This window comes from Sinorhizobium chiapasense, from assembly GCF_045277575.1.
GTDB classification, from domain to species: Bacteria; Pseudomonadota; Alphaproteobacteria; order Rhizobiales; family Rhizobiaceae; genus Ensifer; species Ensifer chiapasense_A.
The window spans coordinates 739358-795720 of record NZ_CP144205.1 but is presented as its reverse complement, the minus strand read 5'-3'; the positions used below and the strand labels follow the sequence as shown (position 1 = coordinate 795720).

56 protein-coding genes and 1 pseudogene (1 of these 57 cut by a window edge) are annotated in these 56363 nt (G+C 62.5%); 23 read left to right on the top strand and 34 right to left on the bottom strand.

The window, feature by feature from the left end; translation table 11 throughout:
* Positions 1–351, top strand: the final stretch of a protein-coding gene (locus QM996_RS03850; RefSeq protein ID WP_500269372.1) for an MFS transporter. It extends 942 nt beyond the left edge of the window; only the last 351 of its 1293 coding nucleotides appear in the window; its start codon lies off the left edge, out of view; the stop codon is at positions 349–351.
* A 35-nt stretch (positions 352–386) separates the two neighbouring features.
* Here QM996_RS03850 and QM996_RS03845 read toward each other — a convergent pair whose 3' ends face one another.
* A complete protein-coding gene (locus QM996_RS03845) occupies positions 387–1325 on the bottom strand; it encodes a DMT family transporter (protein WP_500269371.1) in 939 nt (312 codons plus the stop codon).
* Positions 1326–1753: 428 nt separating this feature from the next.
* On the opposite strand from QM996_RS03845, the gene pepN reads away from it, so the two are divergent.
* Positions 1754–4402 carry a M1 family metallopeptidase gene (pepN, locus tag QM996_RS03840; protein WP_500269370.1) on the top strand — a complete coding sequence of 883 codons (2649 nt, stop codon included), beginning with the start codon at positions 1754–1756 and terminating at the stop codon, positions 4400–4402.
* Positions 4403–4585: 183 nt separating this feature from the next.
* Complete coding sequence (locus QM996_RS03835; protein ID WP_500269369.1) at positions 4586–6916, top strand: PAS domain-containing sensor histidine kinase; 2331 nt, start codon at positions 4586–4588, stop codon at positions 6914–6916.
* Between the two features lie 9 nt (positions 6917–6925).
* Here QM996_RS03835 and QM996_RS03830 read toward each other — a convergent pair whose 3' ends face one another.
* The 12 genes from QM996_RS03830 to QM996_RS03775 form a co-directional block, all read right to left on the bottom strand.
* Positions 6926–9880 carry a glutamine-synthetase adenylyltransferase gene (locus QM996_RS03830; RefSeq protein WP_500269368.1) on the bottom strand — a complete coding sequence of 985 codons (2955 nt, stop codon included), beginning with the start codon at positions 9878–9880 and terminating at the stop codon, positions 6926–6928.
* Positions 9881–9961: 81 nt separating this feature from the next.
* On the bottom strand, positions 9962–11368 hold the full coding sequence (locus QM996_RS03825) for a sensor histidine kinase (protein WP_500269367.1): 1407 nt from the start codon (positions 11366–11368) through the stop codon (positions 9962–9964).
* Positions 11365–12063, bottom strand: a complete 699-nt coding sequence (locus tag QM996_RS03820; RefSeq protein ID WP_500269366.1) for a response regulator transcription factor — start codon at positions 12061–12063, stop codon at positions 11365–11367. Before QM996_RS03820 ends, QM996_RS03825 begins: the two co-directional genes overlap by 4 nt.
* A 240-nt stretch (positions 12064–12303) precedes the next feature.
* Positions 12304–13863 (bottom strand): Do family serine endopeptidase, encoded by a 1560-nt coding sequence (locus QM996_RS03815; RefSeq protein ID WP_500269365.1) that lies wholly within the window; start codon positions 13861–13863, stop codon positions 12304–12306.
* A 428-nt stretch (positions 13864–14291) separates the two neighbouring features.
* Positions 14292–14747 (bottom strand): cytochrome c-type biogenesis protein, encoded by a 456-nt coding sequence (locus QM996_RS03810; RefSeq protein ID WP_500269364.1) that lies wholly within the window; start codon positions 14745–14747, stop codon positions 14292–14294.
* Positions 14744–16732, bottom strand: a complete 1989-nt coding sequence (locus QM996_RS03805; protein ID WP_500269363.1) for a heme lyase CcmF/NrfE family subunit — start codon at positions 16730–16732, stop codon at positions 14744–14746. Before QM996_RS03805 ends, QM996_RS03810 begins: the two co-directional genes overlap by 4 nt.
* Positions 16729–17181 carry a cytochrome c maturation protein CcmE gene (gene ccmE / locus QM996_RS03800; RefSeq protein WP_173515960.1) on the bottom strand — a complete coding sequence of 151 codons (453 nt, stop codon included), beginning with the start codon at positions 17179–17181 and terminating at the stop codon, positions 16729–16731. Before ccmE ends, QM996_RS03805 begins: the two co-directional genes overlap by 4 nt.
* Positions 17178–18317: a c-type cytochrome biogenesis protein CcmI gene (ccmI, locus tag QM996_RS03795; RefSeq protein WP_500269362.1), complete on the bottom strand. Its 1140-nt coding sequence runs from the start codon at positions 18315–18317 to the stop codon at positions 17178–17180. Before ccmI ends, ccmE begins: the two co-directional genes overlap by 4 nt.
* Before the next feature lie 120 nt (positions 18318–18437).
* Entirely contained in the window at positions 18438–18878 is a 441-nt protein-coding gene (locus QM996_RS03790) for an RT0821/Lpp0805 family surface protein (RefSeq protein WP_500269361.1), read from the bottom strand.
* A gap of 216 nt (positions 18879–19094) precedes the next feature.
* Positions 19095–20480: a sensor histidine kinase gene (locus QM996_RS03785; protein ID WP_500269360.1), complete on the bottom strand. Its 1386-nt coding sequence runs from the start codon at positions 20478–20480 to the stop codon at positions 19095–19097.
* The gene (gene feuP, locus QM996_RS03780; RefSeq protein WP_034789361.1) at positions 20470–21141 is read right to left on the bottom strand and encodes a two-component system response regulator FeuP; all 672 of its coding nucleotides are present in this window, start codon (positions 21139–21141) and stop codon (positions 20470–20472) included. The genes QM996_RS03785 and feuP overlap by 11 nt, the downstream gene beginning before the upstream one ends.
* Positions 21142–21282: 141 nt before the next feature.
* Positions 21283–21537, bottom strand: coding sequence for a hypothetical protein (locus QM996_RS03775; protein ID WP_500269359.1), 255 nt, complete (start codon positions 21535–21537; stop codon positions 21283–21285).
* 834 nt (positions 21538–22371) lie between these two features.
* On the opposite strand from QM996_RS03775, the gene QM996_RS03770 reads away from it, so the two are divergent.
* Positions 22372–22512 carry a hypothetical protein gene (locus QM996_RS03770; protein ID WP_500269358.1) on the top strand — a complete coding sequence of 47 codons (141 nt, stop codon included), beginning with the start codon at positions 22372–22374 and terminating at the stop codon, positions 22510–22512.
* A 220-nt stretch (positions 22513–22732) separates the two neighbouring features.
* On the top strand, positions 22733–23071 hold the full coding sequence (locus QM996_RS03765) for an MmcQ/YjbR family DNA-binding protein (protein WP_500269357.1): 339 nt from the start codon (positions 22733–22735) through the stop codon (positions 23069–23071).
* Between the two features lie 77 nt (positions 23072–23148).
* On the opposite strand, the gene QM996_RS03760 is transcribed toward QM996_RS03765, so the two are convergent.
* Positions 23149–23616 (bottom strand): YcgN family cysteine cluster protein, encoded by a 468-nt coding sequence (locus QM996_RS03760; protein WP_500270248.1) that lies wholly within the window; start codon positions 23614–23616, stop codon positions 23149–23151.
* Between the two features lie 163 nt (positions 23617–23779).
* Here QM996_RS03760 and QM996_RS03755 point away from each other — a divergent pair, with 163 nt between their 5' ends.
* From QM996_RS03755 to QM996_RS03745, 3 genes are all read left to right on the top strand, one after another.
* Complete coding sequence (locus tag QM996_RS03755) at positions 23780–25978, top strand: transglycosylase domain-containing protein (RefSeq protein WP_500269356.1); 2199 nt, start codon at positions 23780–23782, stop codon at positions 25976–25978.
* Between the two features lie 147 nt (positions 25979–26125).
* A complete protein-coding gene (locus QM996_RS03750; RefSeq protein ID WP_500269355.1) occupies positions 26126–26713 on the top strand; it encodes a DUF1214 domain-containing protein in 588 nt (195 codons plus the stop codon).
* On the top strand, positions 26706–27251 hold the full coding sequence (locus QM996_RS03745) for a DUF1254 domain-containing protein (RefSeq protein WP_500269354.1): 546 nt from the start codon (positions 26706–26708) through the stop codon (positions 27249–27251). Before QM996_RS03750 ends, QM996_RS03745 begins: the two co-directional genes overlap by 8 nt.
* 151 nt (positions 27252–27402) lie before the next feature.
* Here QM996_RS03745 and QM996_RS03740 read toward each other — a convergent pair whose 3' ends face one another.
* The 3 genes from QM996_RS03740 to QM996_RS03730 form a co-directional block, all read right to left on the bottom strand.
* Positions 27403–27573, bottom strand: a complete 171-nt coding sequence (locus QM996_RS03740; protein ID WP_173515953.1) for a hypothetical protein — start codon at positions 27571–27573, stop codon at positions 27403–27405.
* Positions 27574–27887: 314 nt separating this feature from the next.
* Positions 27888–28169 (bottom strand): hypothetical protein, encoded by a 282-nt coding sequence (locus QM996_RS03735; protein WP_500269353.1) that lies wholly within the window; start codon positions 28167–28169, stop codon positions 27888–27890.
* A gap of 151 nt (positions 28170–28320) precedes the next feature.
* Positions 28321–28992, bottom strand: a complete 672-nt coding sequence (locus tag QM996_RS03730) for an SH3 domain-containing protein (RefSeq protein WP_500269352.1) — start codon at positions 28990–28992, stop codon at positions 28321–28323.
* Positions 28993–29288: 296 nt separating this feature from the next.
* Between QM996_RS03730 and QM996_RS03725 the strand changes: the two genes are divergently transcribed.
* Positions 29289–30362 (top strand): DUF2336 domain-containing protein, encoded by a 1074-nt coding sequence (locus QM996_RS03725; protein ID WP_500269351.1) that lies wholly within the window; start codon positions 29289–29291, stop codon positions 30360–30362.
* 78 nt (positions 30363–30440) lie between these two features.
* On the opposite strand, the gene QM996_RS03720 is transcribed toward QM996_RS03725, so the two are convergent.
* The 3 genes from QM996_RS03720 to QM996_RS03710 form a co-directional block, all read right to left on the bottom strand.
* Positions 30441–30800: a DUF1491 family protein gene (locus QM996_RS03720; protein WP_500269350.1), complete on the bottom strand. Its 360-nt coding sequence runs from the start codon at positions 30798–30800 to the stop codon at positions 30441–30443.
* Between the two features lie 65 nt (positions 30801–30865).
* Positions 30866–31831: a peptidoglycan-binding domain-containing protein gene (locus tag QM996_RS03715; RefSeq protein ID WP_500269349.1), complete on the bottom strand. Its 966-nt coding sequence runs from the start codon at positions 31829–31831 to the stop codon at positions 30866–30868.
* On the bottom strand, positions 31803–33371 hold the full coding sequence (locus tag QM996_RS03710) for a sensor histidine kinase (protein WP_500270247.1): 1569 nt from the start codon (positions 33369–33371) through the stop codon (positions 31803–31805). The genes QM996_RS03715 and QM996_RS03710 overlap by 29 nt, the downstream gene beginning before the upstream one ends.
* A gap of 641 nt (positions 33372–34012) precedes the next feature.
* On the opposite strand from QM996_RS03710, the gene QM996_RS03705 reads away from it, so the two are divergent.
* From QM996_RS03705 to QM996_RS03695, 3 genes are all read left to right on the top strand, one after another.
* On the top strand, positions 34013–34480 hold the full coding sequence (locus tag QM996_RS03705) for a DUF5330 domain-containing protein (RefSeq protein ID WP_500269348.1): 468 nt from the start codon (positions 34013–34015) through the stop codon (positions 34478–34480).
* Positions 34481–34689: 209 nt separating this feature from the next.
* Complete coding sequence (locus QM996_RS03700; RefSeq protein WP_500269347.1) at positions 34690–35370, top strand: hypothetical protein; 681 nt, start codon at positions 34690–34692, stop codon at positions 35368–35370.
* A 181-nt stretch (positions 35371–35551) separates the two neighbouring features.
* Positions 35552–35974 (top strand): SufE family protein, encoded by a 423-nt coding sequence (locus QM996_RS03695; protein WP_173515945.1) that lies wholly within the window; start codon positions 35552–35554, stop codon positions 35972–35974.
* Between the two features lie 136 nt (positions 35975–36110).
* On the opposite strand, the gene mucR is transcribed toward QM996_RS03695, so the two are convergent.
* The 8 genes from mucR to QM996_RS03655 all read right to left on the bottom strand — a co-directional run bounded on the left by mucR (position 36111) and on the right by QM996_RS03655 (position 42859).
* On the bottom strand, positions 36111–36542 hold the full coding sequence (gene mucR / locus QM996_RS03690) for an exopolysaccharide biosynthesis transcriptional regulator MucR (protein WP_043620098.1): 432 nt from the start codon (positions 36540–36542) through the stop codon (positions 36111–36113).
* 402 nt (positions 36543–36944) lie between these two features.
* Entirely contained in the window at positions 36945–37304 is a 360-nt protein-coding gene (mnhG, locus tag QM996_RS03685; protein ID WP_500269346.1) for a monovalent cation/H(+) antiporter subunit G, read from the bottom strand.
* Positions 37301–37666, bottom strand: coding sequence for a cation:proton antiporter (locus QM996_RS03680; protein WP_500269345.1), 366 nt, complete (start codon positions 37664–37666; stop codon positions 37301–37303). Before QM996_RS03680 ends, mnhG begins: the two co-directional genes overlap by 4 nt.
* A complete protein-coding gene (locus QM996_RS03675) occupies positions 37663–38139 on the bottom strand; it encodes a Na+/H+ antiporter subunit E (protein ID WP_500269344.1) in 477 nt (158 codons plus the stop codon). Before QM996_RS03675 ends, QM996_RS03680 begins: the two co-directional genes overlap by 4 nt.
* Positions 38136–39698, bottom strand: coding sequence for a monovalent cation/H+ antiporter subunit D (locus QM996_RS03670; RefSeq protein ID WP_500269343.1), 1563 nt, complete (start codon positions 39696–39698; stop codon positions 38136–38138). Before QM996_RS03670 ends, QM996_RS03675 begins: the two co-directional genes overlap by 4 nt.
* 7 nt (positions 39699–39705) lie before the next feature.
* The gene (locus QM996_RS03665) at positions 39706–40083 is read right to left on the bottom strand and encodes a Na+/H+ antiporter subunit C (RefSeq protein ID WP_500269342.1); all 378 of its coding nucleotides are present in this window, start codon (positions 40081–40083) and stop codon (positions 39706–39708) included.
* A complete protein-coding gene (locus QM996_RS03660; protein WP_500269341.1) occupies positions 40083–40502 on the bottom strand; it encodes a Na(+)/H(+) antiporter subunit B in 420 nt (139 codons plus the stop codon). The genes QM996_RS03665 and QM996_RS03660 overlap by 1 nt, the downstream gene beginning before the upstream one ends.
* Positions 40499–42859: a monovalent cation/H+ antiporter subunit A gene (locus tag QM996_RS03655; RefSeq protein WP_500269340.1), complete on the bottom strand. Its 2361-nt coding sequence runs from the start codon at positions 42857–42859 to the stop codon at positions 40499–40501. Before QM996_RS03655 ends, QM996_RS03660 begins: the two co-directional genes overlap by 4 nt.
* A 459-nt stretch (positions 42860–43318) precedes the next feature.
* Here QM996_RS03655 and QM996_RS03650 point away from each other — a divergent pair.
* From QM996_RS03650 to QM996_RS03640, 3 genes and pseudogenes are all read left to right on the top strand, one after another.
* Positions 43319–44910: pseudogene (locus QM996_RS03650) on the top strand (EAL domain-containing protein).
* 87 nt (positions 44911–44997) lie between these two features.
* The gene (msrB, locus tag QM996_RS03645) at positions 44998–45405 is read left to right on the top strand and encodes a peptide-methionine (R)-S-oxide reductase MsrB (RefSeq protein WP_247957925.1); all 408 of its coding nucleotides are present in this window, start codon (positions 44998–45000) and stop codon (positions 45403–45405) included.
* A 110-nt stretch (positions 45406–45515) separates the two neighbouring features.
* Positions 45516–46040, top strand: coding sequence for a hypothetical protein (locus QM996_RS03640; protein ID WP_500269339.1), 525 nt, complete (start codon positions 45516–45518; stop codon positions 46038–46040).
* 7 nt (positions 46041–46047) lie between these two features.
* On the opposite strand, the gene trhA is transcribed toward QM996_RS03640, so the two are convergent.
* Positions 46048–46704 (bottom strand): PAQR family membrane homeostasis protein, encoded by a 657-nt coding sequence (gene trhA / locus QM996_RS03635; RefSeq protein WP_500269338.1) that lies wholly within the window; start codon positions 46702–46704, stop codon positions 46048–46050.
* Between the two features lie 246 nt (positions 46705–46950).
* On the opposite strand from trhA, the gene QM996_RS03630 reads away from it, so the two are divergent.
* The gene (locus tag QM996_RS03630; RefSeq protein WP_500269337.1) at positions 46951–47406 is read left to right on the top strand and encodes a GNAT family N-acetyltransferase; all 456 of its coding nucleotides are present in this window, start codon (positions 46951–46953) and stop codon (positions 47404–47406) included.
* A 44-nt stretch (positions 47407–47450) separates the two neighbouring features.
* Here QM996_RS03630 and QM996_RS03625 read toward each other — a convergent pair whose 3' ends face one another.
* On the bottom strand, positions 47451–47795 hold the full coding sequence (locus tag QM996_RS03625; protein WP_429808060.1) for a TraR/DksA family transcriptional regulator: 345 nt from the start codon (positions 47793–47795) through the stop codon (positions 47451–47453).
* A gap of 62 nt (positions 47796–47857) precedes the next feature.
* Complete coding sequence (locus tag QM996_RS03620) at positions 47858–48280, bottom strand: universal stress protein (RefSeq protein WP_500269336.1); 423 nt, start codon at positions 48278–48280, stop codon at positions 47858–47860.
* A gap of 339 nt (positions 48281–48619) precedes the next feature.
* Between QM996_RS03620 and QM996_RS03615 the strand changes: the two genes are divergently transcribed.
* The gene (locus QM996_RS03615; protein ID WP_500270246.1) at positions 48620–49450 is read left to right on the top strand and encodes a VOC family protein; all 831 of its coding nucleotides are present in this window, start codon (positions 48620–48622) and stop codon (positions 49448–49450) included.
* Positions 49451–49510: 60 nt separating this feature from the next.
* Here the strand turns inward: QM996_RS03615 and QM996_RS03610 are convergent, their stop codons facing one another.
* Entirely contained in the window at positions 49511–49783 is a 273-nt protein-coding gene (locus QM996_RS03610) for a DUF2798 domain-containing protein (protein WP_500269335.1), read from the bottom strand.
* A gap of 148 nt (positions 49784–49931) precedes the next feature.
* Between QM996_RS03610 and QM996_RS03605 the strand changes: the two genes are divergently transcribed.
* Entirely contained in the window at positions 49932–50852 is a 921-nt protein-coding gene (locus tag QM996_RS03605; RefSeq protein ID WP_500269334.1) for a LysR family transcriptional regulator, read from the top strand.
* A 3-nt stretch (positions 50853–50855) separates the two neighbouring features.
* Here the strand turns inward: QM996_RS03605 and QM996_RS03600 are convergent, their stop codons facing one another.
* Positions 50856–51263 (bottom strand): winged helix-turn-helix transcriptional regulator, encoded by a 408-nt coding sequence (locus tag QM996_RS03600; protein ID WP_500269333.1) that lies wholly within the window; start codon positions 51261–51263, stop codon positions 50856–50858.
* 137 nt (positions 51264–51400) lie between these two features.
* Here QM996_RS03600 and gstA point away from each other — a divergent pair, with 137 nt between their 5' ends.
* The 5 genes from gstA (at position 51401) to QM996_RS03575 (ending at position 55537) form a co-directional block, all read left to right on the top strand.
* The gene (gene gstA / locus QM996_RS03595) at positions 51401–52015 is read left to right on the top strand and encodes a glutathione S-transferase family protein (protein WP_500269332.1); all 615 of its coding nucleotides are present in this window, start codon (positions 51401–51403) and stop codon (positions 52013–52015) included.
* Positions 52012–52407 carry a nuclear transport factor 2 family protein gene (locus tag QM996_RS03590; protein WP_500269331.1) on the top strand — a complete coding sequence of 132 codons (396 nt, stop codon included), beginning with the start codon at positions 52012–52014 and terminating at the stop codon, positions 52405–52407. Before gstA ends, QM996_RS03590 begins: the two co-directional genes overlap by 4 nt.
* Positions 52408–52417: 10 nt before the next feature.
* Complete coding sequence (locus QM996_RS03585) at positions 52418–52630, top strand: tautomerase family protein (protein WP_500269330.1); 213 nt, start codon at positions 52418–52420, stop codon at positions 52628–52630.
* A gap of 152 nt (positions 52631–52782) precedes the next feature.
* Positions 52783–54891, top strand: coding sequence for a S9 family peptidase (locus tag QM996_RS03580; RefSeq protein ID WP_500269329.1), 2109 nt, complete (start codon positions 52783–52785; stop codon positions 54889–54891).
* Between the two features lie 127 nt (positions 54892–55018).
* Positions 55019–55537 carry a DUF1697 domain-containing protein gene (locus QM996_RS03575; RefSeq protein ID WP_500269328.1) on the top strand — a complete coding sequence of 173 codons (519 nt, stop codon included), beginning with the start codon at positions 55019–55021 and terminating at the stop codon, positions 55535–55537.
* Positions 55538–55591: 54 nt separating this feature from the next.
* On the opposite strand, the gene QM996_RS03570 is transcribed toward QM996_RS03575, so the two are convergent.
* Entirely contained in the window at positions 55592–56209 is a 618-nt protein-coding gene (locus QM996_RS03570; protein ID WP_500269327.1) for a TetR/AcrR family transcriptional regulator, read from the bottom strand.
* Between the last annotated feature and the right edge of the window lie 154 nt (positions 56210–56363).

The window sequence follows — 56363 nt, the reverse complement described above, 5'->3', positions numbered from 1 at the left end:
GACCTCGCCAAACCGAACGAATATGTCGAGACGTCTTCCGGCCTGATGATTACCTATGGGCTCGGCACGATCTCCGGCCCGCTGATGGTCGGCCCGGTCATGGACCGCTTTGGCCCGGCGGCGCTGTTCCTCGTTCTCGCCGTCTATTTTGCCCTTTATGGCGGCTATGCCGCCTGGCGTATCCTCCAGCGTGAACAGCACAAGGGCCTGGTTGCCAAGACCGATTTCCAGGCAACTAGCGTGATGCCGACACCCGGCCCCGACGTGACGAGCCCTGTCGCCCAGCAGATGGCGCAGGAACCGCTGATCGACGACGACACGGTTCCGGCCTGGGAGAACCCGCGCTCGTAAGGGCCACCGACGGAAGATGAATCCGCGCTTCGTCCTCAGCCCTGCGGCGTCATGTGCTTGCGGGCGCCTCGGCGCTCGAGGCCAAGTCGATGTTCGCGGAAGATGATGAAGATGCCGGCCCCGACGACGATGGCGGTGCCGATCAGCATGGTTGCCGTCGGAATATCGTCGAACAGAAAATAGCCGATGATCAGGCCGAGCACGATCGACGTATATTCGAACGGTGCGATCGTCGACATGTCGGCATGGCGATAGCTCTCGGTCAGAAGGATCTGCGCCACACCGCCACAGAAGCCGGCGACCATCAGGAGCAGAAAGGCTTCGCGCGAGATCGAGGGCCAGCCGAAGGGCAGCGTCGCCAGCGAGAAGACCGAGGCCGACAGCGAGAAATAGAGCACGATCGTATGGGTTCGCTCGTTCTTGACGAGTTTGCGCACCAGCACCATCGCCACCGCGCCGAGGGCCGCCGAAATCAGCACCGATGCGGCACCCAGCGCCTCCAGCGAACCGAAGCCGCCTTCGCGGAAAAGGGTCAGCCGCGGCCAGGTGATGATCATCACGCCGACCAGCCCGATGACCACCGCCGACCAGCGATAAAGCCGCACGGTCTCACCGAGAAAAAGCGCAGCGAAGGCAACGGCGATCAGCGGCATGGCGTAGCCGATGGCGATGGCTTCAGGCAGCGGCAGGTGCAAGAGTCCATAGAAGCCGAAGCTCATCGCGAGAATGCCGACGAAGCCGCGCGCGATATGGCCGGTGAAATCCGCGGTCTTGAAGGCATCGCGCAACTGTCCGCGGAAGGCGAGATAACCGAGGATCGGCACCATGGCGAAGGCCGAGCGGTAGAAGGTGATCTGGCCGGTGGCGATCTCGTTTCCGGCCGCCTTGATCAGCGTCGACATGCAAACGAAAATGACGACGGAAAGGACCTTGAATAGGATCCCCTTCATCGGGCTTTCGACTTCCGCATCCATTGAGGGCACTTTTCGAACAGCCTCCGCCGGCCAGAGCAGACACGAGGGCTGGTTTGGAGATTTTTCAGCGGAGAACCCCGCCGCAGGACTTCGTCACCTTAGCGATGCTCGACAACAAAGTCGGATCAAACTTCGTGATGAATGGCGTTTTTTCTTGATCGATCGACGTTTGGCAAAACGGCGTCAGGCCTTTCTTTAGCCGCGGTGAAAAAAACCTTTCCAATTCATGTCTTGTTAGTCCCACTTCGATACACGTCAATCCGATAAGGGAGCGGGAAGACCATCGGAAACCATGCCTTTTCTGTCGAAAGTGCGGTCGCCGGCATCACAATCGTGTGGCATTATCCGACTTTTCGCCCCTTGGCCTTTTCACCATCACAGGCGCCCACTACAAATTCTCCAGTAGAACGGCGCAAGCGGGACTGACCATGCGGACAAATACTGGCCAGATCATTCATCTGGAAGACTATCGGCCGACCGACTTCGTTCTGGAGAGAGTGGATCTGACCTTCGAGCTCGATCCGAAGGACACCAAGGTCGAAGCCCGATTGATCTTCCATCGTCGCGAAGGCGTCGACGCGTCGGCGCCGCTGCTGCTCGATGGCGACGAACTGAAGATGACCGGCCTGCTGCTGGATCAGGAAGAGCTCGCGACCTCCCTCTACGACGTTACCGACGATACGCTGACCATCCGCGGCCTGCCGGAAACCGCCCCCTTCGAAATCACCATCACCACGCTGCTTTCGCCTGAGACGAACACGCAACTGATGGGGCTTTACCGCACCAACGGCATCTACAGCACCCAGTGCGAGGCCGAAGGCTTCCGCCGCATCACCTATTTTCCCGATCGCCCGGACGTTCTTGCCGTCTATACGGTCAACATCATCGCCGACAAGGCGTCCGCTCCCCTCCTGCTGTCGAATGGCAATTATCTCGGCGGCGCCGACATGGGCGACGGCCGTCATTTCGCCGCCTGGTTCGATCCGCATCCGAAGCCGAGCTATCTCTTCGCCCTCGTCGCTGGCGATCTCGGCGTCGTCGAAGACACGTTCACGACGATGTCCGGCCGCGAGGTCGCGCTGAAGATCTATGTCGAGCACGGCAAGGAGCCACGCGCCTCCTACGCCATGGACGCGCTCAAGCGCTCGATGAAGTGGGACGAAGACGCCTTCGGCCGTGAATACGACCTCGACATCTTCATGATCGTCGCCGTCTCCGACTTCAACATGGGGGCGATGGAGAACAAGGGTCTCAACATCTTCAACGACAAATACGTGCTCGCCGACCCGGAAACGGCGACCGATGCGGACTATGCCAATATCGAGGCGATCATCGCGCACGAATACTTCCACAACTGGACCGGTAATCGCATCACCTGCCGGGATTGGTTCCAGCTCTGCCTCAAAGAAGGCCTGACGGTCTACCGCGACCACGAATTCTCCGCCGACATGCGCTCGCGCGCGGTCAAGAGAATTGCGGAAGTGCGGCACCTGAAGTCGGAGCAGTTCCCGGAGGATGCCGGCCCCCTCGCCCATCCGGTGCGGCCGACGAAATACCGCGAAATCAACAACTTCTATACGACGACCGTCTACGAAAAGGGATCGGAAGTCACCCGCATGATCGCCACCATCCTCGGCCGCGATCTGTTCAAGAAGGGCATGGACCTCTATTTCGACCGGCACGACGGCCAGGCGGTGACGATCGAGGATTTCGTCGCCTGCTTCGAAGCGGCAAGCGGTCGCGACCTCCGCCAGTTCGCGCTCTGGTACCATCAGGCGGGAACGCCGCTGGTCACCGCTTCGGGCGCCTATGACGCCGCCAAGCAGACCTTCACCCTGTCGCTCGAGCAGACCGTTCCGGCAACACCCGGACAGGGCGCCAAGGAGGCGATGCACATTCCGCTCAAGATGGGTCTGCTGCTCGAAGGCGGCAGCGAAGCCGACCTTTCCGCGGTCTCCGGCGCCGACATGACCGGCGACGTCCTGCATCTCACGGAGCGCAAGCAGACGGTCATCTTCTCCGGCATTCCGTCGCGCCCGGTGCCGTCGTTCAACCGCGGCTTTTCCGCGCCGGTCAACCTGCACATCGAGCAGAGCCCCGAGGATCTTGCGCTGATCGCGCATCACGAGAGCGACCTTTTCGCCCGCTGGCAGGCGCTCAACGCCATCGCACTCAGCAATCTGGTCGAGGCGACGGCGAATGTTCGCGCCGGAAAGCCGGTCACCTGCGACAAGGCGCTCATCGACGGCCTGATCCGCGCTGCCGCGGATGAAACGCTGGAGCCCGCTTTCCGCTCCCAGGCCCTGGCACTGCCGAGCGAATCCGACATCGCCCGCGAGATCGGCACCAACAACGATCCGGATGCGATCCACGCCGCACGTCAGCAAATCCTGACGGCGGTTGCCGCCGCTGGGCGCGACACCTTCCTCAAGCTGGCCGACGACCTCGTCTCCACGGCCGCCTTCAGCCCGGACGCCGCAAGCGCCGGTCGCCGGGCGCTGCGCAACAGCGCGCTCACCTACCTCGTCCAGGGCGACGAAGGGCCGGAGCGCGCCGCCAAGACCTTTGCCGCCGCCAACAACATGACCGATCTCAGCCATGCGCTGGCGCTGCTTGCGCACCGCTTCCCGGATGCTTCCGAAACCGCGGAAGCGCTTGCGACCTTCCGCGAGCGTTTCGCCGACAACGCGCTGGTCATCGACAAGTGGTTCGCCGTTCAGGCGACGATTCCGGGAGCCGGAACGCTCGACCGCGTCAAGGCGCTGATGGCCGAACCGCTGTTCAATGGCAACAACCCGAACCGCGTGCGCTCGCTGGTGGGCACCTATGCCTTCGCCAACCCGACCGGCTTCAATCGCGCCGATGGCGAGGGCTACCGCTTTCTCGCGCACCAGATCCTCGACATCGACCCGCGCAACCCGCAGCTTGCGGCGCGTATCCTGACCTCGATGCGCTCCTGGCGCTCGCTCGAGGACAAGCGTGCCGGTCATGCCCGCAAGGCGCTGAAGGAGATTGCCGGAGCGCCGAAACTTTCGGCCGACGTCGGCGATATCGTGGAGCGCATGCTCAAGGCCTGAAGCCAGGAACCCATTGATTTTCCTCAGGGCCGGGCCGCGCAAGCGGCCCGGCCTATTATTTCCCAACGATAAGAAATGGTTAAGAAATCTTTACCAGCGCCTCTGGACAAGGCGAATCGCCCTGTGATTCATTGAGTCAGATTCGGGCGAGCGGCGCGCCGAATCATCAGAGGGTTTTGAGAATTGGGAAAGATGGCGGACGCGCGACAGGCGAGCGCAGCCGACGGGCGGTTGCGACTCAAGTTTCCGGGGCTTGCCGGCCGCCTGGAGCAGGAGTTCATCTCGCATGCGAAGATCTTTGCTGGACCGACCTCGCGGCGACTGGCAAGCGCAGAGCCGATTCTCAAGCGCTCTATCCCGATCCTCATCATCGCATTCCTGATCATCGTGGCGGTCTCGCGCATGTCCAGCATCATGGACGAGCATGCCCGCATGGAAGAAAGTTCGCGCCAGACGGTCGGGCTTGCGGCGGCAACCGCCGTTGCGGCCTTCCAGACGGACGGCGCGGTCCTTTTTGACGAGAGCCGCCGCTCGGACGCGGAGGAACGCTTCAGCCATTATCTGCCCACCGGCCTGCTCGATCCCGGCACGTTCATCCTTGCGGTCCGCAGGGACGGCCGGATCTTCGCCAGCACCCAGGAGGGCGGGCCGCTCATCGGTCGGACGCTCGCGGCGGTCGCGCCCGACATCGCGACGCTGCAGTATTTCGGCGAGCACTCCAGCGTCATGAAGACGCCGATCGTCGGCGTCGATCATATCGTGGCGCTGGCGCAATTGCCTGACGCGGTCGGAGTGGTGCTGGCCGCAACGCCGGTGACGCAGCTCGAAACCACCTGGCGCGATGAAGTCTCGCTCAACGTGACGCTCTTTGCCGGCATCTCCGCCATCCTGCTGATGGTGCTCTATGCCTATTACATCCAGGCCAAGCGGGCTCGCGACGCGGATTCGGTCTTCGCCGAATCCAACCTGCGCGTCGAGACGGCGCTGTCGCGCGGCCGCTGCGGCCTCTGGGATTTCGACCTCGCCAACCGTCGGCTGTTCTGGTCGCGCTCGATGTACGAAATGCTCGGCATGCCCGGAGAAAACAGCGTGCTCTCCTTCGGTGATGCCGCGCGGCTGATGCATCCGGATGATCGCGGCATCTATGGTGTTGCGCGGACCATAGCGCGTGGCGACGTACGCCAGATCGACCAGGTTTTCCGCATGCGACATGCGGACGGCCACTATGTGTGGCTGCGTGCCCGCGCGGAAATCATCCGTACCGTTTCCGGGCGGGCGCATCTGATCGGCATCGCCATGGACGTGACCGAGCAGCACCGGCTTGCCCAACGTTACGCCGAGGCAGACCAACGGCTCGCCGACGCGATCGAATGTACGTCGGAGGCCTTCGTCCTCTGGGACAAACATGACCGCCTCGTCATGTGCAATACCCACTTCCAGGAGGCCTACAAGCTTCCCGACCACGTGCTCGTTCCGGGCACCGAGCGCATCGCCGTCCAGATGGCCGCGGCGCGGCCGGTGGTCGAACGACGCATCGCCGATCCCGATCGCAGCAACCAGTCGCAAACGAGCGAGGTCCAGCTTGCCGACGAACGCTGGCTGCAGATCAACGAGCGACGCACGCGCGACGGAGGCCTCGTCTCGGTCGGCACCGACATCACCCTCCTGAAGCGGCATCAGGTGCGCCTGCGCGAATCCGAGCGGCGGCTGATGGCGACGATCGGCGACCTTTCGGCGTCGCGTATGACGCTGGAGCGCCAGAAGACCGAACTGTCGATCGCCAATGCCAACTACCAGGCGGAAAAGGAACGCGCCGAGGCGGCCAACCGAGCCAAGTCGGAATTCCTGGCGAACATGTCGCACGAACTTCGCACGCCCCTCAACGCCATCCTCGGCTTCTCGGAAATCCTGCAGAACCAGATGTTCGGGCCGCTCGGCTCGGAGAAATACAACGAATACTCGCGCGACATCCACGAGAGCGGCAAGCATCTCCTCAACGTCATCAACGACATCCTCGACATGTCGAAGATCGAGGCCGGTCACATGCGCATCAGCCGCGAGACGATCGATCTCGCGCCGCTGATCGAAGAGACGCTGCGCTTCACCACTATACCGGCCGAACAGAAGAACATCCATGTGGTGCAGCAGATCTCGTCAGGCCTCACAATGGTTGCCGACCGCCGCGCCATGAAGCAGGTATTGCTCAACCTGCTTTCGAACGCGGTCAAGTTCACCAATGAAGGCGGGCGCATTTCGCTTCGTGCCCGCAAGGTGACCGGTGCCGTGACGCTGACGATCGCCGATTCCGGCATCGGCATACCGCGCGACGCGCTTCAGAAAATCGGCCAGCCCTTCGAGCAGGTGCAGAGCCAGTATGCCAAGAGCAAGGGAGGCTCGGGCCTCGGGCTGGCGATCTCGCGCTCGCTCACCCGCCTGCATGGCGGCAGCATGAAGATTCACTCGACGGAAAACGTCGGCACCATCATCTCAGTCCGAATCCCCGATCGGGCCTGAGGGACCCCATTACGCCGAAACAACGGACTGGAAGACACGCCGCGCGGCCTTAGACAGCCGGCGGATGTCACCTTCCAGTGTCTTAAGGTCCGGATAGTCCCCTGCCCGGCAGACGAGATCAATCAGCCCTGCCGGGGCTTCCTTCGGCTCGAACTCTCCCTCGATGCACAGCCGCACGATCTGCGACAACTCGGTAAAGAGATGCAGCGCCTCCAGGGCAACATCGAGATCGTTGGGGTTCATCAGGGCGTCGCCGAGCAGTTTCAGCGCGTCGGCGGTGTTCGTGCCTGCTGTCAGCGGCTGAATGCCCTTCGCGGGCGCGACGAGCGCCAGGTACTGGCTGATGAACTCGATATCGACGAGACCGCCCGGAATCAATTTGAAATCCCAGATGTCGCTGGGCGGCTTCTCGCTGTCGATCATCTCGCGCATGGAGATCACGTCGGCACTGACCTTGGCAACATCTCGCTTGCGGCTGAGGATTTCGGCGAAGATCGCATCGGCCTCGGCGATCAGCTTTTCGTCGCCGCAAATGCAGCGCGCCCGGGTCAGGGCCAGATGCTCCCAGGTCCAGGCTTCTTCGCGCTGATACTTGGCGAAGGCGTTGATCCTGGTTGCGACCGGTCCCTTGTTGCCGGACGGACGAAGCCGCATGTCGACCTCGTAGAGAATGCCCTCTGCCGTCGGCGCAGAAAGCGCGGCGATCAGGCGCTGCGTCACCCGCGTGAAATAGCGGGTGGGATCAAGCGGCTTGGCGCCGTCGGACTCGGTCGCCGCCTCATCGTAATCATAAAGCAGGATCAGATCGACGTCAGAGCCCGCGGTCAGCTCGTGACTGCCGAGCTTGCCCATGCCGACGACGGCGATGCGGCCGCCGGGGAAAACGCCATGCACCGAGCGGATCTCGTCTTGCACCGCCTTCACCGCCGCGGCGATGATCAGGTCGGCGAGATCGGTAAAGGCGCGGCCGGCCTGTGCGCCCGAAATGGCGCCGGTCAAAAGCCGGATGCCGATCAGGAAGCGCTGCTCGGCGGCGATGATGCGCAGGCGGTCGAGCACTTCCTCATAGTGTCGCGCGCCGCCGACGAAATTGGCAATGCGCGGCGCGAGATAGTCCTTCGTCGGCAATTCGGCAAGGAGGCCGGGATCGAGCATGCCGTCAAAGACATGCGGGCGCGCGGCGATGATTTCGGCAAGCCGCGGCGCCGACGACATGACGTTGACAATCAGCGAGAGCAGGCCCGGATTGTTGCCGAGCAGCGAAAAGAGCTGGATGCCGGCCGGCAGGCCGGAAATGAAATTGTCGAAGCGCAGCAGCGCCTCGTCGGCCCGGCGGCTTTCGCCGAAGACACGCAGAAGCTCCGGCGTCAGCTCTGTCAGGCGCTCGCGCGCTTCCACCGATTGCGTCGCGCGGTAGCGGCCGTAGTGCCAGGTGCGGATCGTATGGGAAATGTCCGACGGCCGCTGGAAGCCGAGCTTCTTCAGCGTCTCCAGCGTATCCGGGTCGTCGCGCTGGCCGGTGAAGACGAGATTGCCGGTCTCGGTCGAGAGCTTCGCCTCCTGCTCGAAGAGCTGGGCATAGCGGCGCTCGACCGTCTTCAGCACGCGTGACAGGGCCTTCGAGAAGGCGGCCGTATCTTCGAAGCCAAGCATATAGGCGATGCGCTTCAGCTCCGCTTCGGTCTCGGGCAGGACATGGGTCTGCTCGTCGCGTACCATCTGGATCCGGTGCTCGACGTCGCGCAGGAACCAATAGGCCTCGACAAGTTCATCGGCGGTCTCCTCGTCGATCCAGCCGGCCTTGACCAGCGCGCGCAGCATCGGCTCGGTTGCGCGCTGGCGCAGCTCCGGCATGCGGCCGCCGGCGATCAATTGCTGCGTCTGCACGAAGAATTCGATCTCGCGGATGCCGCCGCGGCCGAGCTTGATGTTGTGTCCCTTGACCGCGATTTCGCCATGTCCCTTGTGGGCATGGATCTGACGCTTGATCGAATGAATGTCGGCGATCGCCGCATAGTCGAGATATTTGCGGAAGACGAAGGGGACCAATTCCCGGAGGAACCGCTCGCCGGCCTCGATATCGCCTGCGACCGGCCGCGCCTTGATGAAGGCGGCCCGTTCCCAGTTCTGCCCCCTGCTCTCGTAATAGAGCATCGCCGCCTCGACCGGAATCGCGAGCGGCGTCGAGCCCGGGTCGGGGCGCAGCCGCAGGTCGGTACGGAAGACATAGCCGTCGCCGCTGCGCTCCTGCAGGATGCGGATCAGGCGGCGCAGCAGCCGGCCGAAGGTCTCCGAGGCATCGTCGCGGTCGACGATGATGCCGGATTGCGGATCGTAAAAGACGACGAGATCGATATCGGAGGAATAGTTGAGCTCGAAGGCGCCGAGCTTGCCCATGCCGAGCACGACGACGCCGGAACCGATGCTCGGGCAAGCGACATCCTTGACGATCAGCTTGCCGCTCTCGTGCGCGCTCAGCAGCAGGTGATCGATCGTTGCGGAGACGGCAGCACCAGCAAAATCGCTGAGCCAGCGCGTGGTTTCGCGGCCGTCGAAATGCCGGGAGAGATCGGCGAGCGCCGCGGCGAAGGCGAGCTCCCGTTTGGCTCGCCTCAGCCGCGCCATGATCTCCGTGTCCGGCAGGGCCGCGCCGCCTTCGTTGGGCTTCCAGGCATCGCGGGCGCGGCGCACCCGTTCGGTCAGGAAGGCTGTCAGATCGGTGGACAGGAGTTCTTCGAGAATGGCCGGGCGGCTGTCGCCCGTATCGCGCAGGAAGGGCGACAGCGCAAAGGCCGAGACAATAAAGGTCTTGAACGGACTTTCGGAGGCGAGCAGTTTCGCGATCTGGTCATGACCCTTGGCCATGTCCTTCAGCACCGAGAGCGCCGTTTTGGCGTCGGCCTGGCTGGCCGCCCGGATCGGCGCTGTCTCGATCTCCCAGCACTGCTGCACTTGGTCCTGCATGCCCTCTCCCCTTGCCTACAGCCTGCACATCCAAAGCAGCGGCAAGCCGCTCTCGTCTCCTGTTCTCAAGGAACCGGTCTATCAGTTTGCAGCCGCGGGGAAAACCATCTGCACCGTCAAGCCTCTGCCACCATCCCCCGCCGCCGGATCGGTATCAGCGAGACGCAGCGAACCGTGATGCATCTCCATGACCGCCTCGACCAAAGACAATCCGAGACCCGTGCCCGGCTTGGACCGGCTCTCGTCCAGGCGAACGAAGCGTTTCACTACCTCGTCATGCATTGCTGCCGGTATGCCGGGCCCGTGATCGGCGACGGACAACAGCACGTGCCCATCGCGCTTTTCCAGGGAGACCTTGATCAGCGGATTGTCCGCACCGTCGGCATATTTGATGGCGTTGTCGATGAGGTTGCCGAGCGCCTGGCCAACCAGTTCTCGGTTGCCGGAGATTGTGATGTTTTGCGCGATAGCGGCTTCCAGCGTCAGACCGACATCCTCCGCAACAGGCTCATAGAGCTCGACGCAATCGGCAACGATCTGCGAGAGATTGATCTCGCTCATCTCGGCGGCCGAAGAGCCGGCCTCGACGCGTGAAATCATCAGGAGCGCATTGAAGGTCCGGATCAACTGGTCGGATTCGCCGATGATCTCCTCGAGCGCGCCACGCTGGCTCGTGCCCTTGCGGGCGAGTGCTGCTTCGGCCTTGTTGCGCAGACGCGTCAGCGGCGTTTTCAGGTCGTGGGCGATGTTGTCGGAGACCTGGCGCAGACCTTCGTTCAGCTTCTCGATGCGGCCGAGCATCGCGTTCAGGCTTTCCGACAGCCGGTCGAACTCGTCGCCGGAGCCGCTCATCGGCAGGCGCTGCGAAAGATCGCCCGCCATGATCTTGGTGCTCGCCTCCGACATGCGGTCGATGCGCTTCAGGGCGTTGCGGCCGATGCCGAACCAGATGACAAGCGCGCCAAGCCCCATGACACCGAGCGCCACCATCAGCGCCTGACGCACCAAGGCACGAAACTTCTGCGGCTCCTGAAGGTCACGGCCGACGAGAATGCGCAGGCCATTGTCGAGCACCAGCACATGGGCGAGCGCCACATGGCTGTCCTTCTTCGTTTCGTCCGTATAACGCTGATAGGCAAAGGGGCGTTCGGTCCAGCCCTCGCTGTCGAGCAGTCCGGGCTCGAGGCTCGCGACGTTGCCTGCAAGGATCTCGCCGCTCGGCCCGGCGATAACATAGAGATTGGCGCCCGGCTGGCGCGCGCGCCGCTCGAGCGAGCGCAACAGGCCGTTCATGCCGGCCCGCGTGTAGACCTGCTCGATCTGCGTCACCTCCGCGGTGATGGCGTCACGGGTCTGCTGCTGCAGCAAGCGCTCCGACATGCCGGTGACATAGAAGACCAGAAAGGCCGCACAGAGTGAAAAGAGAATGAGATAAAGGGCGGAAAGCCGAACCGCGGTCGTTCTGAAGAGAACGCGAAGCTTGCTCATGCGGAGGCCCGGTCATCCTTGATCATGTAGCCGGCACCGCGCACGGTGCGCAGCAGCGGCACGTCAAAGTCCTTCTCGATCTTCGAACGCAGCCGCGACACATGCACGTCGATGACGTTGGTTTGCGGGTCGAAGTGATAGTCCCAGACATTTTCGAGCAGCATGGTACGGGTGACGACCTGGCCGGCATTCTTCATGAGATATTCGAGCAGGCGGAACTCGCGCGGCTGCAGCGGGATCTCCTTGCCCTGCCGGCGCACCGAATGCGATAGCCGGTCGAGTTCGAGATCGCCGACGCGGTAGACCATATCCTGCTCGGGCGTGCCCTTGCGGCGGCCCAGCACCTCGACACGCGCCAGCAGTTCGTTGAAGGCATAGGGTTTCGGCAGGTAGTCGTCGCCGCCGGCACGAAGGCCCGTGACACGGTCGTCGACCTGCCCGAGCGCGGAGAGGATCAGCACCGGTGTGTGGATGTCCTTGCGCCTGAGCTCGGCGATGACGGACAGGCCGTCGCGGCGCGGCAGCATGCGATCGACCACCAGAACGTCGTAGCTGTTCTCGCTGGCCATGAAGAGACCGCTCTCGCCGTCGCTGGCGTGGTCGGAAACGATACCCGCCTCACGGAAGGCCTTCGCCAGATAGGCTGCCGCCTCGAGATCGTCTTCAATGATAAGAATCTTCATACGCGCGACCATAGTCCCGGACCCCTGTCTGTCTCAACCGGTTTCGGCTTTCCGACAACCGGATTGGCGAGTGCCCTCGATCACGATGAAATTGGCCTGATCGACCCAAACTCATGGTGATCGTTACTCGTCGGTGAAAGCGGGATGCGGGCGGAACACCGCACACACATTTCTACTTCCCGCTCGAAACGGCGAGCGCCGCGAAATCACTTGGAAATCGCGGCGCTCCGGTCATTCATTTGACTGCCGCGATCAGCCCTGATCGATCGGGAGGGCCACGAAGCGGCTGCCGTTTTCGGCCTCGATCTGGAAGAGCGCCTTGCTACGGCCGTCCTTCTTGGCGGCGTTGATGACCTTCAGGATATCGTCGGCAGACTTCACTTCCTGATTGTTGACGGAGACGATCTTCTCGCCCGTCTTCAGGCCACGGTCGCTGGCATCGGAGTCCTCATCGACCGAAGCGATGGTGACGCCCTTGCCGTCATCGGACGGGACGACGGTGACGCCAAGGTCAGCCAGGGCCTGCTCGCTCGAAGGCTGCGTTTCTTCGGACTGGCTGTCCTGGCTCTTGGCGGCCTCCTTGTCATCCTTCGGCAGCGTGCCGATCTCCAGCTTGACACTTTCGGACTTGCCGTTGCGCCAGAGGCTCAGGTCAACGGTCGTGCCCGGGCGGATGGCAGCAACCTTGCGGGCAAGATCGCGCGGATCCTTGATCGTGTCGCCGTTCAGCGCGGTCACCACGTCGCCCTTCTTGATGCCGGCCTTTTCACCCGGCGAACCCGCCTGGGGTTCGACGACCAGCGCGCCGCTTGCTTCTGCAAGGCCGAGCGATTCAGCGATGTCCTTGGTGACGGGCTGGATCTGTACGCCCAGCCAGCCGCGGGAAACCGAACCGTCCTTGATCAGGTCGGTAACCACATCCTTGGCAACAGCCGCGGGGATCGCAAAGGCGATGCCGACATTGCCGCCCGACGGCGAGAAGATCGCGGTGTTGATGCCGACCACTTCGCCGGAGAGGTTGAAGGTCGGACCACCCGAGTTGCCGCGGTTCACGGCAGCGTCGACCTGCAGGTAATCGTCATAGGGGCCGGAGCCGATGTCGCGGCCACGGGCGGAGATGATGCCCGAGGTCACGGTTCCGCCGAGACCGAACGGGTTGCCGACCGCAACCACCCAGTCGCCGACGCGGACCTTGCTGTCGTCGGCCCAGCCGACATAGGTGAACTTGCGCTTGTCATCGACCTTGAGCACAGCGAGATCGGTGCGGCTGTCCTTGCCGATCAGCTTGGCATCGAGTTCGGTGCCGTCATTGAGGATGACGGTGAAGGCTGCGCCGTCGGAAACGACGTGGTTGTTGGTGACGAGGTAGCCGTCTTCGGAAATGAAGAAGCCCGAGCCCTGGGACGTCGGACGCAGGCGACCTTCGCCATGCGGGCCACGGCGACCCGGGCCGCCGCGCTCGCTATGGTCATCGCCGCGCGGGCCGAATTCCTTGAAGAAGCGCTTCAGCGGGTGATCGTCCGGCAGTTCGTCGAAGCCACGACCGCCGAAGCCAAAGGTGAAGTCGCTGCCATCTTCGGTAACCGGATTGACGCGCGACTGGACGCGAACCGAAACGACGGCGGGCGAGACCGCGTCGACGACATTGGCAAAGCTCGGCACCGAGGGCGCTTCCACCTTGACCGCTTCCGCAAAGGACTGGGAAACGCGCGCCGGCAGACCGGAGGTCAGCATGACGGCAGCAAGGCCGGCAACCGTCGAGGCCTTCAGAACGGTCGTGAGGGAGGGACGCAGGGATTTGGTCGTAATCATCCGTTTTGCCTTTTCTCTTCCTTGATGCCGTCAAAGACGGCACCGAAACCTGGTTGCGATGCCCGCCCCGAGGAGGGGCAGATCCCGTTTGGCTGACTGCAGCGCCACGCGTCGTCTTTGACGCGTAAAGGTCGCTGCAGCGTCCTGATGCCAGAGCATCTTGTCCGCTTTCCGTGAACCACCCGAAAGCAGGATGCCTGGAGGAACAGCCGATGACGAAAGATGTAACGGATGGGACCTTACTGAGTTCTGTCCGGAAGATGAATTTTTGGTAATGTTGCGGGAAGCGATGATAAAGGCATGGATCGCCGACCGACAGGCGACAACACGCGCCCTCACCTTTGGTCCCCGTCGCGGACAATCTTCAGCGATTTCAAAATATTATTAGGCCTGGGCGGCAACTGTCGTCGACCCGGCCGGACCGAGCATCAGGGCCGAAGCAGCTTCTTCAGCTTTTCCTTTTCATCCTCGGAGAGCGGCGTTCCCTTTGCTTGGGCGCCGCGACGGCGGGCCGCGACGACGAGGGTAATCGCCCCGACGAGAAGCAGGGCTGCGGGCATGCCCCACAGGATCAGCGTCTTCGTTTCGAAGCGCGGCTTCAGCAGCACGAATTCGCCGTAACGGGACACGACATAATCGATCACCGCCTCGTCACTGTCGCCGTTGGCCAGACGCTCGCGCACCAGAACCCTGAGGTCTTTGGCGAGTTCGGCATTGGAATCGTCGATCGACTGGTTCTGACAGACCATGCAGCGGAGCTCAGCCGAGATCGCCCGTGCCCGCGCTTCCAGTGCGGGGTCTGCCAACACCTCATCCGGGTTGACCGCGAAGGCCGAGCCAATCGGCAGGACGAACAGCAGGAGTGCCAGCAGCAGACGCATCATTCGGCAGCTCCCACAGGCACCGCCTTCGGCCGCTTGGCCCGCGCCGGCGCGCCCACCCGCAGGCGGCGGTCGCTCAAGGACACGAACCCGCCCGCCATCATGAACAGCGTTCCGCCCCAGATGCAGAGGATCATCGGCTTCCACCAGATGCGCACGACGATGCCGCCTTCGCCGATCTGGTCGCCGAGTGAAACGTAGAGCTGGCTGAGGCCGAAGGTGCGAATGCCGGCTTCCGTCGTCGGCATGCGGCGCGCCTGGTAGAGTCGCTTCGACGACCAGACCTCGGAGACGGCAACGCCGCGGCGACTGATGGTGAAGTGGCCGGATTCTTCCGTGTAGTTCGGGCCGCTGCCGTTGCGCATGCCGTCGAAGCGCAGGGTGTAACCACCGGCTTCGACCGTCATGCCTGGCTTCATCTCGACGACGGTCTCGGTTTCGAAGGCCGTAACGGCGACGATGCCGATCAGGGTGACGCCGAGGCCGATATGGGCGAGCGCCGTACCGAAGGCCGAGCGCGGCAGGCCGGTGAAGCGCCGCCAGGCGACATTACCTGCAACCTTGCCGAGGCCGGAGCGCAACGCGATATCCGTCACGGAACCCACAATCAGGTAGACCCCGAGAGCAATGCCGAAGAGCGCCAGCACCGGGCCGCCATTCATCGCGTAATAGTAGCCTGTGCCGAAGACGAGACCGATCGCGACCGCAGCGAAGAGCCGCTGGGAGACGCCGACGATGTCACCGCGCTTCCAGGCAAGCAAGGGACCGAACGGCACGGCGAAGAGCAGCGGCAGCATCAGGAGACCGAAGGTCATGTTGAAGAACGGCGGACCGACGGAGATCTTGTCGCCGGTGAGCGCCTCCAGCACCAGCGGATAGAGCGTACCGGTCAGGACTGTCGCCGCTGCCGTCGTCAGGATGAGGTTGTTGAAGACCAGCGAACCCTCGCGCGAAATCGGCGCGAATATGCCGCCGGCTTTCAGGTGCGAGGCACGCAAGGCGAAGAGTGCGAAGGCGCCACCGATGAAGAAGACGAGGATGGCGAGAATGAAAATGCCGCGGGTCGGATCCGTGGCGAAGGCATGAACCGAGGTCAGCACGCCCGAACGGACGAGGAAGGTGCCAAGCAGCGACAGCGAGAAGGTCATGATCGCGAGCAGCACGGTCCAGATCTTCAGCGCCTCGCGCTTCTCCATGACCAGAGCCGAATGCAGAAGGGCGGTGCCCGCGAGCCAGGGCATGAAGGAGGCATTTTCCACCGGGTCCCAGAACCACCAGCCGCCCCAGCCGAGTTCGTAATAGGCCCAGTAGGATCCCATGGAAATGCCGGCAGTAAGGAAGGTCCAGGCGGCAAGCGTCCACGGGCGGACCCAACGCGCCCAGGCAGCATCGATCCGGCCCTCGATCAGCGCGGCGATCGCAAAGGAGAAACAGACGGAGAAGCCGACATAACCGAGATAGAGCAGCGGCGGATGAATGGCGAGACCGACGTCCTGCAGGATCGGATTCAGGTCCTTGCCCTCACCCGGCGCCGGGACCAGCCGCGCGAACGGGTTGGACGTCAAGAGAATGAAGAGGGCAAAGGCCATGGCGATCCAGGCCTGCACGGCGAGCACGTTCGCCTTCAGCGTCTCCGGCAGGTTGCGCCCGAAGGCTGCCACCAGCGCCGAGAAGAATGTCAGGATCAACAGCCACAGCAGCATCGAGCCTTCGTGGTTCCCCCAGACGCCCGAGATCTTGTAGATCAGCGGCTTCAGCGAATGGGAGTTCTCCCAGACGTTGCGGACCGAGAAGTCCGAAGTCACATAGGCGAAGGTGAGCACCGTGAACGCGAAGGCGACCAGCAGAAAACAGGCGACCGCCGCGCTCGACGCCAGCTCCATCAAGCCGCGATCATTCAGCCGCGCACCGAGGATCGGCAAAGCGGCCTGGATGACCGCCGTCGCCAATGCCAGGACCAGCGCGTAATGTCCGAGCTCGATGATCATTTAATGGTTTCCTTCCCGCTGAGCTCAACGCCCTGGGCCTTCAAGCGGTCGGCGACATCCTTGGGCATATAGGTCTCGTCATGCTTGGCGAGAACCGTATCCGCCACGAAGACCGAGCTCCCTTGAACGAAGGCTCCCTCCGTCACCACGCCTTGCCCCTCGCGGAACAGGTCGGGCAGGATGCCCGTGTAGGTTACCGGCACGCCGGCAAGCGTGTCGGTGACGGTGAAGGTGACGGTCTTGCCGTCGCCGCGCTTTACCGATCCCCCTTCGACCACGCCGCCGAGGCGGATGCGCGTGCCCGGCGACAAGTTAGCCTTGGCGAGATCGCTCGGCACGTAGAAATAGGCGATCGCCTGACTGAAGGCGAACATCACCAGAAAGGCTGCGAGAACGAGGAAGCCGACACCGCCGCCGATGATCGCCAGTCTTTTTTGTTTGCGCGTCATTGCGTCACTCCATCGGTCGCAATACCGAGTTCACGAGCAAGCGCCAGGAGCTGCTTGCCCCCGTCGCCATCGGCCGGGAAGGTCTTCAGGCTCTCCTTTAGCGCTGCCGCCGCCTTGTCTCGTTGATCAAGGACAACGTGGGAGCGGATCAGCCGCGCCCAGCCTTCGAGGTTGTCAGGGTTTTCCTTGAGGCGGCTTTCAAGGCTTTCGACCATGCCGCGGATCATTTCCTGCCGATCACCGCTGCTCATGTTCTCCGCGGCCGCGACATCCTCGGCGCTGGGATTGCCGGGTGCTGCAGCGCTGCCGGCGGCACCCGTCAACTCGGCCACATGCTGCTTGACCAGCGGCAGCCAGGGCGCATCGGCAGGCGACGTCGCCACCAGCCTGTTGAAGGCGGTCAGCGCCTCGTCCTTCTTGCCTTCCTGCTTGAGGCCGAGGGCAAGGTAGAATTCGGAGCGCGGGTCATTGGGGTCGAGCGTCAGTGCCTGCTGGAGTGCCTCCTGGGCCTTCGTTGTCACGAGACCATCGGACTGCACAACGAGCGCCTCCGCGTATCCGCCGAGGCGCGCCGGTGTCGGCCCGAGCAAGCGGATCGCCCGGTCATAGGCATCAACCGCTTCCTCGATACGGCCGTTGCGCATGTAGATCGGCGCGAGCAGATCCCAGCCGGCGCCATCATTCGGGTTCACCGCAAGGTGGTTTTCAGCCTTGGCGATCAGGACGTTGATGTCGCCATTGGGATCGGCAAGGCGAGCAGCAAGCGGCTGCGCCGGCACGCCCGGGCTACCCGTCAGCAAGTAAAGACAGAGGCCGACAGCGGGAAGACAGAGCAGCACGAAGGCCTGGGCCAGACGATTGGCGCCGCGCCGCGGCGAAACGGCGGGCGTCACATCGCGGTCGCTCTCGCCGGCTGCCAGCAATCTGCGTGCCACCTCGGCCCGCGCAAGCTCGGCGTCATCGCTTGCGATCAGGCCGCTGTCCTGATCGCGCTTCAGTTCGTCGAGCTGGTCGCGATAGACCTCGATGTCATGGCTGTGGGGAGACGAAGGGGCTTCCCCTGCCCGCATCAACGGCAGGATCAGCACGACGGCAACGGCCGCCGTCAAAATGGCGACGAGGATCCAGAACAACATGGACGCTCAATACTATGAGGCCCATGCCATTCCAACTCGAAAACCCGCCATGACGGAGATTTGAGGCGTTTCGCCGCAACAGCCGCCTGGTAACTCTCGGACGCCCGAGAAGGCCCGCGCTCAGGTCAGCGGCGTCCAGCTGCCATCGGGATTGCGGCAGGCTGCGCCGCGTGCCGTCTTCGTCTGGCTCTTGATCGTCACTGTATGGCTGTACTGGCGGCAGTTCTGCGATCCGACCTGATAGGGTGCAGCCGCAACGACGGAGCCGCTGACGCCGCGTCCGTCCCAGGTCACCGGCTGGCCGCCCGGCGCTGCCTCGAGTGCGCGATACTCCGCCTCGAGCGCCCGCTGGCGGTCGGACGAACCGATATCGAGATCGGCAAGGCGACCGATCACTCCGCCCTGAAGCGCGGCGATGTAGGTCGTCGAGGACATCCGAGTGGCGGTCGAGCCAAGGCCGGCGACAGCACCCTTGCCGTCCGCGGTCGTGCCGCAACCGGCAAGAGCCACGGCCGACGCGATCACTGCGATCCTACCGCCAACGACAAAAGTCCGTGTCATTTCTGCCTGGTTCCTCATGATCCGCGACACTCAACCATTCCTGTCCGAAGCCGTATTCGTGAACCCCGTGCATTCGGGTGAAATGACGACTTGTCCTTGATTTTCTTTTGGCATTCCCCGCTTGCCGAGGCAACGGCGCGCCCTGCCGCTGTGACATTTTCGAGCACGGGTGTGACACCTTGATCACGAAAGCCCGCACACCTTCCTCATCGCGCCCTAGGCCGCGGCCGGCAACAGGAGCTGGGCACGCAGTCCCCCCTCGTCCCGCCGCGACAGCGTAATACTGCCCTGGTATTCCCGCACGATTTCGCTGACGATCGAGAGCCCGAGCCCGGTTCCAGGCTTGCTTTCGTCAAGCCGCTTGCCGCGCTTCATCGCCAGCGCGATCTGGTCGGGATTGAGCCCCGGGCCATCGTCATCGATGTCGAGCACGATCCACTGTCTGCCGGGCTCCTTCGCATGAAGCTCGCTCGGCGCCGGCCGCACGTTCAGCCACACTTCGCCACGGGCGTGGCGGGCAGCGTTTTCAAGCAGGTTGCCGACAGTTTCCTCGACATCCTGCAATTCCATCGCAAGCACCAATGCCGGCGGATTGATCGACAGGTGAACATGCTTTTCCGGGTTGAGCTTGCGCATCACTCGAACGAGACGTTCGAGCGCCGGCTGTGCCTCGGTCCTCGCCAGGACGGACTCCCGCTGCGCCGCGATCCGCGCGCGGCTGAGATAGGATTGTACCTGCGTCTGCATCGCATCGACTTGGTTCCGCACCAGGTCACCATGCGGCGCATCGAGCACGCGGGCTTCGTTGAGCAGAACGGCGATCGGCGTCTTCAACGAATGCGCAAGGTTGCCGACCTGCATGCGGGCACGCTCGACGATACGGCGGTTGCTGTCGATGAGCGCGTTCACTTCGTTGGCCAGCGGCTGGACCTCGCGCGGGAAGGCCCCATCAAGCCGCTCGCTCTCACCGGTGCGGATCTTCTCCAGCGAGCGACGGACCTGATCGAGTGGGCGCAGACCGAAGAGAATGGTGAGCGCGTTCACGCCAAGTCCGCCGAGACCGAAGATGGAGAGCGCAATGGTCAGGTTACGGGTGAAGCGATTGATGTCAGCCTCGAGCACATCACGGTTGCCGGCAACGCGAAAGCGCGCGGTGTGGCCCTGGATGTCGAGCACGACCTCGGTCTCGGAGACCTCGACCTCGTTACCGAAAGGATCCTTGGTGGTGTAGAAGCGGACATAGCCGGTGTCGAACGGAACCTCATCGACGCTGGCGATCGGCAGCTTGCCGTTGCCGAGAGACGTCGAGATCAGGGGTGGCGTGTTGAATTCGCCGATCGGATCGACGATCCAGTACCAGCCGGTCTGCGGCTGCGAAAAGCGGAGATCGCCAAGCTGCGGACTACCTGAAAGCACCGTCTTCTCATTGACGGAAATCGAGTTGACGACGTTGAAAAGCTGCGCGCGCAGCAGGTCCTTGAAGCCGCGCTCGGAGCCCTGGCGGTAGAGTTCGGAAATAACCACACCGATCACGACCAGGGCGACGACGGCCCAGACGGTGGAAACCGCCAATACGCGGGCTGTGAGCGATCTAATTGCCATTGCCCGGAGCTTGCATTCGGTATCCGAGACCGCGCACCGTTTCGATCAGATCGTTGCCGATCTTCTTGCGCAGCCGGCCGATGAACACTTCGATCGTATTGGAATCGCGATCGAAGTCCTGATCGTACATATGTTCGACCAGTTCCGTGCGCGAAACGACCTGACCCATGTGGTGCATGAGATAGGAGAGCAGCCGGAACTCATGCGACGTCAGCTTGAGTGCCACGCCATCCACGGTTGCCTTGGAACCCTTGGTGTCGAGGCGCACCGGGCCGCAGACGATCTCCGAGCTTGCATGCCCGGCAGCACGGCGGATCAGGGCGCGAATGCGGGCGAGAACCTCTTCGACATGGAAGGGCTTCGCGACATAGTCGTCGGCGCCGGCATCGATGCCCGCGACCTTATCGCTCCAGCGATCGCGCGCCGTCAGGATCAGGACCGGCATGGTCTTGCCGTCGCCGCGCCACTTCTCCAGCACCGTGATGCCGTCCATCTCCGGCAGGCCGATATCGAGGATCACGGCATCGTATGGCTCGGCATCGCCGAGATAATGCCCCTCCTCGCCGTCGTAGGCCTGGTCGACGACGTAGCCGGCCTCCTTCAGCACCTCGGCGAGCTGCCGGTTCAGGTTGGCGTCGTCCTCGACAATCAGAATGCGCATTCGTCCCTACTTCCTCTCGCGGCCATTCCCGCTGCATGCTTCGGCTCAATCCTAGCCGATTTCACGATAGAAGCATGCAGGCTTTCAAAGCGCCACAGCGACCTTTGCGCCGGACAAGACGCACGGCGCCACAGGGATGGCTTACATCGGCACCTTGACGGTCACCTTTTTCGGTCGCCCGCCATTACCGGGAACGAGCACCGTGATCACACACTGGCCGTCGGACGTCGGCTGCGCCGACAGCAACTCGCCGCCGGTGTCAGCGACCACCTGTGCAGCGGCCGCACTGCAATCGCCGGACACGCGGACGACATTATCCGACGGCACGCTGATCGCAGGCAGGCTGAAGCCCGAGAGGCCTGCAGCAAGCGCGGCTATGATCACTGGTGAAGACATGAACGCACTTTCAACTTGGGAAGCATCATGGCAGAAGCAATAACCGAACGAGGCTGAATGGCAAATGAATGTCGGCCTTCCGACCCGCCGGGCGCCCATCGGGGAACCCATCGACCTCACCGGAAATCCGACCCTAGATTGCAGCGATTCCATTCCCGACGGAACCCGGTTCAAGGCTGCAATCGCCACTTCATGCGGCAGTTTCGCCTCGAGGGGCGCCGTGAGGATATGGCCCCATGCTCGCCGGCATTGCTCGCGGCAGGCGGAAATCAGCCTTTTGTTAAGCATGTTCCGCTAGGATTGAGAGGTCGGCAAGGCTCTCGCGTCGCGACGCGCAAGTATCCGCCATATCCTGAACGCTGAGATATCACATCAAGCAGGAAGCGATTCGCGATTCCTTTGAATCCCTTGGCGGCGATCGTTCAAAAGTTGGGTCACCATCCTGCAAGGTTGATTCAAGATGATCGCATTTCGATTCTGGCAGCCGGACTAAACCACTGACACGCTTCGATTTCATCACCACGGTTTTCCCACCGAGGGCGCGAGCGTCCCTCGCGTTCGGCACATGCATCAGGTGCAGAACAGCACCAAAATTGGCGTGCGCGCGGCAGAAAAGACGTCCGCAAAATTACTTCAAAAGAACGCCTAATTTTGACGTATCGACACCTGCATGCACGCGCACCGACGGACGGCTGTGGATCAACGGAAAATTAATCGATTTAAATATTTTTTAATCGTTTAAATGATTTAAGCCACTGATTTACAAAGCCTTTACGATATGAAATTGTCCGCCGCGTGAAACGTCATGAAACCGTCATAGGCCCGGAGGATCGGATGCAGACGCTAGCGAACAACCAGCCCGCATCTCAGCAGTCCAAAGTACCGCAATCGCTGCTCGACCGTTTCGAAAACGAATGGCGTGCCATGCGCGCTGCCGGCGAAAACGCCCCGAAGCCGATCCAACCGGCCGAGTAAAGCCGTCGGTGGCGAGCTGGTTCTCGCCACCACCATCCCAAGCTATGCAAGACGCAACACGAAGTTGAACCTTGGGTGTCAGGCTAGACCGCATCCTGCAACCGCTATGTTGCGTCGTTGCGCAAACGGATAGGGGTCGTGGCAGAAGCTGCGGCCCTTGAATATTTGTGGCTATTTTCAGCCTTTTGGCCATTCGGAAAAACCATGTTACTCTTTCGGTATGCTGACCGAAGAGATTGAAAAACTCGCGCTAAGCTTGCCGGGAACGGAGGAGAACGCGCATTTCGGCACACGGGACTTCCGCGTGGGCAAGCGCATTTTCATGAGCTTGCCGGAGGCCGGTCGCGCGGTCTTCAAGCTCACGCCTGACCAGCAACGCATGCTCCTGGAAATGGAGCCTGGGGTCTGCGCCGCCGTGCCCGGCGGCTGGGGCGATCGTGGCTGGACCTCATTCTACTTCGTCGAAGCGGACGAAGGCCTCGTCCGTCAATCGATGGAAACCGCTTGGCGCAACGTCGCGCCGAAAAACCTCGTCAAGAAGAACGGCGGCAGCCACTAGGCTGCCTCAATAGGAAGTGGATTTCCGGCTCCTGCGGCGCCAGCGCAAGTCGATCCCAACCGCCAGCCAATCCCCTCTTATTCCACGCTCTCCTGCCCCACTTCCAACGGCCAGGTGACGAGATAATCTTCATAATCTTCGATATCGACGTCATCCTCGGCGACGGTGCGGCCACGCACCGAAATGCCGGCAGCATGAACCGTTTCCGGATCGCCCGATATCAGCGGGTGCCACCAATAGAGATCACGCCCCTCGGCTACGAGGCGATAACCGCAGGTCGGCGGCAGCCAGGTGATCTCGCGCACAGCCTTGGGCGTCAGCTGGATGCAGTCGGGCACCGTCGCCTGCCGGTTTTCATAGTCCCTGCAGCGACAGCTCTCGCCATCGAGAAGCGTGCAACGGATCGAGGTCCAGGCGATCTCGCCGGTATCCCAATCCTCCAGCTTGTTCAGACAACAGAGCCCGCAGCCGTCGCAGAGGCTTTCCCACTCCGTATTGCTCATGTCCTCAAGGCTCTTCGCCTTCCAGAAAGGCATTTCGCCCATCGTCATCACACTTTCGTCAAATAGCCCGCGATAGAGAAATTTCGCAGAAAATTGCCGGTTTTTTAAGGCCGCCGGCGCGATATGCAAGTAGATTGGAATTTGACGCCGTGCAAATATTACACGGCGCCGGCATGATGCCGCAGAGCCTTCAGGACGTTGAGACGTGCGGGAACCGAGGAAAGACGATAACCGGCCGAAAAAACGGCACATCTTTCTCAGGATCGATTCCTGGATCGATTCCACGGTCTGGAATGCCGGCTTCAAACTGGCGCAATGGTGGGAAGACACCACCATCTTCTTCCGCCGGTTCCGTGTCACTGGCTGGAAAAGGGTCGTCTTCGAGGTGCTCGGCGAAGGCATGACCTGGGGTACCGTCGGCTCGGTGCTGATGCTGGCCCTGGCGCTTCCGGCCTTCGAGGAGACCAAGGGCAACTGGCGCGCCCAGAGCGACTTCGCCGTCACCTTCCTCGACCGCTACGGCAACGAAATCGGCCACCGCGGCATCATTCACGAAGATTCCGTACCGATCGACGAGCTGCCCGACCATCTGATCAAGGCGGTGCTCGCGACCGAAGACCGTCGCTTCTTCGACCATTGGGGCATCGATTTCCTCGGCCTTGCCCGTGCGATGACCGAGAATGCCCGCGCCGGTGGCGTCGTCCAGGGCGGCTCGACGCTGACGCAGCAGCTTGCCAAGAATCTCTTCCTGTCGAACGAACGCACGATCGAGCGCAAGATCAAGGAGGCCTTCCTGGCGGTCTGGCTCGAATGCAACCTGTCGAAGAAGGAAATCCTCCGGCTCTATCTCGACCGCGCCTATATGGGCGGCGGCACATTCGGGGCGGCTGCGGCCGCGCAGTTCTATTTCGGCAAGTCGATCACCGATGTGAACCTTGCGGAGTCGGCGATGCTCGCCGGGCTCTTCAAGGCGCCGGCCCGCTACGCGCCACACGTCAACCTACCGGCCGCGCGCGGACGCGCCAACGAGGTTCTGACCAACCTCGTCCAGGGCGGGCTGATGACCGAGGGCCAGGTGATCGCCGCACGCCTCAATCCCGCCAGCGTTATCGACCGCGCCCAGGTAAAGGCACCCGACTTCTTCCTCGATTGGGCCTTTGACGAGGTCCAGCGTATCGCTCGCCCCTTTGCGCAGCATTCGCTGATCGTACGCACGACGATCGACATGGGCCTGCAGAACGCCGCCGAGGACTCGGTGGAATCGAGCCTGCGCCAATATGGCGAGAGCTTCCATGTGAAGCAGGGCGCCATTGTCATGATCGAGAATGGCGGTGCGGTGCGGGCCATGGTCGGCGGCCGGGACTATGGCGAGAGCCAGTTCAACCGCGCGACCCGCGCCCTGCGGCAGCCGGGCTCCTCCTTCAAGGTCTACACCTACGCTGCGGCGATGGAGAAGGGCATGACGCCGGAAACGGTCGTCGTCGATGCGCCGATCACCTGGCGTGGCTGGTCGCCGCAGAATTACGGCCGGAGCTATGCCGGGCGCATCACGATCCTGACGGCGATCGCCAAGTCGATCAACACCATCCCCGTGCGCCTCGCCAAGGACAAGCTCGGCACCGATCTGATCGCTCAGACCGCCAAGGCGATGGGTATCGAGACGCCACTCCGCACCGACAAGACCATGCCGCTCGGAACATCGGAAGTCACCGTGCTCGATCAGGCGACGGCTTACGCGGTGTTCCCGGCGGGCGGTGTGCAGTCGCGCCGTCACGGCATCAGCCAGATCCTCAACTATGACGGCGATATCCTCTACGACTTTGGTCGCGACGAACCGCCAGCGCGGCGCGTGCTTTCGGAAGCTGCGAATACGTCGATGAATTCGATGCTGACGCAGATCCCGATCATCGGTACCGCGCGCAAGGCCGCCCTCGACAACGGCATCGTCGTCGGCGGCAAGACCGGCACGACGCAGGCCTATCGCGACGCCTGGTTCGTCGGCTTCACCGGCGACTATACGACCGCCGTCTGGTTCGGTAACGACGACTACACCTCGACCAACAACATGACCGGCGGCTCGCTGCCGGCGATGACGTTCAAACGGCTGATGGACTATGCCGAGCAAGGCATCGAGCACCGCGCGATCCCCGGTGTAGTCGCGCCGACGGCGCCAGCGCAGCAGCCGCAGGTCGCGACGGTAAAGCCGGATGAGAACGCCCTGCCGCCACTCGTCCGTCCTCGCTCGCTGTCGGCCGAGGTTACCCGCCTGCTGCGCACGATCGGCGAGACCTTTGAAAAGGCACCGGCCCTGAAAGCGCCGGAGGGCGGCGGCAAGCTCGCCGCCCTCGGGACTACCGAAGAAAAACGCTCCGGACAGACGGATCCCAATGCCGCCAGCAACTGAAATCTCCCGCTCAGATCTGCAGCAGCGATCTCGACAGGGAGCCACACGCGCCGCGTCGGCGGCCGTTGCACCGGTCGCCGATTTCGGCGAGATATGGGGGCAGACCCATATTGCCCCGCCGCAGAACGATTTCCGATAGAGCCGCCCTTGTTCCGAATCCCCTTCCTCGTCGCCCTCGCTCTTGCCATCGCCTTCGGCGGCGGCATTGCCTCGGCCGTGTGGGCGCTAAAGGCGACCGTCGGCTTCGGTTCGATCGCGATCGGCCCGTGGGTCGCCTTCCCGGAGGCGCAGACGATCAATGCCGATCCCTATGCCAAGGCGCATAGGGCGCGCGCCGGAGAACTTCTTTACGGCGGCGCCGAAGGACTGATGTTCAGCGCGCAGACCGACGACAAGGGCCAGAAGCTCCAGGCTTCCTGCTCCTATGACGTCACGGGGCTGACGCCACAGGCCCGCTTCTGGACGCTCTATGCGGCCAATGCCGACGGCTTGCCGTTGCGTCCCGGCTCCGACCTGCCCTCTGCCGTCAATTCCTGGACGGTGCTGCGCAGCGAAAACAGCAATTTCACCATCCATGTGTCGCCGAACGCCCAGCCGGACAATTGGCTGGCCTTGCGCCATTCAGGCACCTTCCGACTGGTTCTGACATTGCTCGACACGCCGACGGCAGGTTCCTCGGGGCTGCTCGACCTCGCCATGCCAACCATCACCAGGACCGGGTGCGGCGATGCGTAAGGTTCTCTTCGCCACGGTCCTCGGCCTTGTCGGCGCCGCCTTGCTGCACATCATTATCATTCTGGCGCTGCCGCAGTTTACCGGCCGTGACGCCTATACGCGGGTGCTGGGACTGCTGGAGATGGACAGCTTCTTCGCGCTGACGAGCACACCGGGGCCGACGGGCCTTGCCAATGACGACCCCTATCTCAGGACGGCCGTTTGCAGCTTCTCGATCTCGGACGGACCGGCGCGCTTCCTCGCCAGCGGCAATGTGCCGTTCTGGTCGCTTGCGGTCTTCGACAGCAATTCGAACGAAGTCTTCAGCATGAACGACCACACGGCGGTCAACGGCAAGCTCGATCTTGTCGTCGCGACGCCGATTCAACTGGTGGAACTGCGCAAGTCGCCGCCGGAGGCGCTGGCGCAATCAATCATGGTGGAGATGAAGGAACAGGACGGCTATGCCGTTCTGAGAGCGATGGCGCCGGTCGACAGTTTCGAGGAGCAGGTCCGCAACTTCCTTGCGGAATCAAGCTGCGAGCCATTTCGGCGCTAAGTGCTGCGGCGTGAGGCGGCCTACCGCTCAGTCGCGGATAGCCAAAGCAAAGACTGCGTTCAGTGCAAGAATGATGGTGAAGGGGCCCTGATGTTTCGGGCCAAGGACACGCGCCCGGCCATCGCCGGTCGTCGACGCGGGAAATCGGACGCTACTGCTTCTTGATCCGGCGTCCATCCGGTGCCGTCGGCTGCGGGTCGCGGTCGAGGCGCTCGTAGCGGATGCCGGTGAACAGAAGCACCTTGGCTCCGCTCGATATGGCCGGTGGTCTACGCGGCGGTACGCGAACCTTTCGGTCCTGAATTCTGATCACGTCTGCCATGCTCGTCTCCACAAAGTCTTGAGACGGATGAACTACCGTACAGATTTCACCCTGCCCTCTCGGGCCAGCGCATTTTTCCAGGCTTGCCTGGACAGGCGCGCTTTTCTCGTTTGCTCCTTCTTCCGGTCGCCCGGATGTTGCTCTTCTGGTTCACACGACGCAGCCCGATGATAACGGGTCCGCCCCGATTGAGCCATAGGCTGGTTAACAGAATGCTAATACACCGCTGCCGCACCAACCTGGATTCATTATCGCGCCAGACGAACCCTCGAGATGTATCCGAGGTAACAATCCGGAGCGGCATCAAACCGCAGTCAGCGTCGCGATATCAGACCAAGCAGGAACGACACACCGGCAACCGCCACCAGCGTCGACAAGGGCTCCTCGCGTACCCGCTCGCGAACGCGTTCCGCCATCAATTCCGCCTCCCCCTGAACAACCGCCCTCGTACCGCTCCCGATGGCCGAGACAGCTTCGGTCAGTCGAGCGATTTCCGCCCGCAGTTCAGCGATCTGAACCTCAACCTCGGCACGCGCTTGCACCTGCGAAACGTTTTCGCCGACTTTCTGCACGGCCTCCAGTTTCTTTTCCACCATTGCAACGCTCCCTTGTCTGCGCGGTCTCAACGCTCCGGATGGCGTTTGGTTCCGCCTGAGACCACAGAAACCGGGCTGTCAAATGCAAACGGGCGGCCCGCGCCGCCCGTTTTCCTATTCAATGGATAGCGCCGAAGCACGGCGCTTCACGTCAATCTTCGCAGTCTGGATCGTCGAACTCGCACCGAACAAACGGCGCCGGGCGGGCGCCTTCGTAGATGCCGCCATCGTCCTGGCGAACGCGCACGCTCTCGCTGCGACGTTCCCATTCGCGACGTTCTTCACGCACCGTCCGCTCGCGGTTCCATTCGCTCTCGCGGCTCCGCCACTCCTCTTCACGCTGGCCGGTTTCCCAGTCGCGGCGGTCGCGCTCGCGCTGCCGTTCCCAGTAGCGACGATCCCGGCTGTCATCGACCCAATCCGGTCCCCGGCGCCACCGATCGCGCTCACGATAGAAATCGCGGCCACGGTAGTTGCGATCCCAATAGCTGTCGAATTGGAAGACGACCGTCGGAATGCCGAGCGGGCGATAATAGCGGGGTTCGACATAGACGCGATTGCGGCGATAGTCGGCCTGGACGTAACGCCCGGCAACCCAGCCGCGCCCACCATAGAACGAGACATCGCACCACGGCAGATCCGCAAGGCATCCGTGAATTTCGACGGATTCGCCGACCGGGATCAGCGATACCGCCGGATAGCGGGTGCTCGGACCAGAGCGCATGTTGACATTGGCAGTGGCAAAGCCTTCCGCGGCTTCGGCGATCGCCGGGGCCGCAAGCAGCGCGCAGAGCGCTGCTGCGCGCAGGATAAATTTCTTCACAGTTCCATATCTCCCATGGAGAGGCCCCTCTTCACTTGGCCTCCAGGCGTCGGCGGGCGTCCGGAGCCCTTGACCGTCGCCGCGATAACTCGTGACCGCATGTGGATTTTTTATGGCTAATTCCGCGAATGTCCCCGAGAATGCGGGGCCAAACGGGCAATCTGTCGGCCTTGCCGGGCGCCACACATGTGCCGCAAGCCTGAATAAAGCTCCAACATCCATAGTTAACAGTACGCTAACGCTTTTCTTCTAATTTTTGCGACGTGTGCCTTTCCGGATCACCGGAAACGGCGATCATGTTTTGCGTGCAGGGAATTACCGTGACGGATCGCTTTCGTGAGTTGGAAAGACCACAGACCGGCCGCTTGAAGGACGTCGTCCTGATGGCGACGGTCACCGGTTTCGAAAGCCTGCGTATCCCCGGCAAGTCCGACATGAAGCAGTTTGCCGAACTGTTCGAGCCGCTTTTCCTCGGTTCCAGCAACGAAGCCCGCCGCCAGGCGGCGGCAGCCCTTTCCCAATGTCCACAGGTCCCGGAGCCAGTCGCCGCGCTGATCGGCGGCATGCCGATTTCCATTGCTGCGATTTTTCTGACCCGCTCGAAGGCGATAACCGACCGCACCCTCATCGCGGTCATCCGCGACCGCGGGCCGGAACATGCCGCGGCGATCGCGCGCCGCCCGAACCTCTCTCCCCTTGTCGTCGATGCCCTGGTCGAGCACCACAATCCGCCCGGGCTCGCCGCGCGCAGCAGCGCAGCAAGGCAGGCGGTGGCCGAGCGAAGGAACCCGGAGGCCGAAGCCGCTTCAGTGCGCGCGGCCCGCGAAGAAGCGCTGCGACACGAGATCAAGACGCTGGCACGAGCGGGGTCACGCAGCACCACACCGACGGCCTCAACCGATGCGATCGGCGACGTGCATGCGGCGCTGCTGGTGCGCTTTGCCCGCAGCGGCGAGATCATCCTGTTCTCACGCGTCCTCGGCCAGGCACTCGGCACCAAGGACGCGCAAGTCGAACGCATCCTGCTCGACATCTCCGGACAACGGCTCGCGACGAGTCTCGTCGCGCTCGATGTCGAGACATCCGATGCTGGCTTCGTGCTCAAGGCGCTATATCCGCATCTTCGCGAGCCCTTCGGCGAGACGACCCATGCCGAAGCGCTGATCGGCGCCATGAACCGCGCCGCCTGCCGCGAACAGCTCGACGCCTGGATCGAGGCGGAGGCAGGGGAATCGACCCCGGCTGCAAGGCACGAAGCATACTTCGCTGAAAATCCCGCCAACGATGCGCGGCAGATCGGCCCTCGCAGGATCGCAGCGGCCGCCGGCAATGTGCAGCCACAGCGACTTTTCGGGCGGCGACGCGGATAGGCGCAGAAATCTCTCATCTTGCGCGCCGCCTTGACGCGGCATCCTCCCCGTATCGGGAACGCGCTCGGCATTAGCTCGTCAGGGCCGGCTTGCGCCATCCTGCGGAACGACCTCGAACAGATCGCCATGATCGTCCAACTCGATTTCCACGATCCAGCAATCCGGATCGAAGCGGATCTCGCTCGCAAGGGCCGCATCGACCCTTTCCGCGTCGCTGTCGCGCAACCTCACTTCGAACTTGCGACCGGGATCGACTTCGGCGGCGAAGAAATTCTGCGGTGCCGGGGCAAAGAGCGTCTCGGTGCCGAGCCGCGTTCGCTGGCGGATGAAGATTGCGCCGGCCTCCTCCGCTCCCTTGCGCAGCACGGCCGCATAGCCGCCGAGCGAAAACGCGCGGCGCAAGAGGGACGAGACGAAGATGTGAGACTTCAAGCGCATGGAAGGCTGATACACGCGCCGGCTGGCGCAGGCAAATCGGCGGCGTGGTCAAACCCGACCATCGATCAGAGTGCACCGATTTCCTTGAGCTTTTTCAAGACCTGCGCATTCGGCTCTCCGGTCTGCGGCAGGCGATAGTGTTTTTCAAAGTGGCGAATCGCTGCCCGCGTCTGCTCTCCGGCGACGCCATCGACCGCAACATCCGCATAGGCGAGGTTGCTCAGCCCCTTCTGGATGTTCAGCACCAGGTCGCTCGAAACCGGGATTTCGGCACGCGGAATGAAATTACCGTCCTTCTCGGAGGAACGAATGGCGGCAGCGACCGGATCGATCTCCACGCCGTTGCCCTTCGCCTCGGCGAGAGGTCTTCCCGCCGGCATGACCTGAGCAGCCTTGTCGCTCGATGCGGCCCGCAGCGCCTGCAACAATTCGGTGCTGGCCAAGCCCGTCTCGGCGCGGCCCGCCTGTGCTTCGAAGCGCACGATCGCGGCCGCCGTCCGCGGGCCGGTGCGCCCGTCCGGTGCGCCGTCGTAAAATCCGATCCGGTTCAATTCCTTCTGGATGTCGGCAATGAGCTTCGAGGTCGCGCCAGCGGGCACGCTTGCCACGCGCTCGGGCGACGGCTTGTCCGCCGGAAGATCTGCCGAAGCAGCGGCAATCACGTCCTCGACATTGTCCGCCTTGGCCTCGCCCTCGCGTTCGATGACGAAGGTGGTCACGTTACGCTGCTCGACCTCCTCACCCTTGGCGATGGCGATCCGCTGCGCGGTTTCGGCACTGACGAGCGGCACGCGGGTGCGCAGGAGCGGCGACGGGTGCACGCCGTGCTGGTACCACATGGCATTGGCGGCAACGAAGGAAAACACGACCAGGAAGGCGGCCGAGCCGCCAGAGACAAGCGGATGACGCGCCATCAGGCGGCCGGCAAATCCAACACCCTGTCCGGCAAGAGCCAGCCCGCGCACGGCCAGGCCGGGCGCACGCCGCGCGGCCTTCTTCCGTTCAGGCTGTTTTCGCTTGCGCGGCGCCATATCCCCGTTCCTCGTTCAAACCACCGTCTTCGGGCCGCCCTCCTTCGGCAGCCGGCCTCATCTCTCCATCGCGCAGGCGCGGCGGAAACTCCACCGTTACTGACGAACGCTGCTCCTGGTGTTCGACAACGGCGATGCCGGAGCCATCGCGCGGTATCGTCACGACGATGACAGTCCCCTCGCCCTCGCGGCTGCGAATCATCAGGTCGCCACCATGAAGCGCAACGAGGCCCTTGACCAGCGAAAGGCCGAGGCCGGTGCCTTCGTAGCGGCGGGTATAGTCGTTCTGGATCTGGACAAAAGGTTGACCGAGCAGCTCCAGCTTGTCGGCGGCAATACCGATGCCGGTGTCGCTGACCGAGAGCTTCAGCATCGCACCATCCACTTCGGCGTCGATCGTTACGACACCGCCATGGTCCGTGAACTTCACGGCGTTGCCGATCAGGTTGATGAGAACCTGCTGGAAGGCGCGCTGATCGGCATTGATTTCGCCGATGCCGCGGGTGACGCGGCTTACGAGCTTGACGCCCTTTTCGGCGGCCTGATGCGACAGCATCGCCTCGCAGGCGGCAACCGCCTCGGCTACGCGGAAGGGCTCGGGCAGGAGTTCATAGCGCCCCGCCTCGATCTTGCTCATGTCGAGCATGGTGTTGACGACGGAGAGCAGATGCTCGCCCGACTTGTGGATGAGGCCTACATATTCGCGCTGGCGATCGTTCTCGAGTTTGCCGAAATATTCGCCGGCCAACACGTCGGAGAAACCGAGGATGGCGTTGAGCGGCGTGCGCAGTTCGTGGCTGACAGCAGCGAGGAAACGTGTCTTGGCATCATTCGCAGACTCCGCCTCGGCCGTCCGGGCAGCGGCCTCGGCGCGCAGACCGGCCTCCTGGGAGACATCACGCGACTGGGCAAGGATCCCCGTCAAGTTGCCATCGCGATCACGTAGCGGCGCCAGTTCACAGGACATGTAGACGAACTGTTCGCCTTCAATCGGCAATGTCCGTCGTTCGATACGGATATCGACTGTCGCCCGGTCGCCGCCCTGGCGAAGGATGTCGATCGCGCTCAGGAAGGTGATGCGGTCGGAGACGTGAATCTGCTCGATGAAGCCGCGGCCTGCGGGGTCGCGCATCAACGTCAGGTGCTCGGCTGCATCGCGCCCATGCACGGAGAGAACGTTGCCGCGCAGGTCATGCACCGTCACGATACCCGCAAATAGGTCATAGGCGGCCGAGAGGTCCGGGAGAGCGGGATCGGACGGAGCCGGCGCTCCAGCGTGCGGCGCCCGACCGCGGGCGATCGCAAAGGCTGCCGCCAGCAGCGAGGCGGAAGCCCAAAGGGCGGTGCCGAGCGGCAGGGCCGAGGACGCGGGCATGGCGAGCGACAGGGCGAGCGGCACCACCGGCAGCGTCGTCAACGAGACGCTTGCAACGGCACGCAGACGTTTCGTATCGCGGCGTCCGGCGAGCGAAGAAGCTTCACGACGGGGCAGCCACAGGGCCGCGACTTCGTCCACGCGGGACGCCCATCTGCCAGCCATGTTACGCAATACGCTCACGCTTTACCCTGCTACATTTGTTGTTCTTGCGAGGCTGGCGCGACCGATTTTCCCTACCTGGGAACCGCGATTCAGACTGCCTCGTGACATGTCGGAATCTCGCATCCCCGGCTTAATGAAAGAATAAACGCGCCCGTGCCGGAACGGTGCGAAAGGGCTGAAAAATCCCGTTTTGAAGCAAATCGGGCGACCTTCATTTCTTGTGGTTAACGGGGCGTAAGCAACGGATTTCTGTGCATTTTCTGGACACCGTTAACGATTGTGGCACCCCCACCTGAACGCCATTGCCGACGCTCCCGGGCTTCGCGCCAACAGGTCTGCCACGAACCTTAACGGCGAAAGCTAAAATGCGACGCAAATGCGCGGCAAAGCAGCCGACGGCGGCATTTCATTAAAATTTGAAGCAAATGCCGCTCGATTTTGAAAAGCCGTCTTGTGATTCCCGTCCTAGTGTCGGTGTCAACAAAGGGCTGACGCTGCATCGAAGGCAGCAGGTTCCCCGAGGAAACGACGGCAGCGTGAACGGGTATCAGGGGATACGACGGCGCTGCGGGATGCCGAAGGCGCAAAAGCCGGCTAGAAGACTGGCGAGCTCAGGCAACTGAACAAAGGATGGGCAGAACATGTGGTTTCTCATCAAGGCGACATTCTGGTTTTCGCTGGTGCTGGTGCTGCTGCCGTTCCTCGACCCGTCGAGCTCGCAGAAGCTGGAGCATGCGCCCAAAGTCGAGCTTGGCGACACCTTCGCCGCCGCCAATGAGGCTTTCCAATACATCAGCGCCATCTGCACCCAGAAGCCTGAGATCTGCGAGAAGGGTGCCGAGACCTTCGTCGCCCTCGGCCATCGGGCTCGCGAAGGTGCACGGATCGCCTATGAATTCCTGGACACCCAGTTTGCCGAAACCGATGCCCAACCCGATGCAAAGGTGACGACCGGCACGGTCGCACCGGCGATGACCGGCACGGTAAAGCCGCAGGCCGATCTGGCCGCTTCGGCCACCGAGGTCAGCACGATCGACGCAGAGCCTGTCTTCAAGCGCACGCCGGTTCCGGAAAAGCGCCTCGATCCCAAGGCCGCGATCATCCAGTAATCACGCCAGGCCCTCGGTCGGGGCCGGCGGGCCGCCATTCACCCATTCGCAACTTAACTGCCTGACTTGCCGCCCTGTCGTGGCCGCCGCGAGGATCCCATCCCCTCGCGGCGTTTTCTTTTTGCCGGCGCAACCTTTGATCGCTCCCGAGCCAGCCACGCACAAGCCGTGGCTGATTAGGTCCGCCGCACGGCAAGCGGAGGCACCCGATGCAGATCTATGGGCTTTTTTCGAATGCGGGCGTGAGGCGGCCGGCGACGTCCGGCATTTCGACCGCCGGCGAAGGCAAGAGCCCGGCATCGGCCGCATTGCTTCTCGGCACCGGCGAAGGCACGGCCAACCGCGCCGCCGCGGTCAAGAAGAAGATCGACGAGATCAAGGAGCAGCTTCGCATGCTCCGCTTCTTTGCATCGGATCCGGAAACGCTTGCGAGGCTCGCCAAGCAGCTGGCCCAGCAACTCGGCACGGCCGCGCAGCAATTGGCCGGCGCAGGCGGTACCAAAGAGGCAGACGGTGTCGCATCCGCCGCGGCCGCGGCTGCCCTGGCAGAGGCCGGCAATGCGCAGACGGAAGGTGCTGCGACAGGCGACGATGCCGTTGCTCCCTCCGAGTCGGCAAACTTCGCCGAGCGCGCCTATCGCGAGTTCAGCGACGAAGATCGCGAGTCCGGCTCCACCATGAAAGTGGTCGCCGAACTCAAATCGGTTGCCGAACAGGTAAAGCAACTGTTGCGAAGGGCCGAGCAGGAATTGCGCAACGATGGATCTGCCCGTGACGCTGACGATGCGCGCGCGGCCGGCCATGTCCTGTCGGCCGCCATCGGCAAACTCGGCGGGATCGACGCAAGCGCCGGAAATGCCTTCACCTTTCCGTCAAGCGTTTCGATCTGACGCGCCTGCGAAATGTACCGATGCCCAGGACAACTGCTATTGATGGTTCTCATTGGCCTTTCGATCCCCTATATGAGGGCTGAAAGCCTGCGTGCCCGAGAGTAAAGGGCATGGCAGGGACGAACCTCGTTCGCGGCAAGGGCCGGCGGGGGTATAATATTCCGATAACTGGACCCGGATCATGACGACGCTTGAGCAGATCATCGACGATTTCGCCTTCCTCGACGAGTGGGAGGATCGCTATCGCTACGTGATCGAACTCGGCAAGGCGCTGCCGGAGATGCCTGAGGCCAAGCGGACCCAGGAAAACAAGGTTCAGGGCTGCGCCAGCCAGGTCTGGCTCGTCACCCAGACGACGGGCGATCCGGAGGACCCTGTCCTGACTTTCGAAGGTGAATCGGATGCGCATATCGTGCGCGGCCTTGTCGCGATCGCGCTCGCCATCTTTTCCGGCAAACATGCCTCGGAGATCGCCGAGATCGATGCCATCGATACCTTCGGCAAGATCGGCCTGATCGAGCATCTCTCGACGCAGCGCGCCAACGGCCTGCGCTCGATGATCCGCCGCATCAAGAACGAAGCGGAGCTTCGGCTGGCCGCCTGACACACGGTCAGGACCACCGCCGCCGACAGCACAAAACACAAGAGCCGGACGCTCAGGCCCGGCCCTTTGTGATCAAACCAAATACCGTCAGGCAATCGCAGCAAACAGCCGCAATGCTTCACCGGACGGTTGAAGCCTACTTGCCGCGGCGCTTGCGGCGCTGGCCGAGGCCCATTTCCTTGGCGAGGCGCGAGCGTGCTTCCGCATAGGCGGGCGCGACCATCGGGTAGTCGGTCGGCAGGTCCCACTTCTCGCGATATTCTTCCGGCGACAGATTGTGGTGGGTCATCAGGTGGCGCTTCAGCGACTTGAAGGTGCCGCCGCATTCAAGGCAGGTGATCTGGTCGTCCTGGACGGACTTGCGAACCGACACGGCCGGCTTCGGCTTTTCAACCGGGATGACGACCGGTGCCGGCGCCGCGGTGTTGTTGAGGGCCGAGTGCACGTCTGCGATCAGCGTGGGAAGCTCGGCGACGGGAACCACATGATTGCTGACGTAGGCGGCAACGATTTCCGCCGTCAGTTCAACCAGAAGTTCATGGCTCGCGCCAAGCGCTGTTTCAGTCATTTCTTTCTCCTATCGGACTTCAGCACAACCCGAAACGACGTCTCGGGGGAGGAACGCTTGCAAGAGCCGTCAGGAAGCCTTCGCTGCCTTGGGATGGACCATCAAACGCGGCAAGGACAAACGCCGACCACGATATCAAGAGTTGGAATTTTGATTACGAAACCTGCTGCCGAGTCACCGGGACGACCGAACTCTCAAAGCAACTACCAACATTCACAACTCAAGCTGGAATTTCAGATCAAAGTATTTTCCACGACGACACTTTACATTTACTCGATTAACATCGATGCGTGAAATGTCCAAACATAAATTTTCCGACACTTAGCAACTTTATCTCCAAATTGCTAAAATGGCCACACTGCATCGCAAAGTTCTGAAATACAGATTCAGAAATGTCATCGATCAGCGACGACGCGGCTCTTCCTTTTGCGGAAGCTGATCTACGACTGACAGTTTCGTAAGTTTGTAACCGGCCTGATGTGCGGCTTTTGCCAAGAGATGAGCCGAAATTGGTGCAGTCAGCACGAAGAAGAAGAAGCCTGCAAGCGCCCGAATCAGTATTGCCGCATCCAGAGAATGAACGCCTGCAGCCAGCAGCAACAGGCCGGAACCTATGGTGCCGGCCTTCGACGCCGCGTGCATACGGGTGTAAAGATCAGGAAAACGCAAGATGCCAATTGCCGCAAGCAGTGAAAAGATCGCGCCGACGATCAACAGGGCGGCAACCAACACGGCGATGGCCATGTCCAGGACAGGATTCATCGGCGCCCTCCCTTGTGCTTGCGACGGACCGCACTGGATCTCAGTGTGGAGACGCGCGTTGCTTCCGGCGCGCTTTCCGGCGAAAGCCCACGGGCCAGGACGAAGCGAGCAAAGGCGACCGTCGCCAGGAAGCCGACCAGGCCCAGGGCGATGGCAATGTCGATGTAAAGGTTAAAACCGGTGCGGATCGCGACGACGGCAATCAGGCCGATGGCGATCGCCACCAGCATGTCGAGGCCGAGCACGCGGTCCGGCAGGGTCGGGCCGCGGATGATGCGCCAGACGGTAACCAGAAGAGCGATAGACAGCGCGATAAGCGCGAAGCCCGTGGCGAAGGCTTCGATCTGGTCTGGCAGGCTCATTCGAAAGCCTCCTTTATCCGCCGTTCGAAGCCGTTGGCGATGTCGCGCCGCAAGCCGCCGGGATCGGCGCAATCGAGCGCATGGACGTAGAGCGTCCGGCGGTCGTCGGAGACGTCCACCGAAAGGGTTCCCGGCGTCAGCGTGATGAGATTGGCGAGCAGCGCGATCTCGAAATCGCTCTTGACCGTCAGCGGAAAGGCAAAGATGCCGGGCTTCAGCACCATCTTCGGCTGGATCACCATGAGGGCGACCTTGGTTGCCGAGATTGCCAGCTCCTTGAAGAACAGAGCCGTCAGCAGGAACAGTTTGAACGGCCGCACCGGATAGGTGACGGGCTGGAGCTCGCGCCGGATCAGCCACAGGGACAGGGCCCCGACGACGAAGCCGAGGATCAGATTGGCCAGCGAGAAGCTGGCGCTGATCGCGCCCCAGATCGCCGTGAACACCAGGTTGATGGTGAGGAACTTGGTCACGGGGCACCTCCCGGGAAAACCGAGTTCAGGTAGGCCGAGGGTTCGGCGAGCCCGGCCGCCGCACTTTGAATGGTCGCAAGCAGCGGCTCCGGATAGAGGCCGATCGCCAGGGCGAGGACGGTCAATGCGGTGAGCGGCAGGAGTGCCGCGAGCGAGATCGTCGCGGACGCCGTCGCTCCCTCCCCGGCGCCTGCATCGCGCCAATAGGCCAACAGGAAGAACCTCCCGGTGACAACGGTCGTCAGGAAACCGGTGAGAAGCAGGGCCCCCGCCAGCCACCAGGCGCCGATATCGAGCGCCGCCTTGACCAGCATCACCTTCGGCCAGAAGCCGGAGAACGGCGGCAGACCGGAAACGGCGAAGGCGAGCATCAGTGTCAGTGCCGCGAAACCAGCATGGCGACGATAAAGGCCTGCAAGCGACGAAAGCGAGAAGCTGCCGCCGAGCCTGGCCGCGACGCCGGATGCGAAATAAAGCGCGGTCATCACCAACATCGAGTGCAGCGCATAGAAGATCGCACCGCCGATACCGCCCGGTCCGCCGACGGCAATACCCGCAAGGATAGAGCCGATGCCGGCGACCACGAGATAGCCGAGCATGCGGCGGAAATCCGATTGGGCCAGCGCCCCGAAGGCGCCGACGAGCATGGTCAGCGCGCCGGCAAGCGCGACGACGAAACTCAGTTCCTCGCGCTGGAGTGGCAGCAGCATCACGGTGACGCGGATCAGGGCGTAGATCCCGACCTTGGTCAGCAGGCCGGCGAAGAGCGCCGACACCACGACGCGCGGCGTGTGGTAGGAGGCCGGCAGCCAGAAATTGACCGGAAAGGCCGCCGCCTTCATGCCGAAGGCGAGCACGAACAGCGCCGTCAGCGTCATCAGCGGCGCGGTGCCGGCAAGACCTTCCGCCTTGCGGGCGATATCGGCCATGTTGAGCGTGCCGAAGCTCGCATAGAGATAGCCTGTGGTGATCAGGAAGAGCGTGGTCGCGATCAGATTGAGGAAGCCGTACTTCACTGCGCCGTCGATCTGCTCCCGCTCTGACCCGAGCACGATCAGGCCGAAGGAGGAGATCAGCAGCACCTCGAACCAGACGTAGAGGTTGAAGATGTCGCCCGTCAGGAAGGCGCCGGAGACACCCGCCATCAGGAGCATCAGGAACGGATAGAAGCCGTAGCGCCTGCCGCTGTCATTGATATCGGCCAGCGAATAGATCCCGCCGGCAAGCGCCACCACCGAGGCCGCCAGAGCAAAGAGCGCGCCGGTGAGATCGACGGTGAACGCGATGCCGAAGGGCGGCAGCCAGCGCCCCATGACCATCGTCAGCGGACCGCTTGCGAGTACATGCCGCAGCAGGAGAACGTCGATGACAACGAGGCCGGCAAGGCCAAGGACCGCAATGTAAGGATGCCAGTCGATCTTTCGGCGCAGCATCACCAGCAGTGCACCAATCGCCAGGCACCAGGCGACCGGCAGGATCACCAGCCATTCGGCAGAGGCGACCGGCTCGAGAACGAGCGCGGCGGAGAAATCTGCGGGGGGAAAAGTCGAAGCGGCCATGGGTCGGTCAGTATCCAAGCGGCGGAGCCGGCTCGTCCTTCGGCTCGGCGACGCGCATCTCGTCGGTATTGTCGGTTTGCAGCTCCTCGTAGGCGCGCCACGCCAGAACCAGCAGGAAAGCGAAGAAGGAGAAGGAGATGACGATTGCCGTCAGGATCAGCGCCTGCGGCAGAGCGTTTGCGGCCGGTCCCGTGAGCGTATCCCGGTGGCCGGGAATGACCGGCGGCACGCCGCGCGTCAGCCGCCCGCCGGTGAAGATCAGCAGGTTGACTGCGTTGCCGAGGATGGCGACGCCAAGCAAGACGCGGATGATGTACTTCGACAGCAGCAGATAGACCGCCACCGTGAAGAAGATACCGACGAGCAACGCGAACCAGGCTTCCATTACTCGCCTCCCCGCTCTTCCAGCGAAAGCGCAACCGAGCTGATCGCGCCAACGACGACGAGATAGACGCCGCAATCGAACAGCATCACGGTCGACAGCGGGATCTCCACGCCGAGAACCGAGGGATAGATCCAGAGACCGGTCATGAACGGGACGCGTGCGGCAATCGAGATCAGGCCGGCGGCCGCCGATGCGAAAAGCCCCGCGCCGGCGATTGCCATCGGATGGAAATAGATTGCGCGGCGCACGGTCTCGACGCCGCAGGCGATGCCGTAGATCGCCAGCGCCGAAACTGCGATCAACCCGCCGATGAAACCGCCACCGGGTTCGTTATGGCCGCGCAGCAGCACGAAGATCGAAAACAGCACCATCAGGCTGGCAAGAAACGGGGCGACGGCCCGGAAGATCACCGACTTCATGCGCGCTCCTCCGCATCCGGATCGTTGTCGGCGATACGCCGAAGCGAACCGGCCCTCAAGCGGACCAGCGACAGGATGGCAAGGCCGGTGACCATCAGCACGGCGATCTCACCCAGCGTGTCCGTGCCGCGGAAATCGACGATGATGACGTTCACCACATTGGCGCCGTGCGCGATCGACTTCGAATAGAGATTGAAGAAATCGGTCAGCGTGGCGTCGAAGGGAACACCCGTCGCCTTCAGCAACATCAGGCTGAAGCCGACGCCGCAGGCGAGCGCGATGGCGAAATCCGGGACCTTCTGTGCGAGCGGCCGATGGTCGGACGGCGAGAGCCTGAGCCTTGTCATCACCAGCGCCAGAACGACGACCGACAGCGTCTCGATCATGAACTGCGTGAAGGCAAGGTCCGGCGCGCCATAGAGCAGGAAGATGACGGCCACGGCAAAACCCTGGATGCCGAGCGAGACGATCGCCGTCAGCCGATCGGGCGCGAGCACGACGGCAACGAGACCGATGACCGCGATTGCCATGATCGCAAGCTCGTGCAGCGGCACGTCGGGTGCGAAGAACGGCGCGCGCGGCAGTTCGCCATAGCTGAGCGGAACGAGCAGCAGCACGAAGGCAACCAGGATGAAGGTCACCGTCATGTAAACGTCGAGCCGGCCGGATTGCAGCCGGCGCGTCAGGACCCCGGAAATACGAACGAGCCCGCGAATGAACTGGTCGAAACCACGGTCCGGCCCCCAGCCGATATCGGCAAGGATCGTGGCGATGAAGCCGCGCAGGCGATCGAGCTTCAAGTAGAAGACGATCCCGATCAACGCGGTCGCGATCGACATGGCCAACGGCACCCCGACGTGCGGAACGACCGATATCGTGACCGCACGCGGTTCACCTGATATCGCCGATGCCATCGGCGTCGATACGAGCTCGTGGGTCAGCCCCGAGAGCAAGGCGGTCGAAAGCCCCTTGGCGGCGAGCAGCGCCGGTCCGAGCCAGAGCAGCACCGGCGCCTCGTGCGCTGCCTTCGGCGTCTCGACCTTCGCGCCGATGAACGGCTTCAGGGCTACGGCGAAGGCCGCCGCGAACATCAGCGCATTGCCGAAGATCGCGAGCGCAGCAAAGACCATGGAACGACGGTCGAAGCCGGAGAGCGCGTAGTAGATTTCCTCCTTGGCGATGAAGCCAAAGAAGGGGAACAGCCCGCCCATCGAGAATGCCGCGGCAAGCGCAATGACGAAGGTGAGCGGCATGGCCGAGCGCAAGCCCCCGAGCCTGGTCACGTCGCGCGTGCCGGTCTCGTGGTCGATGATGCCGGCAACCATGAAAAGCGCACCCTTGAACAGGGAGTGTGCGACGAGATAGAGCGACGCCGCCTCGATCGCATGCGGGGCGCCGAGACCGGTCAGCATGACGAGCAGCCCAAGCGAGGCCATCGTCGTGTAGGCGAGCATCAGCTTCAAGTCGGTCTGACGGCAGGCCAGGGCTGCACCGATGACGAGCGTAGCACTGCCAAAGAGCGGCAGCAGGATCTGCCATTCAGGCGTGCCGCCGAAAACGGGATTGAGCCGCATCAACAGGTAGACGCCAGCCTTCACCATGGTCGCCGAATGCAGATAGGCCGAGACGGGTGTCGGTGCCTCCATCGCGTTCGGCAGCCAGAAATGGAAGGGGAACTGCGCCGACTTCGTAAAGGCGCCGCCGAGGACGAGAAGGAGCGCCGCCAGATAGAACGGGCTTTCGCGCATCTCCGTGCCAAAGGCCATGAGCAGCGAAAGCTGGGTGACGCCGCTGACGTTCCAGATGATCAGAAGTCCTGCGAGCAGGAACAGCCCGCCTCCTCCGGTCACGACCAGTGCCTGAAGCGCCGCACGCCGGGCCGCTTCGCGCGAATGGTCGAAGCCGATCAGCAGGAACGACGTGATCGAGGTCAGTTCCCAGAAGACGAAGAGCATCAGAAAGCTGTCGGACACGACGAGGCCGAGCATCGACCCCATGAACATCAAGATGAACGAGAAGAACCGCCCCTGCTGCGGATGGCCTTTCAGGTAACCGCCGGAATAGAGCACGATCAGCATGCCGATGCCGGCGATCAACAGGGCGAAGGTCAGCGACAGACCGTCGATCAGCCAGGAAAAGCTGACATTGAACGACGGGATCCAGGCATAGCCACCGGTGACCACCTCGCCATTGGCCACTTCCGGCCAGAATCGGATGAAATGCAGGACTATGGCCGCGGGGAAGAGTGCCAGAACCCAGGCCGCCTTGTGCCCAAGCAGGCGCGTGAGCAGCGGCGCGACCAAAGCCCCCACGAAAGGGAGTGCGAGGGCCAGAAATGTCAGGGCCGCAACATCCATCGTCCTGGCCTGCTCCTTTATATTTTCACCATACAATCAATCGAAGACCCGACATAAAAGAAGGGTTATGGCGCCTCAAGCCTTCTCCAGATAAAATCGACGTTATGTGCCGTGAAGTCGCTTCGGAGATCGGATGCAGCAGTCCAAGCACTATCAGATTCGTTCGTTTCATGCGGCGGCCACCGACTACAATTAAAATGCTGTTAGCATAATATTCAGTTGTCGTCGCAGCAGGATCGAACGTCCTGGAATCGGGACAATAAGACGTGGTAGTTGTACGTAAAGGCTTCTTCAATTCAAAATAATACGAAGCCTGGATCGCCGGATCGGCGGAAACCAACGCTGCTCGCAACGTCTGCCTTCGATGATATCTGCGAACCGCCAGGCTCCGCTCATCGAGCGTCTTTCTGCCGCAAGCAGCATGAACTGAAGAACACAACGATCACGGGCGAGGCCTGCTTGGAACGATCTCGCATAGTCGTCATCGCCAGTATCCTGGCTGCACTCGGCGCAATCCTGCCGATGCTGGCGGCCTATTATCTTTCCTGGTCGATCGCGGTGCGCAGCGAGCAGACGCGGCTTTCGCGCCTTGCCGACTACGCCATCATGCGCGCCGATGCGGCGCTCGGGGAGGCCTCCCGGGCGCTGAAGGTCGCCGACCGGTTCGACATGCCGCCGTGCATGTCGACGCACATCGCAGCGCTGCGCTCGCTCGTCGTCAACACGACCTCCATCGAAGATATCGGCTACTTCGAGAACGGGCTGCTGAGGTGCACGTCGTGGGGCTACCCGCCGCGCCGTCTCACCCGCTCTCCGTCCGCCGATTTTTTCGCCAGCAACGGCGTCGAAGTCATCCCGCGGATGTATCCGACGATCAGCACCGGCGCCCCCATGACGGCGTTCCGATATCGCTCCTACACCGTGCTGACCAATCCGGCTCGATTCGTCGACGTGATTGCGGAGCCCGGCACCCGGCTTGCGGTGGCCACGAAAAACGGTGTTTTGATCGGCACTCTGAACAATCCGGATGCGTCGCTTACCGCGCGGCTCGCTGATCTTCCCAAAACCGGCAGCAACGGCGACGACCTGTTCGCAACCTCACGGGGCGCAAACTGGATTGCCGTTGCGAGCGCCCCCGGTATCTCCATTCTCAACGACATGGACCGGGAGCGGCTGCTGCTCCTGCCGGTCGGCGCCCTGATTGCAGCACTCATGGTCGGTCTCGTCGTCTGGCTGTCGCGGCGCCGCCTTTCGCCACTCGGAGAGCTCGCGATCGCCGTCCAGCGGCGCGAGTTCATCGTCCACTATCAGCCGCTGATCGAACTAAAGACCGGCATCTGCGTCGGCGCGGAAGCGCTCGTGCGCTGGCGGCGGCCCGATGGGCAAATGGTCCGCCCCGATCTCTTCATACCGTTGGCGGAGGAGAATGGCCTGATCGAAGAAATCACCGACCAGGTCATCCATGCCATGATCGCCGAGCTGAGAACGATACTCCTTGCGGATCGCTCGCTGCACATTGCCGTCAACCTCGCCGCCGATGACATCAAATCGGGCGCATCCTGCCGGTGATACAGGCAGCACTGGAAAACACCGGCATAGTGACCCAGCAGATCTGGCTGGAAGCGACCGAGCGCGGCTTCATGGACGTGAAATCAGCTCGCGCGACAATCGAGGAAGCACGCCGGCGCGGCCACTCGGTGGCGATCGACGACTTCGGCACCGGCTACTCGAGCCTGCAATATCTGCAGGAGCTTCCGCTCGATGCACTGAAGATCGACAAGTCCTTCATCGACACGATCGGGACGGATTCCGCCACCAGTTCGATCACGCCGCATATCATCGACATCGCCAAGTCGCTCGACCTCTACATCGTCGCCGAGGGCATCGAGCGGCAGGAGCAGGCCGATTATCTCATCGAGCGCGGCGTGCAATATGGCCAGGGCTGGCTGTTCTCCAAGGCGTTGCCGGCAGCGGAATTCATCGCCTTCTACAACAACAGCAAACGCCGTCGCGGGACCGGCCCGACGGTGATCCGCCGCGAGATCGCCTGACCTGCGTCGACCTCGAGGCTGAGACACGTCAATTGCGCGCTTCCGGCAACATCCCTATATAGTCGCCGCAACGACAGGAGATCTTCCATGACGACTGTAAAGACGCCCAAGGTGGTGAAAACCGATGCGGAATGGCGGGCCATGCTCTCGCCGGAACAATACCGCATCACCCGGCAGCAGGGTACCGAGCGTCCGTTCACCGGCCCTTTCCTGAACAACAAGCGGACCGGCACCTATGAATGCGTCTGTTGCGGCCGGGCCCTCTTCCGCTCGGACACCAAGTTCGATTCCGGCTGCGGCTGGCCGAGTTATTTTGCAGCGATCGACGACCAGGCGATCCGGGAAATCGAGGACCGTTCGCACTTCATGGTGCGCACGGAGATCCGCTGTGCCGACTGTGACGCCCATCTCGGGCACGTGTTTCCGGATGGCCCGCCGCCGACGGGACTTCGCTATTGCCTCAACGGCCATGCGATGACGTTTACCGAGGATTGACACCGACGCGCGGAAGGAGTGGCATGGGGTCTGGTGTTCCATTAGGAACAGGCCCTGCGCCGAGGCCGCGCTATCTAGACTATCTGTCGAGCAAGCGAGAGGAGGTCCGCATGCTGCGCATACTGACAGCACTCACTCTCCTGCTCTCGTCGGCCGTGGCAGCGACGGCGGCCGACGACTGGGTACCCTATGCCAATGCGCGTTTCGGCTACGTGCTCGACATACCGCCTGGCTTCGAGCTGCAGAGCCAGGGCGACAATGGCGACGGCGCCAGCTTCCATGCCAACGACAATGGCGCGACCCTTTCGGTCTTTGGCAGCACATTGCTGGATGGCGACTTCGAAACCGACGTCAACGACCGCATCGGCTACGAGCGCGAGAGCGACTGGCGGATCGCCTATTCGCGCGTGACGACCGCCTGGGCAAGCTTTTCGGGGGTCCGTGGCGAAGAGGTGTTTTATACGCGTGCCATCGCGCTCTGCGACGGTAGTGCCGCCTATTTCCGCCTGCAGTACCGCAAGAGCCGACTCACCAGTTTCGACGGCGTGATCTCACGCATGGCGGAAGCGCTGAGGCCATCGGAAGGCTGTCAGCATCCGCCTGTCGCTGCCGCTGCGGGCGAAGCGCCAAACTGACCACGGTTCAGGATGCGGCGCTAAAGCAGGTCAGCACAGCCGAATAATGCACGGCTGCACCGGTCACGACGAAGCCGTGCCAGATGGCGTTCTGGAAGCGCAGCTTTTCCCATACATGGAAGATGACACCGGCGGAATAGATGATGCCGCCGATCAGGATCAGCACCAGCGTCGTTGCCGTCAGCGTCGACAACAACGGCCCGGCGGCGAGCACACCGCTCCAGCCCATGGCGAGATAAAGCAGGATCGCCAGCCGGTCGAACCGGCCGGGAAACAGACACTTGATCGCAACGCCGAGGGCGGCGATCGCCCAAATACCGATGAGCATCACGAACAGGAACGGGTCGTCCAGGCCGCGCTGCAGGAACGGCGTATAGGTCGCCGCGATCAAGATGAAGATCGAGGAATGGTCGAAGCGGCGCAGGAACCATTTGGTGCGCGAAATCGGATAGAGATTGTAGAGAAACGAGATCGACAGCGTCGCAAGCAACCCCGCCCCGTAGACGGCGGCGGCGGCAAGCTGGCCGCTGGTGCTCCAGAGCGTCGCATAGAAGATCAGCGCTGTGACACCGACCAGCGCGGCGGCAAGGCCGATGCCGTGCACGATGCCGTCGGCAATCAGTTCCGAGCGATCATAATTCCATTTGACGCCAGCAAATTCCACGCAATCCCTCTCCCCGCGTCTCTGTCCTTCTTTCCGTCGCGCGCCCCGTAGCTGTCGCGCCGCCATCGTCATCCTGCCACAGCCCCGAGCTGCCGCAAAGATTGGGTGGCGTGCCGAAAGCATCAACTTTTGCAACGCATTACAACAATCGCATGACACGTTTGCGAACTGCATCGGACCTTGTTTGCGGGCCCGGTCACGACCACATGGGGCGCATAGGATGACGTGCCGATCGGGAGGAGAACCATGTCAATCTTACGCACCCCGCAGCCGCAACTGGCGGCCGCGCTCAGCGACCTTTGCCTGCGGTCGAAAGCGGTCTGGGGATACGACGCCGCCTTCCTGGAGGCGTGTCGTCCGGCGTTGACGCTGACAGCCGAAGACTGGAAGGATTCCGATCTGCAGATCGCCGTCGATGGTGAACGGATCCTGGGTCTGGCACAGGTTCGCTCGCATAGCCAGATCGCCGAACTCGACAAGCTCTTCATCGAGCCGGACGCCCGCGCCGCTGGCATTGGCCGGAGCCTCTTCGACTGGTGTGTCGGGGCGGCGATCAACCGCGGCGCCAAGGTGATGACAATCGACGCCGACCCTGGCGCTGCCGATTTCTATCGCCGCATGGGCGCAGTCGATGACGGCGTCATCGCATCGACCGTCATCCCGGGACGCTTTCTGCCCAGACTGAAGCTGGAACTAAGATGACGATCGGAAGATCGCCGCCGCTGGCGCGGCGATCGCCCGATGGATCATCTTGCGCCGCGGGTAACTTCCGCCGCACATTCCTGACAGAGCGGCGCATGGGGAACGGCCTGCAGGCGCGCTGACGATATGGGCAGCCCGCAGCGGACGCAGGTGCCGAAGGTGCCGGCGGCGATCCGGTCGAGTGCCGCGTCGATGGCGCGGATCTCTTCCTGACCGGCAAGACCGAGGCCTTCCAGAACCTCATCGCCTTCCCGCTCGGTCACGCGGTCCGGCACATCGGCGTTCATCGGCTCATCGAGATCGTGCTCGATCTTGACCAGTCGCCCCTGCAGCTCTTCCTTGCGGTGAGCGAGGCGGCTGCGAAAATCGTCAAGCGCAAACTTGTCCATCTGAAGACTCCTCGGCGATGGCGGCGCAAGATCGCGCCGCAGCCGCTCTTATTGTTGGCAGATTACCGGTCGACGAGTACGGCGCAGGGGCAATGGCTGACCACGCGGCTCGCGGTCGAGCCGATGAAGTAATCAATCAGCCCCGGCCGGTGGGAGGCGATGATCACCAGATCGGCATTCTCTTCGCTCGCGAAGGCGTTGATGGTACCGGCAGCGCCGCCGGTCCGAATTTCGACACGCCCGTTGATCCCGTGCTTGGTCTTCATGGCCTCGAGTGTCTTCTTTGCCTGCTTGCGGGATTCCTCTACCATCTCCAGCGGGAAATCGACGATCATGTAGCCCTGCGCATAGGCATTCAGATCCTCAACGACATTGAGCAGGACAATCTCGCCCCCTTCGTCGATCAGCTTCTCGGCGATGCCCAGCACAGATTCACCGTGCTCGAGCTGGTCCATGGCAATCGGGACGATGATCTTCTTGTACATGCTGCACTCCTTCTGTTGCCCTCACGGATCGCCGCGCCAGATGTGGCGGGCGAATCCCTCGTCTGGAGATTGCGCCTCGACCGCTTTCCCGGCTTTGATTGAAATCAAATCGAAAGCGCCGCGCTCGCGTGACCCTACTCAAGTGGAGGTAGGGCGACGGCAACCACTGTCAACGCTCATCGAACACAACATCAAGCGAGTGACGGGCTTCCGTGAACGGACGCGCCGACCCATATTCACAACATCAGTTTCAACGAAACTGGGGCCGGCAGACCGGCTGCAGTTTCGACGCCCAAGGAGGCAGACTTGACGGATATACCGAAGGACCACGCCCTTGCCATGCCGGCGCATGTCGACCACGCACATCTGGTCGTCCAGGATCTGCCCGTCGTTTCGGCCTGGTACCAGAAAATCATCGGTTTGAAGCCGATCGAAACCAGCAAAAGCGGCGAGACACTCGGCGTCGCCGGCCGCCAGCTCCTCAGCCTGACGACCGAAGGCAACGCCGCCAGGGCACCCCGCAATGCACCGGGTCTCTTCCACAACGCCTTTCTCGTACCGAACCGGGAAGAACTCGGGCGCTGGCTGGCCAACGCCGCGCACAACAACATCCGGCTGCAAGGTGCCTCCGATCATCTGGTCAGCGAAGCCATCTATCTCGCCGACCCCGAAGGCAATGGCATCGAGGTCTATCGTGACCGGCCACGCTCCGAGTGGAGCTTCAAGCCCGACGGCACCGTGGGCATGGACACGCTGCCGCTCAATCTCCAGGCGCTCTATGACGAAGCGCCCAAGGACGACTGGGACGGCATGGCCGATGGAACCGCCATCGGCCATATCCATCTGCAGGTCTCCGATATTCCTCAGGCCGATGCCTTTTTCCGCGACGTATTGGGTCTCGGGCTGATGGCCCGCTATCCGGGCGCCAGCTTCTTCGGCTCGGGCAAGTATCACCACCACGTCGCCGCCAATATCTGGAATTCGCGTGGCGCGCCGAAGCGCGAAGGCCACATGACCGGGCTTTCGGACTACACGATCCAGTACAAGGACCCGGCGGAACTCGCGGCGGCGCTGGCCAAACTCGATGCGCTGGAAATTCCCGTCAGCCGTGCCGGCGATGGTTACAGCCTCATCGACCCCTGGGGCATCGGCCTCAGGCTGGTCGCCTGACCCTCTCTCCCGGGCCGCAGACAGGACTGCCCGTCCCGGCTTTCCGGGACGGTGCTTTGCTCAGCCGGGCAGACGGCAGACGACGCCGACGAGCCTGGCAACCAACGGTCGCACGAGCAGCACGCAGACGAAGGCGACGGGCATCGCCAGCCCGTAGGAACTGAGCACGCGGGCCGGATAGCCGGCATCAATCCCCGTATTTGCGCCAACGATGACGCAGCACATCAGAAACGCCATGATCGCCGACATGAAGAAGGCAAAGGCGACGGGCGCCGCTCGGGGCGGCAGCTTGCGGCGACACGCGATCCGCGGAGCCGATAGGGTATCTTCCATCAGAAGGTCTCCTGAGATGACCGAGAGGACCATCCCCTCGCTTCGGAGCGCACTATACGGATAGCGGCCTAGTGAAGTAGGCCATTGCAGGCTCCTTCAGAAATAGGCAAAACTATCGAATAGATGCAAACATTCGATGGATAGGCTTATGGACACACTGCGCGGAGTGGAGAGTTTCGTCAGAAGCGTCGAGGAAGGCAGCATCGCCGCGGCCGCGCGTAAGCTCGGGATCACCCCGGCCTCGGCAAGCCAGAACATCGCGCGCCTGGAACGAACGCTCGGCAGCCGGCTTCTGAGCCGCACCACACGCCAACTCGGCCTCACCGAGAGCGGCCGGATCTATTACGAGCGGGTACGCGGCGTCGTTCATGAACTGGAGCTCGCCGCAGCGGCCGTCTCCGCGCTCAACGCCGAGCCGCGTGGCTCGCTCAAGATCGCCTCCTCCGTTGCCTTCGGCCGTCATGTGGTGGCGCCATTGGTGCCGTCCTTCGCTGCAAGGTATCCAGATGTCTCGATCGAACTCGTCGTCACCGACCGCGAGATCGACCATATCGGCGAAGGCATCGACATCAGCGTGCGCTTCGGCCTGCAACTGGAACAGGGCCTGATCGCGCGCAAGCTTGCGTCAGTGCCGATGATGATCTGCGCGGCGCCGTCCTATCTGGAGCGACGTGGCCGTCCGCAACGGCCGGAAGACCTCATCCACCACGATTGCCTCGTCTATCGCTATGCCGGGCATGGGCGCATCTTTCGCTGGGCGTTCACCCGCGACGGCCTGCGCTTCGAGCCGGAACTGAAGGCGACGATCGTCAGCAACGACATCGATACGCTGGCGGAAATGGCGATCGCCGGCGCCGGGATCACCCGCCTCGGCGCCTTCATCGCCGCGCCGCTGATCGAGCGTGGCCTGGTGGTGCCGCTGTTCGGCGGCCTTCCACGCGAGGGGGTGGCCAACACCGACCACGAACCCTTCGACTTCTATGCCTGCTTTGCCGACCGCCAGGCGGAAACCCCGAAGGTCCGGGCGTTCATCGAGCACGCCGCGCAATCGCTGAAAGGACGTTGGTAGGTTTCACCCGCCGGCAGCAGCGGGTGCGGCACTCGGCGCCGCGGCTTCGGCAGGCAACTGTTCGGCCGCACGCCGCTGCTTCAGCCGGTAGCCAACCTCGACGATGGCGTGGATCGCCGGAATGAACTCTTGGCCGAGATCGCTGAGGCTGTATTCCACCGAGGGCGGCGAGGTCGGGACAATCCGCCGGTCGATCGCCCCCTTCTCCTCGAGCTCCTTCAACCGTGTGCTCAACACCTTTGCCGAAATGCCAGGAACGTCGATCCTGAGCTCGCTGAAACGGCGCGGGCCTGCACTCAGGGACCAGAGGATGTTCGGCGTCCAGGCGCCGCCGAGCAGCACCATGCACTCGCCCACCGGGCAACTGGGCGGCAAGGCCGGGGCCCGATTTTTCCGAATTTTCAAGCTCATCGACAAAATTTTCCAGTTACCGAGGGGAAACTGGAAAAGGAGGTAACATAAGGTTATCTGATATACAAAGGTTATCGCTTCCGCTTAGGTTCCGCCGTCCCCGACAAGGGGCAGTCATTTCAGGAAGGAACTTGCTCATGAAGCTCTATTACGCCCCCGGCGCCTGCTCGCTTTCCCCTCATATCAGCCTGCGCGAAGCCGGCGCCGACTTCGAGATCGTCAGGGTCGATACGAAGACGCACCTCACCGAAGCCGGAGCCGATTTCAAGGCAATCAACCCCAAGGGCTATGTACCGGCCCTGGTGCTGGAGAGCGGCGATGTCGTCACCGAAGGTGCGGCCGTGGTGCAATACATCGCCGACCGTTTTCCCGAGGCAAAGCTTGCGCCGGCTAACGGCACGCTGGAGCGCACCCGCCTGCAGGAACAGCTAAATTTCATCTCGTCCGAACTGCACAAGGCCTTCTCGCCACTGTTCAACGGTGCGGCAAGCCCTGAGGCAAAGGAGGCAGCAAAGGCGCAGGTGGCCAAACGCTTCGGCAATGTCGAAAGCCTGCTTGCCGACGGACGCCGCTATCTGCTCGGCGCGGACTTTTCGGTCGCCGATGCCTATCTCTTCACCGTCGTCAACTGGAGCGGCGCCACCGGCATCTCCCTCGCCCCCTGGCCGCATCTTGAAGCCTATGTGGAGCGGATCGGCGAACGGCCGGCAGTGCGTGCCGCCATGCAGAGCGAGGGGCTGATCGCGGCATGAGCGGCCCGTCGACCGATCCCCAATTCGCCGCCGTCGTCGAGGTGCTACAACGCTACTTCGACGGACTCTACCGGAGCGACACGAGCATTCTCCGACGCGTCTTCCATCCGAAGGCGCTCTACGCCACGGCAACGGACGGCACCCTGCTCGAGCTTGACATGGACAGGTACTTTCCGATCGTCGACGGACGCCCTTCGCCGGCCAGCCGTGGCGAGGAGCGTGCCGACCGTATCCTTTCGATCGAATTCGCAGGGCCGGTGACGGCGCTCGCGAAAGTGCAATGCGCCATCGGCGACAAGGCTTTTACCGACCTGCTGTCTCTCGTCTACGTAGACGGCCGGTGGCAGATCATCGCCAAGGTCTTCCACTACGACATCAAACCCGTGCAATAAGGGAGGCCACATGCCGTATGTGAACATAAAGATCACCCGGGAAGGTGCCACGGCCGAACAGAAAGCGGCCCTGATCAAGGGCGTCACCGACCTGCTTGCCGCCGTTCTCGACAAGAACCCGGCCACCACCTTCGTCGTCATCGACGAAGTGGCGCTCGAAGACTGGGGCATCGGGGGATTGCCGGTCGAGGAATATCGACGAAAGATCAAGGCTCAGACGTAACAGGAAATGCCTTCTCCCCACGACATGGGGAGAAGGCAATCCCCAGGAAAAGGAAACGGCGAACAGTCGGCCGCTGCTGCCTTTGCGCTTGATCGCTATCGTCGGGCTCTCTATCTCATTGTCTCCCGCCGCATCGATCCCGGAGACGCATCTTGTCCGTATTCAGCAACCTCCCCAAAGCTCCCGTCGCCGCGAAAAAGTCGGTGAGCGATACGCGCCATGGCATTACCCGCACGGATGACTACGCCTGGCTGCGCGCGGACAATTGGCAGGCGATGTTCCGGGATCCCTCGATCCTCGACCCGGAAATCCGCAAGCATCTGGAAGCCGAAAACGCCTACATGAACGCGGCCATGGACGACACGAAGCCGCTGCAAAAGACGCTGTTTGCCGAGATGCGCGGCCGGATCAAGGAAGACGACAGTTCGATACCGGTCAAGGACGGTCCGTATGCCTATGGCCACGCCTATGTCACCGGCGGCGAGCAGCCGCGCTACTTCCGCATTCCCCGCGACGGCGACCACAAGGATGAGGCGATCCGGCAACTGCTGCTCGACGGCGACAAGGAGGCAGAAGGCAAGGCCTATTTCCGCCTCGCCGGCCTCGACCATTCGAGCGATCACAGCCTCGGCATCTGGGGTTACGACGACAAGGGCTCGGAATACTTCACCCTCCGGGTCCGCGATCTCGCCTCCGGCCAAGACCTGGCCGACGTGATCGAGAATACCGGCGGCGGCGGCGCATGGGCGCCCGATGGCAAGAGCTTCTTCTACACCGTGCTCGACGACAACCATCGCCCGTCGAAGATCTTCCATCACGTGCTCGGCACCAGCCAGGCGGATGACCGGCTGGTCTACGAAGAGGACGATCCCGGCTTCTTCATGTCGGTCGGCGGTTCGCTGCTCGACGATTTCATCTATATCGACATCCATGATCACGAGACCAGCGAATACCGGCTGCTCTCGACCAGTGACCTGACGGCAAAACCGAAGCTCGTTGCCGGACGCGTCACCGGGCTCGAATACTCCATGACCGAAGGTGGTGACGTCTTCTACATCCTGACCAATGCCGACGGCGCCAAGGACTTCAAGATCGTCGAGGCACCGGTCCATGCGCCGGGCAAGGAAAACTGGCGCGAGGTCGTGCCGCACAAGCCGGGGACGCTCATCCTCAGCCACATGGCCTATGCCCGCCATCTCGTCTGGCTGCAGCGGCGCGAGGGCCTGCCGGAGATCGTCATCCGCGACCGGCAGACCGGCGAAGAGCATGCGATCGCCTTCGCGGAAGAGGCCTATTCGCTCGGCCTTTCCGGTGCCGCCGAATACGACACCAATGTCATCCGCTTCTCCTATTCGTCGATGACGACGCCGTCACAGCTCTTCGACTACGACATGGCGACGCGCGAGCGCACGCTGCTCAAGACCCAGGAGGTGCCTTCCGGCCACAACCCGGACGACTATGTCACCCGACGCGTCTTCGCCCCGTCCTGGGATGGCATCGAGGTACCGGTTACGTTGCTCTACCGCAAGGACACGCCGCTCGATGGCTCGGCGCCGTGCCTGCTCTATGGCTACGGCGCCTACGGCATCACCATTCCGGCCGGCTTCAACACCAATTGCCTGTCGCTTGCCGACCGCGGCTTCGTCTATGCCATCGCCCATATCCGCGGCGGCAAGGATCGCGGCTTTGCCTGGTACGAAGACGGCAAGATGGCCAAGAAGACCAACACCTTCAAGGATTTCATCGCCGCCGCTGACTATCTGAATCAACAGAAGTTCACGTCCTACGCGAAGATCGTCGCCGAAGGCGGCTCGGCCGGCGGCATGCTGATGGGCGCGATCGCCAACATGGCTCCGGAGAAGTTCGCCGGCATCATCGCCGCCGTGCCCTTCGTCGACGTGCTCAACACCATGCTCGACGACACCCTGCCGCTCACCCCGCCGGAGTGGCCGGAATGGGGCAATCCGATCGAAAGCCGTGAATTCTACGACATCATCGCCGGCTATTCGCCCTACGACAATGTCGGCGCAAAGTCCTATCCGGCGATCCTCGCGCTCGGTGGCCTGACCGATCCGCGCGTCACCTATTGGGAGCCGGCGAAATGGGTTGCGCGGCTGCGCGAAAAGACCACCGGAAGCGAGCCCATTCTGCTGAAGACCAATATGGATGCAGGCCACGGCGGTGCCTCGGGACGCTTCCAGCGGCTCGAAGAGATCGCCTTCGAATATGCCTTCGCCATCAAGGTCGCCGGCAAGATGTAACCAGAGCGGGATGAAGAAAAGTGTTCGCGGTTTTCCGCCCGCATCCCGCTCTACCCCATGACAATCGATCACGTTTAGGATTTGGGTCGATCCGGCCCAAAATCATCGTGATCCAGGAGGTCCCGCCATGCCCGTTCATGTCGCCCTGCTCCGTGCCGTCAATGTCGGCGGCACGACATCGCTGGCGATGGCCGACCTCAAGGCGATCTGCGAGGGGCTCGGCTTTGCCGACGTCAAGACCTACATCCAGAGCGGCAACGTGCTGTTCCGCTCGGATCTGCCGGCAGCGACAGCAGCAGCGATGCTCGACGGCGCCCTTCAGGAAAAACTCGGGAAGGCACCGGGCGTGATGATCCGGACCGGCGCACAATTGCAGGCGATCGCCGATCGCGCGCCGTTCCCGGACGCTCAACCCAACCGGCTGCACGTCGTCTTCCTCTCGGAGCCCGCGCCGGCGGACGCACTCGACAAGCTTGTCGCCCCGGATGGCGAGGAAGCGCAGTTGGCTGGGAGCGAAATCTACATCCATTTTCCAAACGGTGCCGGCCGTTCGAAGTTCAAGCTGCCGGCAGCGAAATCCGGCACCGCCCGCAACCTCAACACGGTGCGCAAGCTCGCTGCTCTGGCACTCGAAATGGAAAGATAAGGTATCCGCTTTCGCAAGCCGGATTTGAGGCGCTTTTTCTGTTGTCGGAATGCCTCAGGCGGTCGCCGGCTGGAATAACAGCCGGACAAAGGATCTGAGCACGAGCAACTGCTGCGGCAGGCTCTCCGGCTGCTTCAGCGCCTTGGACAAAATGATGCCGCCTTCGAGCACCGTCGAAACCATGTCGGCCAGTTGATCGACGTCCAGCGGTTCGCGCGGCCGATAAGCGCGCATGATCTCCTCGAACATCGCGCCGAAGCGCCGGCGCCACATCAGCGCCGCCTGCCGGTTGATCTCCTGGATCTCGCGATCGAAGGCGCGTTCCTGGGTACACATCACCGCGACCAGACAACCGGGGTGGCCGTTCGGCAGGTCGGACAGCGTTTCGGACAGTAGTTTCAGTCCGAGCAGGAGCGCCTGCAGCGGGTCGTCGGCCAATTGATGGGCCCGGCCAAAGATCTCATCGTAGATACGCTCGTCGTTCTCGATGTAGCGTTCAAGCAGCGCCCGTGCGAGCTCGTTCTTGTCACGGAAATGGTAGAAGAAACCGCTCTTGGTAATGCCGATCTCGGCGATCAGTTCGTCGATCGAGGTCGCGCCAAAACCCTTCGCCAACACCGCCGCCTCCGCGATGTCGAGGATCCTCGCTCGCGTTTCCTCACCCTTTCGCATTAGTCGGCGCCCTACCATTGGTGCGGTTTCCGACAACGAAGGGGCCACCAGCCGGCGACGCCGTGACGGAACCAACGCAGTAAGTTACTGATTTCGCTACAATATGCGGATATATTAGCAATAGTATACCTTAAGTCGTCTAGTTTAGAAGACG

Coding starts and splice junctions, on each gene's coding strand:
- QM996_RS03845 (WP_500269371.1), bottom strand. CDS start 1,325: ATGGATGCGGAAGTCGAAAGCCCGATGAAGGGGATCCTATTCAAGGTC.
- pepN (WP_500269370.1), top strand. CDS start 1,754: ATGCGGACAAATACTGGCCAGATCATTCATCTGGAAGACTATCGGCCG.
- QM996_RS03830 (WP_500269368.1), bottom strand. CDS start 9,880: ATGCAGGACCAAGTGCAGCAGTGCTGGGAGATCGAGACAGCGCCGATC.
- QM996_RS03825 (WP_500269367.1), bottom strand. CDS start 11,368: ATGAGCAAGCTTCGCGTTCTCTTCAGAACGACCGCGGTTCGGCTTTCC.
- QM996_RS03820 (WP_500269366.1), bottom strand. CDS start 12,063: ATGGTCGCGCGTATGAAGATTCTTATCATTGAAGACGATCTCGAGGCG.
- QM996_RS03815 (WP_500269365.1), bottom strand. CDS start 13,863: ATGATTACGACCAAATCCCTGCGTCCCTCCCTCACGACCGTTCTGAAG.
- QM996_RS03810 (WP_500269364.1), bottom strand. CDS start 14,747: ATGATGCGTCTGCTGCTGGCACTCCTGCTGTTCGTCCTGCCGATTGGC.
- QM996_RS03805 (WP_500269363.1), bottom strand. CDS start 16,732: ATGATCATCGAGCTCGGACATTACGCGCTGGTCCTGGCATTGGCGACG.
- ccmE (WP_173515960.1), bottom strand. CDS start 17,181: ATGACGCGCAAACAAAAAAGACTGGCGATCATCGGCGGCGGTGTCGGC.
- ccmI (WP_500269362.1), bottom strand. CDS start 18,317: ATGTTGTTCTGGATCCTCGTCGCCATTTTGACGGCGGCCGTTGCCGTC.
- QM996_RS03790 (WP_500269361.1), bottom strand. CDS start 18,878: ATGACACGGACTTTTGTCGTTGGCGGTAGGATCGCAGTGATCGCGTCG.
- QM996_RS03785 (WP_500269360.1), bottom strand. CDS start 20,480: ATGGCAATTAGATCGCTCACAGCCCGCGTATTGGCGGTTTCCACCGTC.
- feuP (WP_034789361.1), bottom strand. CDS start 21,141: ATGCGCATTCTGATTGTCGAGGACGACGCCAACCTGAACCGGCAGCTC.
- QM996_RS03775 (WP_500269359.1), bottom strand. CDS start 21,537: ATGTCTTCACCAGTGATCATAGCCGCGCTTGCTGCAGGCCTCTCGGGC.
- QM996_RS03770 (WP_500269358.1), top strand. CDS start 22,372: ATGCAGACGCTAGCGAACAACCAGCCCGCATCTCAGCAGTCCAAAGTA.
- QM996_RS03765 (WP_500269357.1), top strand. CDS start 22,733: ATGCTGACCGAAGAGATTGAAAAACTCGCGCTAAGCTTGCCGGGAACG.
- QM996_RS03760 (WP_500270248.1), bottom strand. CDS start 23,616: ATGGGCGAAATGCCTTTCTGGAAGGCGAAGAGCCTTGAGGACATGAGC.
- QM996_RS03745 (WP_500269354.1), top strand. CDS start 26,706: ATGCGTAAGGTTCTCTTCGCCACGGTCCTCGGCCTTGTCGGCGCCGCC.
- QM996_RS03740 (WP_173515953.1), bottom strand. CDS start 27,573: ATGGCAGACGTGATCAGAATTCAGGACCGAAAGGTTCGCGTACCGCCG.
- QM996_RS03735 (WP_500269353.1), bottom strand. CDS start 28,169: ATGGTGGAAAAGAAACTGGAGGCCGTGCAGAAAGTCGGCGAAAACGTT.
- QM996_RS03725 (WP_500269351.1), top strand. CDS start 29,289: ATGTTTTGCGTGCAGGGAATTACCGTGACGGATCGCTTTCGTGAGTTG.
- QM996_RS03720 (WP_500269350.1), bottom strand. CDS start 30,800: ATGCGCTTGAAGTCTCACATCTTCGTCTCGTCCCTCTTGCGCCGCGCG.
- QM996_RS03715 (WP_500269349.1), bottom strand. CDS start 31,831: ATGGCGCCGCGCAAGCGAAAACAGCCTGAACGGAAGAAGGCCGCGCGG.
- QM996_RS03710 (WP_500270247.1), bottom strand. CDS start 33,371: ATGGCTGGCAGATGGGCGTCCCGCGTGGACGAAGTCGCGGCCCTGTGG.
- QM996_RS03705 (WP_500269348.1), top strand. CDS start 34,013: ATGTGGTTTCTCATCAAGGCGACATTCTGGTTTTCGCTGGTGCTGGTG.
- QM996_RS03700 (WP_500269347.1), top strand. CDS start 34,690: ATGCAGATCTATGGGCTTTTTTCGAATGCGGGCGTGAGGCGGCCGGCG.
- QM996_RS03695 (WP_173515945.1), top strand. CDS start 35,552: ATGACGACGCTTGAGCAGATCATCGACGATTTCGCCTTCCTCGACGAG.
- mucR (WP_043620098.1), bottom strand. CDS start 36,542: ATGACTGAAACAGCGCTTGGCGCGAGCCATGAACTTCTGGTTGAACTG.
- mnhG (WP_500269346.1), bottom strand. CDS start 37,304: ATGAATCCTGTCCTGGACATGGCCATCGCCGTGTTGGTTGCCGCCCTG.
- QM996_RS03680 (WP_500269345.1), bottom strand. CDS start 37,666: ATGAGCCTGCCAGACCAGATCGAAGCCTTCGCCACGGGCTTCGCGCTT.
- QM996_RS03670 (WP_500269343.1), bottom strand. CDS start 39,698: ATGGCCGCTTCGACTTTTCCCCCCGCAGATTTCTCCGCCGCGCTCGTT.
- QM996_RS03665 (WP_500269342.1), bottom strand. CDS start 40,083: ATGGAAGCCTGGTTCGCGTTGCTCGTCGGTATCTTCTTCACGGTGGCG.
- QM996_RS03660 (WP_500269341.1), bottom strand. CDS start 40,502: ATGAAGTCGGTGATCTTCCGGGCCGTCGCCCCGTTTCTTGCCAGCCTG.
- QM996_RS03655 (WP_500269340.1), bottom strand. CDS start 42,859: ATGGATGTTGCGGCCCTGACATTTCTGGCCCTCGCACTCCCTTTCGTG.
- msrB (WP_247957925.1), top strand. CDS start 44,998: ATGACGACTGTAAAGACGCCCAAGGTGGTGAAAACCGATGCGGAATGG.
- QM996_RS03640 (WP_500269339.1), top strand. CDS start 45,516: ATGCTGCGCATACTGACAGCACTCACTCTCCTGCTCTCGTCGGCCGTG.
- QM996_RS03630 (WP_500269337.1), top strand. CDS start 46,951: ATGTCAATCTTACGCACCCCGCAGCCGCAACTGGCGGCCGCGCTCAGC.
- QM996_RS03625 (WP_429808060.1), bottom strand. CDS start 47,795: ATGGACAAGTTTGCGCTTGACGATTTTCGCAGCCGCCTCGCTCACCGC.
- QM996_RS03620 (WP_500269336.1), bottom strand. CDS start 48,280: ATGTACAAGAAGATCATCGTCCCGATTGCCATGGACCAGCTCGAGCAC.
- QM996_RS03615 (WP_500270246.1), top strand. CDS start 48,620: ATGCCGGCGCATGTCGACCACGCACATCTGGTCGTCCAGGATCTGCCC.
- QM996_RS03610 (WP_500269335.1), bottom strand. CDS start 49,783: ATGGAAGATACCCTATCGGCTCCGCGGATCGCGTGTCGCCGCAAGCTG.
- QM996_RS03605 (WP_500269334.1), top strand. CDS start 49,932: ATGGACACACTGCGCGGAGTGGAGAGTTTCGTCAGAAGCGTCGAGGAA.
- QM996_RS03600 (WP_500269333.1), bottom strand. CDS start 51,263: ATGAGCTTGAAAATTCGGAAAAATCGGGCCCCGGCCTTGCCGCCCAGT.
- gstA (WP_500269332.1), top strand. CDS start 51,401: ATGAAGCTCTATTACGCCCCCGGCGCCTGCTCGCTTTCCCCTCATATC.
- QM996_RS03590 (WP_500269331.1), top strand. CDS start 52,012: ATGAGCGGCCCGTCGACCGATCCCCAATTCGCCGCCGTCGTCGAGGTG.
- QM996_RS03585 (WP_500269330.1), top strand. CDS start 52,418: ATGCCGTATGTGAACATAAAGATCACCCGGGAAGGTGCCACGGCCGAA.
- QM996_RS03575 (WP_500269328.1), top strand. CDS start 55,019: ATGCCCGTTCATGTCGCCCTGCTCCGTGCCGTCAATGTCGGCGGCACG.
- QM996_RS03570 (WP_500269327.1), bottom strand. CDS start 56,209: ATGCGAAAGGGTGAGGAAACGCGAGCGAGGATCCTCGACATCGCGGAG.